39 protein-coding genes, 1 tRNA gene, 1 CRISPR repeat array and 1 riboswitch (1 of these 42 only partly in view) are annotated in these 57,671 nt (G+C 44.9%); of the genes, 27 read left to right on the top strand and 13 right to left on the bottom strand.

Annotation, left to right across the window (positions count from 1 at the left end):
- From QUB52_RS03670 to QUB52_RS03605, 14 genes are all read left to right on the top strand, one after another.
- A tRNA-Ala gene (locus tag QUB52_RS03670) sits at positions 1–15 on the top strand (it extends 58 nt beyond the left edge of the window).
- A gap of 258 nt (positions 16–273) precedes the next feature.
- On the top strand, positions 274–1,425 hold the full coding sequence (gene gcvT, locus QUB52_RS03665) for a glycine cleavage system aminomethyltransferase GcvT (protein WP_332973772.1): 1,152 nt from the start codon (positions 274–276) through the stop codon (positions 1,423–1,425).
- Between the two features lie 654 nt (positions 1,426–2,079).
- On the top strand, positions 2,080–4,821 hold the full coding sequence (locus QUB52_RS03660; protein WP_332973771.1) for a DEAD/DEAH box helicase: 2,742 nt from the start codon (positions 2,080–2,082) through the stop codon (positions 4,819–4,821).
- Between the two features lie 431 nt (positions 4,822–5,252).
- A complete protein-coding gene (locus tag QUB52_RS03655) occupies positions 5,253–7,985 on the top strand; it encodes a family 10 glycosylhydrolase (RefSeq protein ID WP_442923195.1) in 2,733 nt (910 codons plus the stop codon).
- A gap of 348 nt (positions 7,986–8,333) precedes the next feature.
- Positions 8,334–12,278, top strand: coding sequence for a PAS domain S-box protein (locus tag QUB52_RS03650; RefSeq protein WP_332973766.1), 3,945 nt, complete (start codon positions 8,334–8,336; stop codon positions 12,276–12,278).
- Between the two features lie 7 nt (positions 12,279–12,285).
- A complete protein-coding gene (locus tag QUB52_RS03645) occupies positions 12,286–13,710 on the top strand; it encodes a hybrid sensor histidine kinase/response regulator (protein ID WP_332973765.1) in 1,425 nt (474 codons plus the stop codon).
- A gap of 210 nt (positions 13,711–13,920) precedes the next feature.
- Entirely contained in the window at positions 13,921–14,316 is a 396-nt protein-coding gene (locus QUB52_RS03640; protein ID WP_265236218.1) for a response regulator, read from the top strand.
- Positions 14,313–16,886, top strand: a complete 2,574-nt coding sequence (locus QUB52_RS03635; RefSeq protein WP_332973764.1) for a response regulator — start codon at positions 14,313–14,315, stop codon at positions 16,884–16,886. Before QUB52_RS03640 ends, QUB52_RS03635 begins: the two co-directional genes overlap by 4 nt.
- The gene (locus tag QUB52_RS03630; protein WP_332973763.1) at positions 16,861–18,525 is read left to right on the top strand and encodes an adenylate/guanylate cyclase domain-containing protein; all 1,665 of its coding nucleotides are present in this window, start codon (positions 16,861–16,863) and stop codon (positions 18,523–18,525) included. Before QUB52_RS03635 ends, QUB52_RS03630 begins: the two co-directional genes overlap by 26 nt.
- A 298-nt stretch (positions 18,526–18,823) precedes the next feature.
- On the top strand, positions 18,824–19,207 hold the full coding sequence (locus QUB52_RS03625) for a DUF1499 domain-containing protein (protein WP_332973762.1): 384 nt from the start codon (positions 18,824–18,826) through the stop codon (positions 19,205–19,207).
- Positions 19,208–19,531: 324 nt separating this feature from the next.
- Positions 19,532–20,386 (top strand): DUF2382 domain-containing protein, encoded by an 855-nt coding sequence (locus QUB52_RS03620; protein ID WP_265236225.1) that lies wholly within the window; start codon positions 19,532–19,534, stop codon positions 20,384–20,386.
- A 314-nt stretch (positions 20,387–20,700) separates the two neighbouring features.
- Entirely contained in the window at positions 20,701–21,600 is a 900-nt protein-coding gene (locus QUB52_RS03615) for a YsnF/AvaK domain-containing protein (RefSeq protein WP_332973761.1), read from the top strand.
- Positions 21,601–21,734: 134 nt separating this feature from the next.
- Entirely contained in the window at positions 21,735–22,220 is a 486-nt protein-coding gene (locus tag QUB52_RS03610) for a glutathione peroxidase (RefSeq protein WP_332973760.1), read from the top strand.
- Positions 22,221–22,731: 511 nt separating this feature from the next.
- The gene (locus tag QUB52_RS03605) at positions 22,732–23,193 is read left to right on the top strand and encodes a VOC family protein (protein WP_265236230.1); all 462 of its coding nucleotides are present in this window, start codon (positions 22,732–22,734) and stop codon (positions 23,191–23,193) included.
- A 115-nt stretch (positions 23,194–23,308) separates the two neighbouring features.
- On the opposite strand, the gene QUB52_RS03600 is transcribed toward QUB52_RS03605, so the two are convergent.
- From QUB52_RS03600 to QUB52_RS03580, 5 genes are all read right to left on the bottom strand, one after another.
- Positions 23,309–25,885 carry a PAS domain S-box protein gene (locus tag QUB52_RS03600; protein ID WP_332973758.1) on the bottom strand — a complete coding sequence of 859 codons (2,577 nt, stop codon included), beginning with the start codon at positions 25,883–25,885 and terminating at the stop codon, positions 23,309–23,311.
- A 129-nt stretch (positions 25,886–26,014) separates the two neighbouring features.
- Complete coding sequence (locus QUB52_RS03595; protein WP_265236234.1) at positions 26,015–26,338, bottom strand: hypothetical protein; 324 nt, start codon at positions 26,336–26,338, stop codon at positions 26,015–26,017.
- 498 nt (positions 26,339–26,836) lie between these two features.
- Positions 26,837–28,978, bottom strand: coding sequence for a PAS domain-containing sensor histidine kinase (locus QUB52_RS03590; RefSeq protein ID WP_332973757.1), 2,142 nt, complete (start codon positions 28,976–28,978; stop codon positions 26,837–26,839).
- A gap of 147 nt (positions 28,979–29,125) precedes the next feature.
- A complete protein-coding gene (locus QUB52_RS03585; protein ID WP_332973755.1) occupies positions 29,126–29,470 on the bottom strand; it encodes a slr1659 superfamily regulator in 345 nt (114 codons plus the stop codon).
- A 73-nt stretch (positions 29,471–29,543) separates the two neighbouring features.
- On the bottom strand, positions 29,544–30,734 hold the full coding sequence (locus QUB52_RS03580) for an RNA-guided endonuclease InsQ/TnpB family protein (protein WP_332966888.1): 1,191 nt from the start codon (positions 30,732–30,734) through the stop codon (positions 29,544–29,546).
- Between the two features lie 566 nt (positions 30,735–31,300).
- Here QUB52_RS03580 and cynS point away from each other — a divergent pair.
- The 3 genes from cynS to QUB52_RS03565 all read left to right on the top strand — a co-directional run bounded on the left by cynS (position 31,301) and on the right by QUB52_RS03565 (position 34,142).
- Positions 31,301–31,744, top strand: coding sequence for a cyanase (cynS, locus tag QUB52_RS03575; RefSeq protein WP_332973754.1), 444 nt, complete (start codon positions 31,301–31,303; stop codon positions 31,742–31,744).
- A 358-nt stretch (positions 31,745–32,102) separates the two neighbouring features.
- A complete protein-coding gene (gene clpX / locus QUB52_RS03570) occupies positions 32,103–33,488 on the top strand; it encodes an ATP-dependent protease ATP-binding subunit ClpX (protein WP_332973753.1) in 1,386 nt (461 codons plus the stop codon).
- Between the two features lie 66 nt (positions 33,489–33,554).
- Entirely contained in the window at positions 33,555–34,142 is a 588-nt protein-coding gene (locus QUB52_RS03565) for a type IV pilin-like G/H family protein (RefSeq protein WP_332973752.1), read from the top strand.
- On the opposite strand, the gene QUB52_RS03560 is transcribed toward QUB52_RS03565, so the two are convergent.
- Together QUB52_RS03560 and QUB52_RS03555 are read right to left on the bottom strand one after the other, a co-directional pair.
- Positions 34,134–35,408 carry a serine/threonine protein kinase gene (locus QUB52_RS03560; protein ID WP_332973751.1) on the bottom strand — a complete coding sequence of 425 codons (1,275 nt, stop codon included), beginning with the start codon at positions 35,406–35,408 and terminating at the stop codon, positions 34,134–34,136. The genes QUB52_RS03565 and QUB52_RS03560 overlap by 9 nt on opposite strands.
- An 87-nt stretch (positions 35,409–35,495) precedes the next feature.
- Positions 35,496–37,502 carry a serine/threonine protein kinase gene (locus tag QUB52_RS03555; protein WP_332973750.1) on the bottom strand — a complete coding sequence of 669 codons (2,007 nt, stop codon included), beginning with the start codon at positions 37,500–37,502 and terminating at the stop codon, positions 35,496–35,498.
- 142 nt (positions 37,503–37,644) lie between these two features.
- Positions 37,645–37,791, top strand: a riboswitch (cobalamin riboswitch).
- A 22-nt stretch (positions 37,792–37,813) separates the two neighbouring features.
- Here QUB52_RS03555 and QUB52_RS03550 point away from each other — a divergent pair.
- Positions 37,814–38,224 (top strand): DUF1636 domain-containing protein, encoded by a 411-nt coding sequence (locus tag QUB52_RS03550; protein ID WP_321161615.1) that lies wholly within the window; start codon positions 37,814–37,816, stop codon positions 38,222–38,224.
- A 158-nt stretch (positions 38,225–38,382) separates the two neighbouring features.
- On the opposite strand, the gene QUB52_RS03545 is transcribed toward QUB52_RS03550, so the two are convergent.
- The 3 genes from QUB52_RS03545 to QUB52_RS03535 form a co-directional block, all read right to left on the bottom strand.
- Positions 38,383–38,943: a Uma2 family endonuclease gene (locus tag QUB52_RS03545; RefSeq protein WP_332973749.1), complete on the bottom strand. Its 561-nt coding sequence runs from the start codon at positions 38,941–38,943 to the stop codon at positions 38,383–38,385.
- Positions 38,944–39,021: 78 nt separating this feature from the next.
- Complete coding sequence (locus QUB52_RS03540) at positions 39,022–39,573, bottom strand: hypothetical protein (protein WP_332973748.1); 552 nt, start codon at positions 39,571–39,573, stop codon at positions 39,022–39,024.
- 75 nt (positions 39,574–39,648) lie between these two features.
- A complete protein-coding gene (locus QUB52_RS03535) occupies positions 39,649–40,002 on the bottom strand; it encodes a hypothetical protein (RefSeq protein WP_332973746.1) in 354 nt (117 codons plus the stop codon).
- A 63-nt stretch (positions 40,003–40,065) separates the two neighbouring features.
- On the opposite strand from QUB52_RS03535, the gene QUB52_RS03530 reads away from it, so the two are divergent.
- Complete coding sequence (locus QUB52_RS03530) at positions 40,066–41,280, top strand: CapA family protein (protein ID WP_332973745.1); 1,215 nt, start codon at positions 40,066–40,068, stop codon at positions 41,278–41,280.
- 435 nt (positions 41,281–41,715) lie between these two features.
- Here QUB52_RS03530 and QUB52_RS03525 read toward each other — a convergent pair whose 3' ends face one another.
- A complete protein-coding gene (locus tag QUB52_RS03525; protein ID WP_332973744.1) occupies positions 41,716–43,251 on the bottom strand; it encodes a flavin-containing monooxygenase in 1,536 nt (511 codons plus the stop codon).
- A 285-nt stretch (positions 43,252–43,536) separates the two neighbouring features.
- Complete coding sequence (locus tag QUB52_RS03520; protein WP_265236259.1) at positions 43,537–44,283, bottom strand: cobalt-precorrin-6A reductase; 747 nt, start codon at positions 44,281–44,283, stop codon at positions 43,537–43,539.
- An 82-nt stretch (positions 44,284–44,365) separates the two neighbouring features.
- Here QUB52_RS03520 and QUB52_RS03515 point away from each other — a divergent pair, with 82 nt between their 5' ends.
- On the top strand, positions 44,366–45,184 hold the full coding sequence (locus QUB52_RS03515) for a tetratricopeptide repeat protein (protein WP_265236261.1): 819 nt from the start codon (positions 44,366–44,368) through the stop codon (positions 45,182–45,184).
- A gap of 263 nt (positions 45,185–45,447) precedes the next feature.
- On the opposite strand, the gene QUB52_RS03510 is transcribed toward QUB52_RS03515, so the two are convergent.
- Entirely contained in the window at positions 45,448–46,236 is a 789-nt protein-coding gene (locus QUB52_RS03510) for a TIGR01548 family HAD-type hydrolase (RefSeq protein WP_265236263.1), read from the bottom strand.
- A 167-nt stretch (positions 46,237–46,403) separates the two neighbouring features.
- Between QUB52_RS03510 and QUB52_RS03505 the strand changes: the two genes are divergently transcribed.
- From QUB52_RS03505 to QUB52_RS03475, 7 genes are all read left to right on the top strand, one after another.
- Positions 46,404–46,724 carry a 30S ribosomal protein PSRP-3 gene (locus QUB52_RS03505; RefSeq protein WP_265236287.1) on the top strand — a complete coding sequence of 107 codons (321 nt, stop codon included), beginning with the start codon at positions 46,404–46,406 and terminating at the stop codon, positions 46,722–46,724.
- Between the two features lie 351 nt (positions 46,725–47,075).
- Entirely contained in the window at positions 47,076–48,149 is a 1,074-nt protein-coding gene (locus QUB52_RS03500) for a class I SAM-dependent methyltransferase (RefSeq protein WP_332966877.1), read from the top strand.
- A 594-nt stretch (positions 48,150–48,743) separates the two neighbouring features.
- On the top strand, positions 48,744–49,619 hold the full coding sequence (locus QUB52_RS03495; RefSeq protein ID WP_265236267.1) for a Mo-dependent nitrogenase C-terminal domain-containing protein: 876 nt from the start codon (positions 48,744–48,746) through the stop codon (positions 49,617–49,619).
- Between the two features lie 266 nt (positions 49,620–49,885).
- Positions 49,886–50,926, top strand: a complete 1,041-nt coding sequence (gene obgE / locus QUB52_RS03490) for a GTPase ObgE (protein ID WP_332973743.1) — start codon at positions 49,886–49,888, stop codon at positions 50,924–50,926.
- Positions 50,927–51,197: 271 nt separating this feature from the next.
- A CRISPR array of direct repeats spans positions 51,198–53,984; the repeat unit is 37 nt; unit sequence GCCGGAAAATACCTAAAACCCTATTAGGGATTGAAAC.
- 463 nt (positions 53,985–54,447) lie between these two features.
- Positions 54,448–55,353, top strand: coding sequence for a D-hexose-6-phosphate mutarotase (locus tag QUB52_RS03485; RefSeq protein ID WP_332973742.1), 906 nt, complete (start codon positions 54,448–54,450; stop codon positions 55,351–55,353).
- Positions 55,354–55,551: 198 nt separating this feature from the next.
- Entirely contained in the window at positions 55,552–55,788 is a 237-nt protein-coding gene (locus QUB52_RS03480; RefSeq protein ID WP_332973741.1) for a hypothetical protein, read from the top strand.
- Positions 55,789–55,996: 208 nt separating this feature from the next.
- Positions 55,997–57,523, top strand: coding sequence for a phosphomannomutase/phosphoglucomutase (locus QUB52_RS03475; RefSeq protein WP_332973740.1), 1,527 nt, complete (start codon positions 55,997–55,999; stop codon positions 57,521–57,523).
- Positions 57,524–57,671 lie beyond the last annotated feature (148 nt).

Below are 57,671 nucleotides of genomic sequence, written 5' to 3'. Positions count from 1 at the left end.
GCCCGCTATTCTCCATAAATCAAGATTAGATAAGACGTACGGTTGAAACCGCGTCTACAAAAACCAAGTCCGCCTCCGCGGTGTAAAGAGAATAACGCAATTTTCACCGCCCATTCTTCAACCCCTCTCAGCTCGGGTTTCGTTTGTATAGACGCGGTTTCAACCGCCCGGTCTTCTTTGGGCATTACCTGAAATTCGATCGCACACCACAAAAACCAATTTTCCCCTAAAATCAAAACAAGTCTACCCGCAAAAAAAAACAAAGCGCTACCTGTGGCAAAGTCAACTGAACCCAACAATCCAGAGAATCCGAGTCAGCTTGCGCGATCGCCTCTGTACGAACTATCATTAGAGCTCAAAGGTCGGATGGTGCCCTTTTCCGGGTGGGAGATGGCAGTACAGTACGCAGGCATCAGCAGCGAACACCAAGCAGTACGTCAGCAAGCAGGAATGTTCGATATTTCCCACATGGGAAAATTCTGCTTGAGAGGGAAACAACTAATCGAAAAATTTCAACCCTTAGTACCCTCAGACTTAAGCCGCTTGCAACCAGGACAAGCTCAATATACAGTCTTACTAAATGACAAAGGCTGCATCTTAGACGACATTATTTTCTACTGCCAAGAACCCGATGCCACCAGTGGTGAAGAACGTGCAGTAATCATTGTCAACGCCGCCACTCGCATTACAGACAAAGCCTGGATTCTCGCCCACTTAGACTTGAACGAACTTATTTTCACAGACATCTCCGAAGACCAAGTTTTGATCGCAATTCAAGGGCCAGAAGCTGTTAAATATCTCCAGCCTTTCGTGGAAGACAATCTCGCACCAATCAAAGCTTTCGGACACTTAGAAACCAAGCTATTGGGACAGCCGAGTTTTATCGCCAGAACAGGTTACACCGGCGAAGATGGATTTGAAATCATGGTGGATATTGAAACTGGGAAAAAAGTCTGGCAAAAATTGCTAGATGCTGGTGTTGTTCCCTGCGGTTTGGGTGCGAGAGATACCTTGCGTTTAGAAGCAGCAATGGCACTTTATGGTCAAGATATTGACGACAATACCACGCCTTTAGAGGCGGGATTGGGTTGGGTAGTTCACCTCGATAGCAAAGGTGACTTTATTGGGCGCGAGGTTTTGGAACAGCAGAAAGCTACGGGAGTATCAAAACGGTTGGTAGGGTTAGAAATGCAGGGGCGGCACATTGCGCGCCACGGCTATCCGGTAATCTTTGAATGCGAAATTGTAGGAGAAGTTACTAGCGGTACATTATCGCCTACTTTGAATCGGGCGGTAGGCCTCGCGGTTGTTCCGGCAAAATTAGCTAAAATCGGTCAGCAGTTAGAAGTCGAGATTCGCGGGAAAAGTTACCCGGCTACAGTGGTGAAAAAGCCATTTTATCGATCGCAAAATCGACCAAATTAAATCAGGTTCGAGCATTCGGAATTCAGTCCTTTTCCCGGATCTAAAGTTCTCACTACAAACTTCGGCGTTGCTGATTTACGGTATGAAAGGCTAAATATGCAATTCATAAAAACCAGCGTCTACAAAGTTTCTGGATTTTAAAAATCTTTATTTCATACCCTGATTAAGCAACGCCAATTGGTTTAAAGCCGGAACCCTTCTAGGGAGAAATTAAAATCAGACTATTCTTTACTCCAATCCTCTTCCTTCCAGGTAGAGGTCGCTATCAACTGTCAACTGTCAACTGTCAACTGTCAACTGAATGAAATAGCATTTCAAAAAATTAGAATTTTTGCGATAAGATAGCAGATTCCAGGTCGATCGACTACACGGCAGAAGCCGGGAATCAGGGCGGGCAGAGGACACGCCCTTACAGCAACCGGGTTTTCGCGTAGCTAGATACCTGAAAAGTGCTGTAAGTTTGTAGTCAGAACTTGACCGCTGAAAGCTGAGGTAAGGAACGATTGAAGCCAAAAGAAAAATTCTCCCATTCCTCGTCTCTTCTTCCTGCGAGTGCCGATCGGCTAACAAAGGTCTAAAATCAGTACAGTCCTCTGCTGCCTTGCTTTCGGCAAGATTTAAGCATACTTACCCTGAAACCTCATAATAACCCTTGTGCCAGAATTTGCCCAGAACCGCCCAGCGCTGGATCTGAAGACTATATTTCCATTCGAGCTAGATAACTTTCAGAGAGAGGCGATCGCCGCCCTCGATGCAGGTAAATCCGTTGTGGTGTGTGCTCCCACAGGCTCCGGGAAAACTTTGATCGGCGAATACGCCATCCATCAAGCACTATCCAGGGGGCGGCGCGTCTTCTACACCACTCCCCTGAAAGCCCTCTCTAACCAAAAGCTGCGCGACTTCCGCCATCAATTTGGAGACGAGATGGTAGGTTTGCTGACGGGTGACATCTCCTTCAATCGAGATGCGCCGATTTTGGTGATGACTACCGAAATATTTCGGAATATGCTCTACGGTACACCGATCGGCGCTGTTGGTGCTTCGCTCACCGGAGTCGAAACCGTGGTGCTCGATGAGTGTCACTACATGAACGATCGCCAGCGTGGTACCGTCTGGGAAGAATCGATCATCTACTGTTCCAGCGAAATTCAACTGCTCGCCCTCTCAGCAACCGTTGCCAATAGCGGCCAACTCACAGACTGGATTAACAAAGTTCACGGGCCCACAGAGCTTGTCTACTCAGACTTTCGGCCAGTACCGCTGCAATTCCACTTCGCCAATCAAAAAGGCATATTCCCGCTGCTAGACGAAACCGGCAAAAGAGCTAATCCGCGGTTAGTCCCCAAAAAGAAGCAGCAAAAAGCAGAAAGAGGTAGCATTCCTACTCCCAGTTTGACCGATGTTTTGTCCCGGTTGGACGATCGAGATATGCTACCAGCAATCTACTTCATCTTCAGCCGTCGCGGATGCGACCAAGCAGTAGCAGAAGTAGGCAATTTCTCCCTGGTTAACGAAGCCGAAACAGCCGAACTCAAACGGATCATTGACGATTTTTTACAGCGAAACCCAGAAGCAGAACGCTTCGGTCAAAAAGAAGCACTTTTAAAAGGCATCGCAGCCCACCACGCAGGCATTTTACCCGCTTGGAAAGGTTTAGTAGAAGAACTCTTTGGCAGAGGTTTGATTAAGGTTGTATTTGCCACCGAAACCCTCGCAGCCGGGATCAATATGCCCGCCCGCACCACAGTCATTTCCACCCTGTCCAAGCGCACCGACAAGGGACACCGACTGCTAAACGCTTCAGAATTCCTGCAAATGGCCGGTCGGGCTGGTCGGCGGGGCATGGACGAGCTGGGACACGTGGTCGCAGTTCAGACACGCTTTGAAGGCGCAAAAGAAGCCTCCTATTTGGCAACAGCCAAAGCCGACCCCCTCGCCAGTCAGTTTACGCCCAGCTACGGCATGGTGCTGAATTTGCTGCAAACTCACACTATTGATGAAGCTCAAGAGTTGGTAGAACGGAGTTTTGGTCAATATCTGTCTACCTTGTATTTGCAGCCACAGCAATCGGAATTAGACCGGGTACAAGCTGAATTGGCTGTGCTGGAAGAGTCTCTGGCGGCCGGAGGTAATGTCTCCACCCTGGAAAAACAACTCGCCCATTACGAAAAATTGCAGGGAAGGCTCAAAGAAGACAAACGTTTGCTGAAAACTTTATTGCACCAAGCAGAAGAAGCTCGAATTAAGGAGATGTCCGTAGCTGTGGCTTTTGCAGTGCTAGGAACGGTTCTGAGTCTCAAAGGTAAGCACGTTCCCACAGCTAAACGATCGCACACAACTCCCGTGCCCGCCGTACTGGTTGCCAAAATCGCAGGTTCTGGGCAAGCACCAAACTTGGTATGCTTGGGCAAAGATAACCGCTGGTATATCGTCGCCATTAGCGATGTCGCCACCCTCCACGCCGAATTACCCCGTTTGAGCGTTGCAGATACCTTGATCCCGCCGCCGGAATTGACCCTGAGACTCGGCCAGTGCCGCTTGGGAAATGAAGACACTATCTCCATTGCTCAATCTATCCCAGAATTGCCGATACCGGAACCGAGCCCAGAGGCGATCGAGCAACAGCATAAAATCGCCGCCGTAGAAGATCAACTAGAAATTCACCCAGTTCTAGAATGGGGCAATCCCGGTACTTTGCTCAAGCGCCAGCGCCGCCGCGAAGAATTGAAAAAAGAAATCCGCAAAGCCGAACAAGACTTAGAAAAACAGCGAGCTCGCTACTGGGAGCAATTTCTCAATTTAATTGACATCTTGCTGAATTTCGGCTGCTTGGAAAGAGTAGTTTCGGCAAATGTCAACCGAGATGATGCCTCCGAGAGGTTGGTGCCCACAATCTTGGGCCAAGCCTGCGCTGCCATTCGCGGTGATAATGAACTGTGGCTGGGTTTGTCCCTAATGTCTGCCGAGTTTGACGAACTCGACCCCCACCACCTCGCTGCTGCTTGCGCGGCCTTAGTTACAGAAGTTTCTCGGCCTGACAGTTGGACTCATTACTCGCTGTCTGCGGAAGTTTTGGCACCTTTGGACAATCTGCAAAAAGGCCTGCGCCGCCGATTGTTTCAAGTACAGTACCGCCACGAAGCTGCAATCCCGATTTGGCTGGAACGGGATATAGTAACTTTGGTGGAACAGTGGGCTCTGGGCGTTGAATGGCTGGAACTGATTAGTCATACAAGTTTGGATGAAGGGGATGTGGTGCGGATTTTGCGCCGGACTTTGGATTTCTTGTCTCAGATTCCTCATGTTCCTCACGTCTCTGATTCTTTGCGGAGGAATGCTTGTCGGGCGATGCAGTTGATCGATCGATTCCCAGTGAATGAAGCTGCTACTCAATAACTTTTGAGTTGTGAGTTGGGGATGGGATTTGCAATCGTCGAACATATTGTATGCACAATGCGCACCAATTCAATTTGTAGGGTGCGCAATGTGCGCCGGTTGACTAAGTTATTGTAGGGTGCGTCGCCTGGGATAAATCCCTAACTAAAATCGACAATCTAACAGCGACGCACCTCTGCTTACAAAGCCAGTGTAAACAAACAAAACACTTCTTTTGTAGCAAAATTTTGTAAAAATGATATTAGTAAAAAAAATTACCAACTGAATCAACCGATGCGGTGTGCATCGCCCTACAATAACTATTCATTGCTTCAATCCTCGGACTTCCAGGTAGAGGCAAGCTGTCAACTGTCAACTGTCAACTGTCAACTGAATAAGCGGTGTGGTGGGTAATTGTCGTGTCAATGCAACAAATCAAAGAGCATGGTCAAATGCCTGAAGCCTGCTCTCAGTCTCAAAAAAATCGCTTTTTCACCTTCTGCAAAAGAGTCTTAATTGGAACTCTAGCGAGTACATTACTCAATCTCTCCATCCTATTTCCCTCTCCCAGTTTCGCGGAAGTAGTTCTCGGCGTTGTTCGCAGTTCCGAGAATTCCCCCGATTGGGTAAAGATTACCACGCGCCTCTGGGAAAGCGGCATTGCTTACAAACCAATCAATCTCGAAGACATCAAAAATTTGGCAGATTTAGCAGGCTTTAACGTGCTGTTTTTGGCCAATATTGAAACTTTGACTCCAGCGCAAATAAAAGTTTTAGAAGCTTGGACAAAACAGGGCGGCCGCTTGATTGCTTCGGGGCCAGTCGGCCGCAGTTCCCCGGCTTTGGTGCGTCAATCTTTACGATCGCTCCTTGGGGCCTATTGGGCTTTTCCCTTGACTCAGCGGGGGGCGGTGCAACCCCGCACCCGCTGTCGCGATCTGGCTTGCACCGCTTCTAGCAATTGGGTGCCACCGGAACAACAAAATGCCTCAGTCCAAGGCGGTGTCTTGATTCCTGCCGACGCGAACAGTCAAACTGTCGCTACTTGGAAAGATAGTTCCGGTTCCTCCGCTGCGATCGCCACCGATCGCGCTACCTATCTCGGCTGGCGCTGGGGTAGCGACGGTTCCCCAAATATAGACTCGGCTTGGCTGCGGGCCTCGATCGCCCGCTGGGGCGGAACTGTCGGCTCCCCTGCTGCGCCTATAGCAGCCACACCCCCGCTACCAAATCCCCCCGACCGACTTACGAGAAATACGCCTAGTTCGCCACGAAATACCCCGCTGAGCCGACTTTCTCCTTCTCCCCCCCTTCCCGATCCAGTACCTGCAACTTTTACAGACCCTTCGGATCAGTCGGCGCCGGCGGGTTTGGATGTGCAGGCAAATTCCAATCAGCCGATCGTCAGCATTGAAGCGTACTTGATGCGCCAAGAACTCACCAACCTCCTCGGCCGGTTTGAAAGCGCCCTGACAGCAGCTAATTCAGCCAATACCCCCATCAATCTCAATGCTGCTACCCCCCCTCAACTGGTGGCGTCAACCAACAGTGTAGGGCCGTCTGCGAGTCGCCCGCTGCCTTTGCAAGGCACAAGGACGCGGGCGATCGCCCAAGCCCGGCAGGTTTTGCAAAATTTTGACCAACTCCTGCAAGAGCAAAAATACGCTGAGGCTAGGCAGCAGTGGGTGCAAGCGCGCCAGTTGCTGTGGCAAAATTATCCCCAGGAAGGGCAGCGCCTTGGGGCGGAAATTCGCGCGGTTTGGCTCGATCGCGGTACGATCGTCGCAGCGCGATCGGAACAGGGTTTGGCCGCTGTGTTCGATCGGCTTGCCGCCGCCGGGATCAATACCGTTTTCTTTGAAACTTTAAATGCCGGATATCCGATTTATCCCAGTCAAGTTGCACCCCAACAAAACCCCCTGACAGTTGGCTGGGATCCGCTGGAATCTGCGGTTAAATTAGCCCATGAGCGAGGCATAGAATTGCACGCTTGGGTGTGGATTTTTGCCACCGGAAATAAGCGCCACAATGCTTTAATTGGTCAACCTAATTCTTATCCTGGGCCAGTGCTTTCCGCTCATCCAACTTGGGCAAATATTGACAATAAAGGACGCATCCAAAATCCTAATGACGGTAAATTTTATATCGATCCGGCAAACCCGGAAGCGCGCAGTTATTTACTCCAAATTATCAGCGAAATTTCTACCCGCTACAAAGTAGATGGAGTCCAATTAGACTATATTCGCTATCCTTTTCAAAATGACAATGCGGGTTTTACCTACGGTTACGGTGTTGCCGCGAGACAGCAATTTAAGCAGTTGACTGGTGTAGATCCGGTGAATATTTCTCCCAAAGACGGCAGTTTGTGGCGGCAGTGGGTTGAATTTAAAACTAATCAAATTAATACTTTTGTCGCTGAAGTTTATCGGCTTTTGGGGTCGAATTCTCCCCGCACAATTCTGTCGGTGGCGGTGTTTCCGCACCCAGAAAGTCAGCGGATTTACAAAATTCAACAAAATTGGGAAGTTTGGGCCCGTCAAGGCATTGTAGACTTGATTGTGCCGATGACTTATGCTTTGGATACGAACCGACTTCAGCGCATAACTGAACCGCTAGCAAAGGAACAAATGCTCGGTTCGGCTTTGATTTCTCCGTCGGTTAAGTTGTTGACACTCCCGGAAGTTGTGGCGATCGACCAAATTCAAGCTTTGCGCGATTTGCCGACTGGGGGCTATGCTATTTTTGCGGTGGAAAGTATCAACAGCGGGATGCAGGGCTTTTTTAACCGCACTCAAGGGCGCCCCGTGCGTTCCGCTTCTGCTTCCGAACCAATTCCTTACCGCCAGCCCTTTGCAGCAGCGGCTTCGCGGTATACTACTCTCAAGCAGGAATGGAGTTTTTTGTTGGCTAACAATCAGTTGCGGGTGTCGGAATCTGAACTGAAAGTGCTCAAAAGTCGATCGGACGAATTGGCGCAAGCTTTCAGCAAATTGGCAGCCAATCCTTCTACCGAAAGTTTAGCAACTGCTAAAAGATTGTTGGCGAGTTTTCAATCTCAATTTCAATCTTCCATGCGCTTGCATTCTGCCGACAATAGCTATCAGGTGCAAACTTGGCAAAATCGTTTGGAGAGTTTGGATATGCTATTGCGTTACGGCGAAAGGGTGGAGTTAAATCGCAGGTAAAATCAGCTTTTTGTGCGATCGGGCGGTTCCTTCTAGTCTTTCAACAAACACGTGCTACACATACATGGTTGGCAGCGCTGCTGCCAACCCTAGGCGCTGCGCCAAAAACCAAACAGCAAAAGAGAAAACAGCATCGCGCAGCAGTGACCAACAGATCGATCGCATCAATTATCTGTATTAATAGTTACGGAAAAACTGTCAGCAGAAATACGTTATAGTTATTTAAATCCATACCTTCTACTATTACCATATATTCACGGTGCGAAAATCACGGATACACCGATAACTATTTTTTATTTCTCTTCAGCAATTACTAATTACCAATTACCAATTACTCTTAGGATGAATATGTTTCCTAAACCGCTCAATCGCTTTGCTACCAAAATTATCGGCAAAGCTCCATTACAAACTGTGCTCGTGCTTCCTTTTTTAGTGCAAATTGTCGGCACCGTAGGAATTGTAGGTTGGCTGTCGTTCCAAAACGGTCAGCGCGCGGTCAACGATGTTGCCGCTCAGTTGCGGGGAGAAATTAGCGATCGCATCAAAGACCGCATGGAAAACTATATGTCAATTCCCCACATTGTCAATCACCTCAACGTTCAAGGCGTAAAATTGGGGCAATTAAACCTAGAAGATAAACAAAGATTAGAACTTCATTTTCTCGAACAAATTCAATATTTTGATACAATCAGCATCATTTACATAGCCCAAGAAAATGGAGACCACTCTGGAGCAATCCGCACTAAAGATCAGATTATGATATCTGCGGCTGACAAATCGACTGGCAACAAATTAGCTCGATATACTGGTGACTCTCAGGGAAACCGCGTTCAATTAATGGAAACTTCGCCCAACATTTACGACCCGCGAATTCGCCCTTGGTACATAGCAGCAGCCGCCGCCAAAAAACCTGTTTGGACTCCAATTTATACAGATTTTTTGACTAGGGAACTGGCAATTACTGCTGCTATGCCTATCTACAACGACGCTGGCAAGCTGTTAGGAGTAGCTGGCAGCGATTTGCTGTTTTCCAAAATCAAAGAGTTTCTCGTCAGCCTCAAAATTGGTAAATCTGGGCAAACTTTTGTGATGGAGCGATCGGGAATGTTAATTGCCACTTCAACAGCGGGCCAAGAATTCGCAGTGGAAGGTAAAGAAGCAAAACGCATCAAAGCTTCAGCAAGCGAGAATCCCGTAATTCGCCAAACCGCACAGCATTTAGAAAAAACCTACCAAAGCTTAGCTAAAATCAAAAATTCTCAACAGCTTCCTTTTGATATTGACGGGGAGCGCAATTTTATGGAGGTAACTCCTTTTCAAGACGATCGGGGGTTGGATTGGCTGATTGTCGTAGTTGTACCAGAGTCCGACTTTATGGAGCAAATTAACGCCAATACCCGCACGACTTTTTTGCTGTCGGTTGCAGCTTTGATTGTGGCGACAATTCTGGGAATTCTTACTGCTAAATGGGTGGTGCGGCCGATTTTAAGATTGAATGCAGCGGCCAAAGCTTTGGCAAAGAATGAATGGGATACAAACCTCACTCTGAATCGCGAAGATGAACTCGGAGAACTTGCCACTGCTTTTAACAGCATGGCAGAGCAATTGCAGCATTCATTTACTTCGATATCGGAAAGCGAAAACCGAGTCAAACAATTTCTCAATGCAGTACCGCTAGGCATTTTTATTACCGAGCCAAACGGTCAACCTCACTACATTAATCCTACAGGAGAGCAACTTTTAGGTAAAGGAATTATAGCAGCAGATGCCGAAAATTTGCGCCAAGCTTACAAAGTTTATTTAGCTGGAACTCAAGAAATTTACCCGGCGGAGCGCGACCCAATTTTAAATGCTTTGCAGGGCAAAAGTGTAACTGTTGATGACATTGAAATCTCCTTGACTGACAAAACTGTTCCCCTGCAAATTTGGGGCACTCCTATTTACGACGATCGAGGCAACATTGTCTACGGGATGTGCGCTTTTCAAGATATTACTGAACGCAAACAGGCGCATAAACTGTTAACTGAATACAACCAAAATTTAGCAGTGCAAGTTGCAGAACGCACGGGCGATCTTGCTAAGGCAAAAGAAAAGTTTTCTAAAGCTTTTCGTTCCAGTCCCAATGCAATTACAATCACGAGAATCAGTGACGGCAGCCACCTTGAAGTTAATGACAGCTTTTGCCGAATGATGGGCTACAGTCACGAAGAAATTATTGGAAAAACAGCGGTAGATCTGAATTTTTGGGCGACTTTAGCAGAGCGCGATCGCATGATTCAAATGTTGAAAAACAAGACGGCAATTCACAATTACGAGCTGAGGTTTCGCAATAAAAGTGGTGCAGAAAGAACGGCGCTGCTGTCGATTGAAACCATTGATATTGACGGAGAAGCTTGTTTTCTGTCGATTTCTAGCGATATTACCGATCGCCAAAAAGCAGAAGCAGCCCTCCGCGAAGCAGAAGAAAAGTACCGCAACATCTATGAAAATGCTTTAAACGGCATTTTTCAAACTGCTGCTGACGGGAAATACATCAGCGCTAACCCCGCTTTAGCTGAACTCTACGGTTATGAATCGCCCGCAGAATTGATCGCAGCGCAGCCGAATTTCAATAACCAGCTTTACGTAAATCCCAACCGCCGCTGCGAATTTACAGTGCTGATCGACGAGTACGGGATATTGTCAAACTTTGAAGCGGAAATCTACCGCAAAGATGGCAGCATCATCTGGATTTCGGAAAATTGTCGCGCTGTCTGCGATGCCGCAGAAAATTTACTTTACTACGAAGGTTTTATTAAAGACATTACTGATAGCAAACAAGCGGAAATGAAAATGCAGCAGGCGAAAGAAGCTGCCGAAGCAGCCAACAAAGCTAAAAGTACCTTTCTCGCCAATATGAGTCACGAATTGCGATCGCCCCTGAACGCAGTCATCGGCTTTGCTCAAGTCATGATCCGCAGTAAAAATCTGTCTCCTGAAAATCAAGAAGATGTCGGGATTATCCTGCGGAGTGGCGAACATTTGCTGGCTTTAATCAACCAAGTTTTAGACTTGTCCAAAATCGAAGCGGGACGCACTACTATTAATGAAAAAAGCTTCGATTTTTACCGATTATTCGACGATTTAGAAGATATGTTTGCTCTCAAAGCTGAGGAAAAAAACTTACAATTAATCTTCGATCGGGACGCGGAAGTTCCCCATTACATTTGCACCGATGAAGTGAAATTACGTCAAGTATTAATTAATTTGCTCAACAATGCAATTAAGTTTACTTCAGAAGGGGGAGTTTCGGTGCAAGTTAAAGGAAGAAAGCGGAATTTGCACAAAAACAGCCCTGATGAATTGCCCGGCCGCTACTCGCTCCATTTTGAAGTTCAAGATACTGGTGCAGGCATTGCTGCTGAGGAAATTCATCAGTTATTTGAAGCATTTGTACAGACAAAAACAGGTAAAGATTCTCAGGAAGGGACAGGTTTAGGTTTAGCGATCAGCAGACAGTTCGTGCAATTGATGGGAGGTGAAATTACGGTTAGCAGCGAGGTTGGCAAGGGTGCACTATTTCAGTTTGACATCCAAGTTCACCTGGTTGAAGCTGCTGATATTGAAATCAAAAAAGCTCTACGTCGAGTTATTGCCCTCGAACCGAATCAGCCGAGTTACCGCTTGCTAATTGTGGACGACAAACCCCTGAACCGCCAACTGTTGGTCAAACTTCTCAGTCCGCTGGGATTTGAGTTGAAAGAAGCGAATAACGGTCAAGAAGCGGTGGATATTTTTATGGATTGGGAACCGCATCTGATTTGGATGGACATGAGAATGCCTGTGATGGACGGGTACGAGGCAACGAAACAGATTAAAACTACAACTGGCGGGCAAGCAACGGCGATTGTAGCCCTGACTGCTAGTGTTTTGGAGGAAGAACGGGCAGTGATTCTTTCGACTGGTTGCGATGATTTTATGCGGAAACCGTTCCGAGAGGAGGATATTTTTGCGGCAATGGGCAAACATTTGGGAGTACGTTATATTTATGAAGATCCAACAGCAGTCAGTGTGGCGGGTGTAGGGGAGTCAAGTCAGGATGTGCTGACACCGGAGGCGATCGCCTCTCTTTCTCCAGACTGGATGGTTGAATTCAAGCAAAATATTTTGAGTGTGGACATGGAGGCGATCGCCAGTTCGATCGCACAAATCGGCACTGTCAACCCCTCTCTGGCTGACACCCTTCAAGATTGCATTAATAATTTTGAATATGACAGAATCCTTACCATAATTGATCGCAGCGAAAACCAGTAAATAACCGATGAATTCAAGTTCCTCCAACACCAATCGAGCTAATATTTTAGTAGTAGACGACACACCACAAAACCTGCGGCTGCTGGCAGGAATTTTGAGCGAAAAAGGCTATCAAGTTCGCCCAGTTCCTAACGGTAAGCTAGCACTGTCTGCCGCTCAAAAAATGCCCCCGGATCTAGTGCTGCTGGATATTATGATGCCGGAGATGGATGGCTATGAAGTTTGTCAGCGGCTCAAAGATTCTGAAGTAACCAAAGACATTCCGGTGATTTTCATCAGTGCGATTAACGACGTGATGGATAAAGTTAAAGCTTTTGGAGTTGGGGGAGTGGACTTTATTACCAAACCGTTTCAGGTTGAAGAAGTTTTAGCCCGGATCGAAACTCATTTAAAAATTTGTTCACTGCAACAAAATTTGCAAGAAAAAAATCAAGATTTAGCAACTGCCATCTACCAACTGCAAGCCACCCAAGAGCATTTGATTCAATCGGAAAAAATGGCGGCACTGGGACAACTGATTGCCGGCATTGCCCACGAAATAAATACCCCCCTGGGCATTATCGGCTCCTCTATTGATAATATAGCTACTTTCTGGGACGATAATTTAGGAAAAATGCCTCATTTTTTTCAACAACTTTCCGAAGAAAGTCAAGCTCACTTTTTAGCGGTACTTTACAGATCTACCAATCAAAAAATTTTATTTACTAGCAGAGAGAAGCGAAAATTTAAGCAGCAGTTGACTGGGGATTTGAGGGCAGCATCTGTTAAAAATGCTGAAGAAATTGCGGATACTTTAGTTGACATGGAAATCTACGATAACATAGAACAGTTGTTGCCACTTTTTAAATTGCCGGATTGGGAAGTAGTTTTCAATACAGCTTACCAGTTTGTGAGCTTTAAGAAAAGTATTAGCCTAATCCAAAGAGCGACAGCTAAGTCGGGAAAAGTAGTATTTGCCTTAAAAAGCTACGCTCATTTCGATAGCAAGCAAGAAAAAGTCCAGGCGAACTTGCACGATGGCATTGAAATGGTGTTAACCCTTTATCAAAATCAACTGAAACACGGTATAGAAGTCGTTAAAAATTATGGAAATTTACCGAAAATTATGTGCTATCCCGATGACTTAAATCAAGTTTGGACGAATCTTGTTCACAATGCCCTGCAAGCAATGGATTATAAAGGTATTTTGACGATTGAAACTCTGCTGCAAGAGGCAAATATTTTGCTCAAATTTACTGATAACGGCAAAGGTATTCCCCCAGAAATTATTCCTAAGATTTTTCAGCCATTTTTTACGACTAAATCTGCGGGCGAAGGTAGCGGTTTGGGATTGGATATTGTGAGAAAAATTGTTGACAAACATGAAGGTACAATTGCTGTAGAATCGGTACCGGGGCAGACAACTTTTACCGTCTCGCTGCCAATCTATTAAACAAAACTTACCCGCAGGGGGCTGATTCCCGGTAGCGCCAGGGGCTGTCTCGCTGACAAAGACAAGATTTATTGCGATAAACCGGGTTTCTTTTCGGAAGTCCTCTTAAAATAAGATACGGGGCAGATATCGTGCATCCTCGCCCGAAATCAATCACAGAGGAGCAAGTCATGTCGGTAAACCCACTAAAATTCAAGCAGAGAGGAAAAGATGAATAAGCCTGTAATTCTTTGCGTTGACGATGAACCCGATATCTTGAAGACTCTCAAGATGCAGCTCAAAAATGAATTTAAAGATGATTACTTTTATGAATTAGCTGAAAGTGGTGATGAAGCTTTAGATTTGCTTGAGGATTTTGAAGAAGAAGCTGAGGTGATTGTGATTGTTTCTGATTGGCTGATGCCGGGAATTAAAGGTGATGAACTTTTAATTAGAGTTCACCAAAAATATCCTAAAATTATTAAGGTGATGTTGACCGGACAAGCGGATGCAGCGGCAGTCGAGCGGGCAGTACAAGAAGCTGATTTATATTGCTGTTTGTACAAACCGTGGAATAGCAAACAGTTAATAGAGACGATCAAATCTGGGCTGGCAAAGTTATTATGAAAAAACCTGTGATTGTGTGTATTGATGACGAACCTGATGTTTTGAACAGTTTAAAGATTGAACTGAAAAAGGCGATCGGCGATCAGTGTATTATTGAAACGGCTGAAGGAGGGGAAGATGCTTTAGAGTTGCTGGCAGATTTGCAGGCAGATGAATACGAGATTGCTTTGGTGCTTTCCGATTATATCATGCCGGATATTAAAGGGGATGAACTGCTCAGAAGAATTCACGAAAGCTCGCCGGATACGCTGACGATTATGCTGACGGGGCAAGCAGATTTGGAAGCTCTGAGCAATGCTATCAAGTATGCTAAATTGTACCGTTATATCCCTAAACCTTGGCAAAATGAAGACTTAAAATTAACGGTGGTAGAAGCAATTCACAGTTACTTGCAAGACCAAAAGTTAACAGATGAAATCCTGAAGAGGCAAGAGGTAAACGAGGAGTTGAAGCTAGCAAATGTGGCTCTGTCGGCGAGTGAAAGCCGCCTGAAGCAATTTTTAGCAGCTTTGCCAGTGGGGGTATCTGTTTACAATCCCGACGGCTCGATCGCCTATTTCAACCAGACAGCGCGCGATTTGCTGGGTGCAGACACGATCCCGGAAAGCACAGCGGAACAATTAGCTGCAACTTATCAACTGTATGTTGCCAATACTGATCAGCTTTACCCGCCGGATAATCTGCCAATTTTGCGCGCACTCAAAGGAGATTTTGTCAAGGTTGACGATGTAGAAATCCGTCAAGATGACAAAATAATTGCGATCGAGATCAATACTACGCCGATTTTTGACGAGAGCGGAAATATTGTTTATGCGATCGCAGCTTTTCAAGATATTAGCGATCGCAAACAAGCCGAAAAAATACTAGCAGATTACCAGCACACCTTAGAAACCCAAATTGACGAACGTACAGAACAACTGCAACAATCCGCCTTAGCTGCTGAATCTGCAAACAAAGCTAAAAGCACGTTTCTGGCAAATATGAGCCACGAGTTGCGGACTCCTCTCAATTCCATACTGGGGTTTGCACAAATCATGGAAGGCAGCCCCAATCTTACTGTCGAAAACAGAGAAAATCTGAGAATAATTCGCCGCAGTGGCGAACACTTGCTCACCCTGATCAATGAAGTCTTAGACTTGTCAAAAATCGAAGCTGGGCGGATGATTGTCGATCCGAAAAACTTCGATCTCTACCATTTGCTGGACGACTTGCAAGATATGTTTTTATTGCGGGCAAAAAATCAAGAATTGCAGTTGCTTTTCCAGCGTGAGGATGACGTTCCCCAGTACGTGCGAACCGATGATGTTAAACTGCGGCAAGTGCTGATCAATCTCCTCAGTAATGCGATTAAATTTACGCAGACAGGCACGATTATATTAAGAGTTGTAAAATTAAAGAGTTCGGAAATTGTTGATTTACTGGCGAATCCAACAGTGTGTTTTGATACCACAAAAAGTATTAGGGACTTTGCGATCGATAGAAGTGATTCTGCAACTATTGAATTGAGAGAAAATGTTGATAATTCTGATCGGGATCTGATTGTTTTCCTTCGGATTGAAATAGAAGATACAGGAGTTGGCATTGCTCCTGAAGAATTGGGCAATGTTTTTCAGGCATTTGTGCAAACAGCTTCTGGTCAAAAAACTCAGAAAGGCACGGGTTTAGGATTGACGATCAGCCGTCAATTTGTCCGCCTGATGGGAGGAGAAATTGTGGTAGAAAGTCAACTGGAACTAGGCACTACTTTTAAAATTGAAATCCCAGTCTGTGCGGTTGGTACTGCTGATATTCCAGCCCCGGAAATTAACCGCGAAGTTGCTGGGTTGGAACCAAATCAACCGTGCTACCGGATTTTAATTGTGGACGATCGCGAAGACAACCGCGAACTTTTAGTCAAAATGCTTTCTCCTTTGGGTTTCAAGCTGCAACAAGCTGCCAACGGCCGCGAAGCAGTAGAAATGTGGGAAAATTGGCACCCGCACTTAATTTTGATGGATGTGCGAATGCCAGTGATGGACGGCTACGAAGCTACTAAAGAAATTAAGGCCAGAATACAGCAGAGAGAGCAAGAGCAGCAAGGAAACTGGGAAATGAGTATTTCCCATCAAGAATCCCCGATTCCGAAGATTGTTGCTTTGACAGCTAGTACAATTGAAGGCAGGCGATCGTTTGCTTTATTGGTCGGCTGCGACGATTTTGTTAGCAAACCTTTCCGCAAAAATGATATATTTGATACCCTTAACAAACATTTGGGGGTGAAGTATCTCTACTCTGACTCAACTGATTTTATCCCAACGGGCGATCGGCATCATCTATCTGATTCCACATCTAATGCTGCGCTTGCTTATTTACCCACACTGCCCGCAGAATGGATAGATAATATTAGGCAGGTAATCCGCAGTGCTGATTTTGACTTAATTGCCAGGACAATCGAAGAACTAAGGGATGCTCATCCTGAATTTGTCGAAATCCTCCAGGGTCATCTCGATAATTTTGATTACCAGAAAATTCTCAATTTAATTGCCGAGGCGGAGGAATCAGATCGTGGAGATGAAGGCGGAACAAACTGAAAACTATCAAGCAGATATTTTAGTAGTTGACGACACGCCAGATAATCTGCGTTTGTTGATTAAAATATTGCAGAACAATGGCTATAAAGTTCGACCTGTTACTAATGGTTTTTCTGCCCTAGATGCGATTCAATCGAGCGCGCCAGATTTGATTTTGCTCGATATTATGATGCCGGATTTTAACGGTTACGAACTCTGTAAACAATTGAAATCACAACCGCAATTTAGGGGAATTCCCATCATTTTTCTGAGCGCGCTAGAAGAAGGAATAAATAAGGCACAAGCTTTTGAAGTGGGCGGAGCAGATTATATCACAAAACCTTTTCAGGTGAAAGAAGTATTGGCGCGAGTGAGCAATCAACTTACTGTGCGTTCCTTGCAAATGCAATTGCAACAAAAAAATCAAAAGTTGACAGATCAAAATGTTCAGTTGCACCAGGAAATTGCCGAACGCCGTCAGGTTGAAATGGAAACAAGATTGCTCCTACAGGCCACTCAAGCTATTAGCAAATCTGAGGATTTTGAGTCGGCTATAGATGTGATTTTAGGTTTAATTTGCCAAACTATTGAATGGAATCTGGGCGAAGCTTGGATTCCTTGCAGTGACGGCGTTTTAAGATGCGCTAAAGGCAGGTATGTCAGCGACTCGATTTTTGCCCAATTCCGAGAGACAAGTTGGCAGTTAACTTTTCCTGCTGGTGTGGGACTGCCGGGGAGGATTTGGCAGTCGCATCAGTCTGAATGGATTGAGGATATTTCTATTGCACCATATCAGGTTTTTTTGCGATCGGAAATTGCGGTGAATGTGGGATTGAAAGCAGCTTTTGGTTTGCCAATTTTGGCGGACAACCAAGTGTTAGCTATTTTGATTTTTTATCGCGAGAAAGTTCTGAAAAGCCAGCCGCGCTTGTTGGAATTGGTGAGTGCGGTTGCTACGCAGCTCGGTTCGATGATTCAGCGGAAACAAGCTGAGGCGGCGCTGAAGTTGCAGCAAGAGCAAACAGAGAAATTGCTGCTGAATATTTTACCGAAACCTATTGCTGAGCGCTTGCAAAAAGAGCAAAAGTTGATCGCGGATCATTTTGATGAGGTGACGGTATTGTTTGCTGATTTGGTGGGTTTTACAGAGTTTTCTGCTCACAAAAGTCCGACGCAGTTGGTAGAAATTTTGAATGGGATTTTCTCGGAGTTCGATATGTTGTCTGAGTTGCACGGGTTGGAAAAAATTAAGACGATTGGGGATGCTTATATGGTGGTTGGGGGTTTGCCGACGGCGCGGGAGGATCACTCTGAGGCGATCGCACTTTTGGCTTTGGAGATGCAGGTAGCTTTGAGAAAGTTTAATCTCAAAATTGGAGAAAGTTTTCAATTGCGGATCGGAATTCACAGCGGTTCGGTGGTGGCGGGAATTATTGGAATTAGCAAATTTAGTTATGATTTGTGGGGGGATACTGTGAATGTTGCTTCGCGGATGGAGTCGAACGGATTGCCGGGTAAAATTCAAGTGACTGCACAGACTTACGAGCGTTTGAAAGAGCAGTTTGTTTTTGAAGATCGTGGTCAAATTGCGGTTAAAGGTAAAGGAACAATGCTGACTTACTGGTTGATTGAAGAACAAATTCATTCAGTTGACAGTTGACAGTTGATAAAAGAAGTCCTAGGATTGCAGTAATGAATAGTCTGATTTCAATTGATCCCGATCAGGGTTCCGGCTTTAAACCAATTCTTTATGATAAATGTTTTTAATTTTTTGATGTCAATTTCAATTAATATTAAAATTAGATCCAATTTGCACTTTTAGGAGGGCTAATCCTTTGCAGACAGTTGAAACAAAATCGCCGACAGCATTGAAAAGAGTCCTTGTTATTTTAATATCACTGATAGCGGTAGCGGTACTGTCGATCGCTATTTTTATCGCACTTCCCGGAGAAAAAACCATGTTTGCTGGAAAAAGACCTGCCAATATCGGCATTGTGTCAGGAAAACTCGCCGCGTGCCCTGCTTCCCCCAACTGCGTCAGCAGCTTCAGTCAAGATGCCGAACACCAAATCGAGCCTTTGGCATACACTTCGTCGCCTGCTGAGGCAATGGCTAAGCTCAAAGGGGTGATCGAGTCCTCTGCAAAAACTAAGATTATCACCGCAACTGATAATTACCTCTATGCGGAGTTCACGAGTGGTTTGATGGGGTTTGTTGATGACGTAGAATTTTTGGTAGATGATGGGGCAAAGGTGATTCATGTGCGATCGGCTTCGCGTCTGGGAGAGTCAGATTTAGGAGTCAACCGCAAAAGGATAGAGACTCTCAGAACTCAACTTTAAGATAGGAGGTACGGTTGAAACCGCCTCTAAACAAACGTGTTAGCCTTCTTGAACGGTAGTCCACCTCCGTGGACTAAAGAAAATAACGTAATTTAAACCGCCCAGTCTTTAACCCGCTTGGAGTGGGTTTTGTTTGTCCAGAAGCGGTTTCAACCGCCCGGTCTTCTCGATCGGGTTCTGAATTGCTGAGTGCGTCAACACCGACACCGCGCTGTATTCCTATAGTATTAAACACCCTAAATTAAACACTTCAGACTTTAGGGAGAGGGAAGTTAAGCCATTAATTTCTACTATTAATTTAAGTAGAGCAACGAGGATAAAAACATGGCACTTCAAAGAATTGCAGATTTTGAACCCAATTATAAGGATGAAATTTTTGCTGGAGACGACATCAAGGGATTTGATGTTTATGCCGGCGAATCTGACGAAAAAGTAGGTACTGTTTATGACGCTTTGGTTGATGAAACGGGTCGTTTCCGCTATCTGGTAGTTGATACCGGTATTTGGATTTTTGGTAAAAAAGTGTTGCTGCCGATCGGCTCGGCCCGCTTCGACTACGCAGCCAATCGCGTCCACGCCACAGGCCTTCGCAGCAAAGAGCAAGCAGAACTATTGCCGGCTTACAATGAATTAGAACCCGTAGATTACGATCGCGAAGAAGAAGTAAGAAGCGTTTACCGCAATCAAGGCACATCAGCAGCAATCACAGCAGCTCCTGCTAGCTACGATCGCAGCAGCTACAGCTACGATATCGATCGCCCCCTCTACGAAACCAACGAACAGAACCACCAAAATTTCAAGCTTTATGAAGAACGCTTGATTGCCAACAAAAACCGCGCCAAAACCGGCTCCGTAGCAGTTGGTAAGCGCGTGGAAACAGAAACAGCACGAGCTTCAGTACCCATTGAAAAAGAACGAGTCGTAATCGAGCGAGTAACGCCCGTAGAAGCGGGTCGAGTAGTTTCAGTCGGTGAAGCTGATTTCCAATCAGGGGAAGTTGCACGCATGGAAGTCTACGAAGAAACGGCCGACATTCACAAAGAAGCCTTCGTGCGCGAAGAAGTCAACATCAGAAAAGAAGTTGTCCGCAGCACGGTTGAGGGCGAAGAAACCTTGCGCCGTGAAGAATTAGACATTAACACCGATGGCACTCCGGTTGTAGATAATAAAACTATCTAAACCAACCGCAGCAAGTCTTGAATAGGAATTGCGCATTCATCACACAATTCTGTCACCGCAGAGGTTTGAGTTGTGCGATCGCGCAATTCCTAGATAGGACGTACCGTTGAAACTGCGTCTACAAAAACGAAGTCTGGATGGTGCGCGGACTGAAGAAGATTAAGTAATTTTCACCGCCCGTTCTTCAACCCGCGCACCATCCGGGTGAGTGTTTGTATAGACGCGGTTTCAACCGCCCGGTCTTATTTCCCCGCTTTTACCAATTCGCCATTACCAATTCATAATAAAAATCCATTAGCAGGAAAGTTTAAAAAATGAACGGTCAAGCATCAGCCGAAAAAATAGCAATGGCAAAATCAATTACCCATCTCAACCGAGTGCCGGAAAAAGTCAGAACTAAGCTAAAAAGTTTTACAGTCAAAGACAGCCAAGGTCACTTGGTAGGCAAAATAAAAGATGTCTATTTTGATGCTAATGGTCAGCTAAATTTTGTGGTATCAGGGCTAGGTACAGAAAATACCCGCATTTTTTTACTAAGTATTAAGCTGCTCAAAAAAGTGGATTATCACCAAAAAGCTCTGTTTGTAAGTATTAATTCGGCTCAAGTCGATATGCTGCCAGTAATATCGGGAAATGACGGGCTTCAGTCTTTAGAAAATCCCTCAGAACGGCATAGTGAAGTGAGCAACAGCGAGTCAACTAATCCCTCAATAGTTATGTCAAATCTAACAGATACCGATCGCCCAAATGAACATTTAGAGACAGATGAGCGCGAGGGAGACTTGGATATTGTCGATCAAGATGTAATTCGCCTGCTAGAAGAACGATTGGTGATCAATCGCAGCAAGCGCAAAGTCGGCGAAGTCATTGTGCGTAAAGAAATTGAAACTCGGATGGTACAAGTGCCTATCCAGTGGGAAAAGCTGATTGTCGAACAAGTAGGCGACGATCCGAAGGTGTTGGCAGAAATAGATTTGGGCGAGGGACACATCACCGGTATAGACTTGACGGAGACTAAGAGCGATCGCCACGAACCGACAGTTAAGGCTGAATTCACCTCTGTGCAGAAAGCTAGCAAAATCTTAAATGCGATCGCCTCTCAACCCCGCCACGGTTGCGTCAAAGTCCGCATAGAACTCGTTCTAGAGAACAAGCAACTGGAAGAAACTTACCAAAAATGGATGACGGAAAGCCACTCAGATGACCAAAGTTAACAATACTCCTCATAAATATCTCAGGATTTTAGTCCTCACTATAAACATCTTGAAATTTTGAGCGATCGACACATCGACAAATATGTACCAAATTGCAGTAAAATTGTGGTGGTCAAATTTAGAAGTATTTGAAAATGCCCAGCACCATCTCCGACATTAAAGTAAAAACGATCGCAGGCGCAGACAAGCAGCTAGGAGAGTACGCTGGCAAGGTACTCTTGATAGTTAACGTAGCTTCCAAATGCGGCTATACACCTCAATACAAAGGACTCGAAGAATTGAGCCAGAAGTACAGTGCTGCTGGACTCAGCGTTTTAGGATTTCCCTGCAACGACTTCGGAGGTCAAGAACCAGGAAGTAACGCAGAAATCGTCAATTTCTGTACTACAAAATACGGTGTCAGCTTTGAATTATTTGACAAAGTACACGCTAAAGGCAGTCAGCAGCACCCGCTGTACGCTAAGCTGACGAGTGCAGTCGATCCCAAGGGTGAGGTTTCCTGGAATTTTGAAAAATTCTTAGTTAGCAAACAGGGTGAAGTAGTTGCCAGATTCGGCAGCAGCGTGGGCCCAGATTCGCCAGAATTGATCGCTGCGATTGACAAAGAATTGGCAAAATAAGAAATAAGAAGGAAGAAGGAAGAAGGAAGAAGGAAGAAGGGTGTACACTACGCACCGATTGACTTTTACCCCCATCGCTTCGGCATCGGTTGACTTTTTCGGTGCGAAATTCGCACTCTACAAGATTAGCCGATGCTATAAGATGGCACCTACTTCTCTTCACCATTGTTGACAAGCAATCAGCAATTAACAAATACCGATGATTAGATTTAATTGGAGAATGGTTTAATTTAATGGAAAATACATCGGGATTAGATTTAGCTGTGGGTTTATTGGCGATCGCGATTCTGGGAGGCGGGCTAGCAATGCTATTTGTAGGTATGGCATCGTTCCCTAATGACAAATAATCATAATTTAGCTAATGTCCTCACTAAGCTGTTGCACATTTAAATTATATATTCGGGGCGATGCTCAGAGCCACGTACCACAAGAGTTTGATTGTTTTTTGACATATAATTTAAATGCAGAATAGCTTAACAGCATTCAATTTTAACACTTGCAATTGACAATCATGCAAACTACCGAAAGCACCGTCAAAATTGTCCTCGCGCCGGGGAACTTGCGCCGCGTTCACCATATCGCTTTAAACGTGCGCGATATGAATGCTTCCCGCCACTTCTACGGTACAATTCTCGGCTTGCAGGAACTCACAGGTGCGGAAATTCCCGCAAGTTTAACAGAAATGGTCGCCGCTGGTAAAGTCGCTAATTTCATCACTCCAGACGGGACTGTGATTGACCTATTTTGGCAGCCAGATTTGGAACCGCCAAACCCAGATCCCCAGAAGGCTTTTACTCGCGCTAACCACTTGGCTTTTGATATCGATCGCGATTTGTTCGATCGCGCTCTGGAAGTGCTAAAGTCTAATCAAATTGCGATCGACAGTGGCCCCGTCACGCGCGCTACAGGACGCGGCATTTACTTTTACGATCCTGATGGATTTATCATCGAAATCCGCTGCGATGCCGTTTAAACAGGCGCTATCGGACTTTCGGTGCGCACGGATCACCACACATTTACGATCGGCTTCGCGGTGCGCTATGCCCTATGTTGGAAGCGTACCTGATCTTTCTGAGAAAGGCTATATCTTATTTGCTAACAGATTGCTTTGGCCAAGTAAACCGAAAAGTTGCTCCCTCACCTTCGGCTGATTCTATGGAAATACTGCCTCCTTGACCTTCAACAATCTTCTTCACCAGCGACAAACCAATGCCAGTATTTTCAACTTTATCACGAGCTTCCAAAGTCTGAAAAATCACAAAAACTTTATCATGATATTGAGCAGCAATCCCCTGCCCGTCATCCGCCACAGCAAACTCGTAAAAATCGTCAAAGTCTTTAACCGATATGTTTACGTAACCGGATTCACTTCTATTGTGCTTGATAGCGTTGCTAATTAAATTAGCAAAAACCTGCTGCAACGGCAATCTTTCAGTCACAAAAGTTGGCATTCCCGGTTCAATTTTTACCTCAAATCCCGACGGCGGCGCCAACGAATCAATAACTTCTGCTAATAACTTCTCAACTTTTACCATTTCTGAAGGCACTTGAATGCGTCCGACGCGGGAATATTGCAGCAGTCCCTCAATCAAAGCTTCCATCCTGTGAACTCTGCCGCGCAGCAGGTTCATTTGGTGCAGAGTATCCTCTGTCATCGACTCGCTGAGGTCTTCTTCTATCCAACTGCTGAGATTTGCGATCGCCCTGAGTGGCGCTTTCAAATCGTGAGAAACTACATAAGCAAACTGGTCTAATTCTTGATTCCGCTTTCTCAAAACACTCGTCGTCTTAGCCAGCGACTGCGCCATCCAATTCAATTCTTCAGCGCGCAACTTGAGCGCTTCTTCAGCTTGTTTGCGTTCCCTAATATCTTCTACCACACTCATCAGAAATTGACTGCCATTTTGTTCTCGCAGCAGCGAAACCGTCAAGTTTGCCCAAACCAACTCTCCGTCGTTGCGGATGTAGCGCTTTTCCAGAGAGAAATTTTCAATTTCTCCTGCTAACAATTGGCGCAAAAGTTCCTGTTCGCTTGCTAAATCTCCGGGCCAAGTAATCTGCTGAAATCTTTTCTCAACCAATTCTGGGCGACTGTAGCCCAAAATTTCGCAAAGTTTTTGATTGACTAACAGCAACTTGCCATCCACACTCGCTTGAGCCATGCCGACTGCGGCTTGTTCAAAGGTATCTCGAAACCGCTGTGCGCTTTCGGCTAAAGCAATTTCTGAGCGTTTGCGATCGCTAATATCGTTGCTAATTTCCAAAATAGCCACGGGTTGATCTTGATCGTCGTACTGCAAAGTCCACCGGCTTGCCACCATTATTTTTGTGCCGTCTTTCTTGGTACGCACCAGTTCCCCTTGCCAAGAACCCCGCTCGAAAAATACTTTTTGAATTTCCTCCAAAGGCTGCTTCCATTCTGTTTGCAAAAGCTCGTGAATATTTTTTCCGATTGCTTGCGACTTCCGCCATCCGTAGAGCCACTTCGCGCCCAAATTCCAATAAGAAATCGTCCCGTTCAAGTCGAGTACCGCGATCGTATCGTTCGCCAAATCCAGCATTTGCGCTTGCTTGCGCAGAGTTTCCTCAGCTTGTTTTCGTCCTCTAGCATCGCGGCAAATCGCAATAAACAAGTGTTGATTTGCCAGACGCATCTCGCTGATGGCCAACTCCATCGGAAACTTGGTTCCGTCCCTGTGAAGTCCAACTGTTTCTTGCTGGTAAGTCTTCAGCTTAGCATCGGGATTTAACATAAAATATTCGATCGAGTAATCCCCCGCGGTGTTGTACGGCTGTGGTTTAGCTATCAGCCTGCGTAGGTTCGAGCCAATTGTGCGATCGGCTTGAGCGCCAAAAATCCGTTCTGCGGCCGCATTAAAAGACTCAATATTTCCCCCTTCGTCCAAAGTAATAATCCCGTCAGCCGCATTATCTACCACAGCTTGAATCCGAGTTTTACTTTCCTCCAAGCCTGCTTGCCGCTTCCTCAATTCCTGCTCTAAACTATCAAATAAATACCAGGAAGCCCCTGCACCTAAACAGCCGAAAACCAAACCAGCAACTTGTACGAAATTAGTTAAATCTATCAACTCTCGTCTTTGCCGATCTAAAGCTTTCTGCTGGGCTTCGCCGACATCAAGAAACGCATTAATTTGTGCGCGCAGCTTATCCATCTTCAATTTGCCTTGAGCAAACACCTGAATTATTTCCGGTGACTGTACTTTTATGGCAGAACTGTCGAGCTTATTCAAAGTATTTTGCAAGAAAGTTATTTGCTGTTCGCTACTTTTTTTGATTTCTTCAAATGGCTGAGCTTGCAGTTTATTTTCTCGAACCATAACTTTGATTTTAGCCAGCAGCGGAGGCAAACTTTTCTTTGCTTTTAAGTAGGGTTCTAGAAAATCGCGGCGATTCGTCAACCCGTAACCTCGAATGCCCGTTTCCGCATCCACCGCCAGTGTTAACGAGCGGTTAGTTTCCTGAAGTATTTCCCTATTAGTATCTGCTCGCTGTCTGATTTTTAGGGTAATATCGCGGATACCTACAATTGCTATAAGTGAAGCAAACAGACAAATCACGGGGATAGCAACGATGACTGTTCCCCGCTGGCGAATCGGTCGGTCTGTCCATGTAAGTTCGATGAAGCGATCGAGCAAATACTTCACGGATATTGAAGGATAAAGTTTGTTGGCAGTATATCGCTTTTTGGCAATTTAGGCTAGGGATAAGTTCATTTTTTTGTTTGGCAATAACTGGGGACTAACCGTGGAAACTAGATTAGACCCCTGCAATAGCTACCTGCTGAAAGTTACAACAGATTTTTTACCAAGCTTTTTAAACGGAAGTAAGGAGAAGGAAAGGGTTTTTTTCGGCAGCGAAATCGTAGGCGAAGCAGAAAGAATCGTTTCTACTTTACCCTCGTTTTCGCCTTCGGCTTTTGCTTTAAAAGTAGAGTCTGTTTCGCAAGCATTCTGAACTGTTGGAACTACAATCCACCTGCCTGTAGCGGGATCGCGATGACAAGTGAAAGGATTTATTTTTAGCGGTTGACTGCAAGGTTTAATCATGTAGATGCACTCCTTTGATTCTGAGAACTTGCGCGCTGATGAAGGCGGCATTGCTATCTCGCCAGTAGAGGCAGCAGTTTGAAGGTAAAAAGCAGAATTGTGTTTCTGCGTCCAGAGACCTTTGATAATTCCTGATTTCCTGTTAACTTTTGCCTTCTACTGGTTCCCGACCATAGCATTACTTTTACCCAATTGCCTTTCTGCAAGCAACCCCCCACCCCCTTAATCAGGTTGAGGTGCGACTTGTGAATGCAGCGAGGCGCCTGATCCCGCCTGCGACACAATTTTGGGATAATACAGGTATTCTAGGCTGGGAAAAAATGCTACTGTGTGATCGGCAACAGAGGTCGATCGCGATCGGTGTCACAATTAAAACAGGAATAGGTCATTGGTCATTGGTCATTGGTGATTGGTCATTGGTCATGGCGAATTATTGCATCTTTCACCCATCCGTTAAATCTGTTAAATCCATCGCGTACTCCTTGCCTTCTTCCTAATGACCAATGACTACTGACTACTGACTACTGACTACTGACTACTGACTACTGACTACTGACTAATATCAACTTTTGCTTTTAATTGAACTGTAAAAGTAGAGCCAATATCTAATTGACTCTCAAGAGTAATATCGCCGCCCATCATCTGACAAAACAAGCGGCTAATCGCCAATCCTAAACCGGTGCCACCGTACTTGCGAGTAGTCGAAGCATCTCCTTGCATAAAAGGTTGAAACAAACCATGCTGCTGTTCTGGCGACATTCCAATCCCCGTATCAGATACCTGCAAATAAACCCAATCGCTGTCGCCTGCTGGTTCGCGAGTCGCGCTCAACAGCACCGTTCCACCTTCGGTAAACTTCAGGGCATTCGAGAGCAAATTGAACAGAATTTGCCGGACTTTAGTCAAATCTGCATACATCACTCCCAAATTTTCAGAGCAAGAAACTTGCAATTGATTTTGATTTTTTTCGACCAAAGGGTGCAAAGTTGCAACGACTTCTTCTATTAAATTACTGAGGTCAAATTTTTCTAAATAAAGCTCCATCCGACCAGCTTCTATCTTAGAAAGGTCTAGAATATCGTTAATTAAAGTCAGCAAGTGTTTGCCGGCGTTATAAATTTTTTGGGTATCGGGAATGATGTCTTCGAGTCCCGATTCGCGTGCTTCTTCTTGTAGCATTTCGCTGTAACCGATAATCGCGTTGAGCGGTGTCCGCAGCTCGTGGCTCATATTGGCTAAAAAAGTGCTTTTAGCTCTCGAAGCTGCTTCAGCTTTGTGTAAGGCTTCTTGCAAGGCTATTTCGGCTCTTTTGCGCTCGGCAATTTCGATGCGGAGCAGTTTATTGGCGGCGGTGAGTTGAGCGGTGCGCTGATCGACGGTCATTTCTAGCTGCGCTTTGGCTTTGGAGAGTGCTTCCTGAGCCCGCTGGCGCTCAAATCCTTCGATCGCCAACGCTACCAAATTTGCCAAAGAATCAGCGAAGGTGCGCTCCTCCAAAGCCCACTGGCGGGGCGCGCCGATATGTTCGAGAGAGAGGATGCCCACGATCTGGCCGCCGAGCCTAATTGCTACATTTAATATGGATGAATTGGGCTTGCTGGCATTTGGCCGCACAGTGGAATGTTCGGCTAGCGAAGATGAGTGGGAAAAATTTGTTTGTAGAGATTTTTGAGTTTTTGTCGTAGGTTCTAAAGCATTGTCCGATCGCAAATTTTCGCCCGGTGTGTCGCCTTCAACCTCTAAAATTGATAAATTTAAATCGCTTGCCGATGTGGACTCCCGGCTCAAATGATTCTCCTGGGTGCGATCGTACAAGTCGAGACAAACTAATTTGAGGTTGGGGATTTTAAACTTAGAATGATTCACCCCCTCGTGTTGCTCTGGGGCAGTGGCCTCTGTATCGAGTGCCTCTGTTTGGTTCTGGGCGAGCACTCTCTCGGTAAAATTTAGCTGAGACGGATTGGGGTAACGAGTTCCAAATCTCAAGTGGTTGTAAAGCCAGACGCTGACTTTTTCCACTTCCAAAGTGCGGGAAGCAGCCTCGGTAATTTCGCGAATTCCCACATTCAGCGCGCCGTTGTTGAGAGTCCTCTGCCTACCTAGCTGCAACAAAGCCAAACTCTGGCGGCGGAGACGCTTTTCGCTCTCTTGGAGAGTTTGTTCTGCTTCCTTGCGTTGGGTGAGGTCGTACAAGGCGCACAATGCCGTCTGCTGCCCGTTAAACACCAGCGACTGAACCGAGATCATCGCCCAGAAAGCGGTGCCGTCTGATTTTTTGCAGTGGAGTTCGTAGTTTTGCAGGTATCCCTCTTTAGCAAGTGCCTCAAGTACCTTTGGGCGATCGGCGGGGTTCAAGTAAAAGTCTGGAGTGGTGCAGCCGATCAATTTTTCTAGGGGTATGTTCAGGAGAGAAGCCAATTGAGCGTTCGCATACAAAATTAAGCCGTCACAGAGGCGAGAAACTAATACGGGCACGGGAGTTGCTGAGGCGATCGCCCGAAACTGCTCTTCGCTTGAACGCAGCGCCAACTGAGCTTTGCTCAGCAAGTGAGCTTCCATCGTATCTGAATGTTCGGTGGTAGTCTCCAGCAAAATTTCTAGGTCAACCTTTTCGCGCTTCAAGTTTTCAAGTTCCGCACTCAGCCGCTGAACGTCCAAAAGTAGCTGTTCTCTCGATGGTTCTTCCTGCATAGCAATTGAAAATTGGTAATTTTTAGTCTGTGCTGAAGTTTTTTACGGTTTAGTGCTAAATTAACTATGACTTATTCCGATTAACTTCAGCCACCCTCATCCTGGTTCCCGGACTTAGCCGGGGATTCATCTTTACCTTTGGCGCTACTATTCCAATTCTAAGTGCAAGGAAGGCATCAGCCGCTGCAAGTTCTTCAGAGATTTTATCTGCCAGGGGATCTGTTTAGAACCTTTGATGGCGATTTGAATATTTTTTTGCTGGCGCACTTTGATCACAAATTTTGAGAAAATATTAATTCCAGAACTATTTAAAAATTCTAGCTTTCGCAAGTCTAGAGTAACGGTGTTTGGGCAGGAGTCAGCCACTTCGTTGAGCAGATCGACGATCGGCGCGTATTCTTCCGCCTGGCTGAGCCGGAACGAGCCGCAGCAGGTGACTGTTTGTGTAGGGCGATCGTAATGGATGTTGTAATCTTTGGTCTGAATCTCCATACTTTTGTCAGTTGCCGGTTTTGAGTGTTGACATACTCCCCATGCCTAAAGGCGAGGGGATTCTAAACCCGGACTAAAATAAATAGTCTCCGAAGTTTAGGCGCTTCACTTCATTGTCCGATACTACCGAAGTAGTTTTACTCAAACTCTGTGCTCGTTTAGAGTCGTGGCGATGCCCCATCCCGACTTTTTCTATATTTTTAGCGGCGTTCAAATCTCGATCGTGTTTAGCTCCGCAGTTTAAGCACTGGACCCGGCGCACACAGAGGTCTATTTTTCCCCATCTAAACCCGCACTCTGAGCAAATTTGAGAGGTCGGCTCCCAGCGAGAAATTACCTTAAATTCTCTGCCGTATTTCTCCGACTTGCCCTCACAAAGCGTCCTAAATTCTCCCCATCCTTGCTGACTTATTGCCCTTGACAATCTCCGATTTTTAACCAGACCTGCTACGTTCAAATCTTCTAAGATAATGGTTTGGTTTTCACTCACCAACTTAGTAGATAGTTTGTGCAGAAAATCCTTTCGAGTATCAGCAATCTGGTTGTGTAGCTTGGCAATTTTAAGCCTAGTTTTATCCCGACGTTTTGAGGTCTGGACTTGACGGGATAGCTGGCGCTGTAGTCTGCGAATTTTACGATCTAGCACTTTGTAGCTTGGACTTTGTGCGGTTGTACCATCACTCATTGCAGCGAAGGTTTTAATGCCCAAGTCTACACCGATGCTTTGGTCTTTAGCCTCGCTCTGGATGGGGGAAACTTCTACAACAAAGCTTAGCAAATATCGGTTTGCACAGTCCTTGATTATCGTAACAGAGCTAGGATTGGATGGTAATTTTCTAGACCAAACGGGAAATACGTCCCCTATTTTGGCCAGATAAACCTCATTACCTCTCAATACAAAACCGTTGCGCGTTAACCTTGCCGATTGGCTGTTTGTCTTTTTCTTGAACTTAGGATAGCCGACTTTTTTTCCTTTTCTTTTTCCTGTGCAGGACTTGAAAAAATTGCTAAACGCAGTCTCTAAATCTGAGACAGATTGTTGTAGAGGAATAGCTGAAACTTCTCCCAACCATTCTCTTTCTGGTGTCTTTTTAGCTAAAGTTAAAACTAATTTTTGCAATTCGGCAGAACTAGGTTTTCTGTCTGACTGTTTGCAAAGTCTTAGAGCATCATTCCAGACTACCCGCACACAGCCAAACAATTTAGATAATCTAATTTTTTGTTCAATTGTCGGATAGAATCTGTATTGATACCGCCCTTTCATTTCCCCTCCTTTGTGTTCTTAATTTACTATACCATAGTATACTAAGCAATAAGCAATCAGGAAGATTGGGAAATTAATTTCAAGGCGGTTGAAACCGCGCCCGACTTCATCCCCATATCTAAAGCTAGGGGCTTTCGTCTCGTTCTTCCGGTAAAGGGGCTTTGGCTACGTGAGCGAGGATTGAGCTTCAGGCTAGCACGATCAAAATTCAGCCGTTTGCCGAATGCCGAAGGCCTTTGCGTGTGTAACTTTTATTACATATACTGCCAACTGTACCATTGCCACAGGCAGTTATGAGTTCTTTTAAAATTTACCAGTTGTGATACCTGTTGGAAAAAAGAATGCAACTGTTGGCTAGCTCCAAACCCTGATAGTCATCAGTCATTGCCAATCTAACATCTCAAATCTCAAATCTCAAATTGTATGAGTTGTGGGGTTGACGAGACCAGCTTTTGCTGAAGTTCCGAGCTATCAATTCGATTTTTTTTCTCAAGTTAGTATTGACAAAATCACCAAAATGTGAGAGATATTGCACATCTGAGACTGAAGTGAAGGGAGAATATTTAATGGCAATTTCAGGAATTACAGAAAAGCTTTTGGCGGCTAAAAAAGCTCAGGGAATTAGTTTTGCAGATTTGGAAAAAGTTTTGAGGCGCGACGAAGTTTGGATTGCTGCGGTTATTTACCGTCAAGCTACCGCATCGGTCGATGAAGCCGAGAAAATTGTCTCGGCTTTGGGACTGTCGGGCGAGACGGCTGCGATTCTCTGTGAACCTCCGTTAAAAGGTTCTTTGGATGCTGCTGTTCCGGTTGACCCGCTGATTTATCGCTTCTATGAAATCATGCAGGTGTACGGAATGCCACTCAAAGCAGTAATCCACGAAAAATTTGGTGACGGGATTATGAGCGCGATCGACTTTACTTTGGATGTCGAGAAAGAAGCAGACTCAAAAGGGGATCGAGTGAAAATAATTATGTCGGGAAAATTTTTGGAATACAAAAAATGGTAAGCCCGTGCCGCTTTGCTCGAAAGTGAAAATTAAAAATTAAAAATTGGGTCGGAGGGCTGACGACTAATGACCGTGCCTCAAAAGTGTTAACTTAGAAATAGAGACCGCGAAGCTTGACCAAGCAAAAAATTGAGACAAGCCCCTGACTTAATTTGTGTATATCCCCAAGTTTTAGACGAAGGTTCAACCTCCAAAATTTATTTGTGGAGTAAATCTAAAATCTAAAATTCTTCAATCTAAAATCGACAGACTGGCGTGGGTGTCCGATCGGGAAACCTTTCTAGGGCAAAGAATTCGATCGCGCCGCAACTTCTCCAGTCAAAACAAGCAACCGTAACCGTAAAGTAAGAGGCTAAATATGTCAAAATATGACTCCCATCTCAGATGCTCCTTTTGCGGTAAGTCCCAGGAGTACGTCCGCAAGTTAATAGCTGGGCCCGGCGTCTACATTTGCGATGAATGCGTGGAACTGTGCAATGAAATTTTAGAAGAAGAGTTCTTTGATTCCAGCAAAACACAAGTTGGTCAACAGATTCCCCAATCAGAGGTGCGAGAGTCTCAGGGACAAGGAACACGACGCCAGAGTCGATCGAGCAAATCGAAAATTGTTTTAGCTAAAATCCCCAAACCCACAGAAATTAAACAGCATTTAGACAACCACGTCATCGGCCAGAACTCAGCCAAAAAAGTCCTTTCTGTAGCAGTTTACAACCATTACAAACGCTTAAGCGTAGACCAAGCCAAAGACAGCGGCAAATCTTCCCCCGACAGCGATGTCGAACTGCAAAAATCCAACATCATGCTAGTCGGGCCGACTGGTTGCGGCAAAACCTTGTTAGCGCAAAGTTTGGCGCAAATGCTGGAAGTGCCGTTTGCGGTAGCCGATGCGACGACGCTGACAGAAGCTGGATATGTGGGCGACGATGTAGAAAATATCTTGCTGCGGCTGTTGCAAATGTCGGATTTTGATGTGGAATCGGCACAGCGCGGGATTATTTATATTGATGAAATTGACAAGATTGCTCGCAAAAGTGAAAACACTTCGATCACCAGAGATGTATCGGGAGAAGGAGTGCAACAAGCGCTGCTAAAAATGTTGGAAGGAACGGTGGTTAATGTGCCTCCGCAAGGTGGCCGCAAACATCCTTACCAAGATTTTATTCAAGTTGACACTAGCAAGATTTTATTTATTTGTGGCGGTGCTTTTGTCGGTTTGGAAAAAATAGTTGAACAGCGTTTGGGTAAAAAATCCTTGGGCTTTATTCAGCCAACAGAAAGCGACAGCAATTCGACATTGGCTGCGAAGGATAAGCGGGTTGTTGATATTTTGCAACAGGTACAGCCGGACGATTTAGTTAAGTTTGGTTTGATTCCTGAGTTTGTCGGGCGGATTCCGGTGGTGACGGTGATTTCGCCGCTGGATGAGGCGGCTTTGATGCAGATTTTGACTGAGCCCCGAAATGCGCTGGTGAAGCAGTATCAGAAGCTGTTGAAGATGGATAGTGTGGAGTTGGAATTTGAGCCGGATGCGCTACGGGCGATCGCCCAGGAGGCCTATCGGCGCAAAACCGGCGCGAGAGCTCTCCGCAGCATTTTGGAGGAGTTAATGCTTGATGTGATGTACGAGTTGCCTTCTCGCAAGGATGTTGCTGACTGTATGATTACCAAGGAAATGGTCGAGAAGCGATCGACTGCTGAATTGCTGTGGCATCCCGCATGGCACAAACAGCACGAAACAGCTTAATTTGTAGTATGTAGGGTGTGCGGCGCGCACCCTGCAAACTTAGCAAGATTTTAGGGCACTAAAAAAATGTCAGCAGATATAGATAAAAAAAGTAAAACATACAGCCTTTCACTATCCAGTTTGCTGGTACGGACTGTAATTTACAGCGGTTTTATGGCTGGTATACTAGCATCTTTTTACAATTTCAAACTCAACACTATTTTCGTCTCAAGCAGTCCGAAATCTCCGGCACTACAAGCAGATCTGGCTTCGATCAATAAAGCGCAGGAAGATTACTATGCAAAAAATAACAAATTTAGTGATTCCCTGGAAGGGTTGGCTATACAAGGTCTCAGCAAAGCTCAATATTATTACCACATTGACTCATTATTAATAAACCCAGTTCAAACGTTGGAGAATAAGCGCGAACCAGCACAATTTGAAAGCGCGATCGCATTTTCTCAAAAGCTGGATTCCGTTAGCCAAAAAGACTACAGTCCAGTATATATAGGAGCAGTATTTGCTTTCAAAAAAGATGTTAGCAATCAACTAATAACTATTTCGGCAATCTGCGAAAGCGAGCCGGAAAAGGAGGTGGATCAATTCAATCTGATACAGCCAACTTTTGACGGCACAGAAATTCACTGCCCGCCCGGTACAAATATTTTAAGGTAATACCTTTAAACTATTTTGTGTCATTCTTTGATTGTCTAAATAAAATTCAAACTTCCAATTCCCAGGCTTGTCATCCTTTGTAAAATTGTACCCGCACCAAGTATTTAGTCTATCTGCCGTTGTTCTTAAATGAGATCGACCGTCGGCTGCCAATTTTCCTTGAGAGTCAAATACGCGACAAGTACCGTAATATTCTCCCGGTGAAAAGTTAGTAACACTGACAGCAAAATAGACTTTATGTGGTTTTTTTAAAGACACAAAATCTATAATTTGTTCCGATTTTAGTTCGCTAGTTAACATCACTTGAGTCACAGGTTTTAACTTCGGTTTGCTGGTTTTTGGTTGGGATTTAACTACTTGTTGAGGTTCCTGAGATTTCCAAATAAATGGGAGTAAAATAGCAGCACTTGCTGTCAACAATCCGACTGATATCAGTGCAAGTTTGGATTTTTTAGGCTGGCGAAGTATTTTGAGAGGAATCAAAGCATTGAGGGCTGCATCTGCGGAAGGATAGCGGTGTTTAAAATTTGGTTCCACCATTTTTTGCAGCCAGTCAAGAAATTCTGGAGTTAGCTGCGGCAAGCGATGTTTAAAATTAATCCGCCCTGTCTCGTCCATCAAGCTGCCAACTTCGGTAGAATTGATGCCGATTAGCAAACAAATTAGCGTCGCGCCGAGACTGTATAAATCCGATGCGACGGTTAGCTGGCGGTTGAACATTTGTTCGGGTGGCATAAAGCCCAAAGTGCCTTTGACAACGCTGCTGGCGGCGACTTCTCCCCCGCCGATTCTAGCAAATCCGAAATCGACAAGGCTGACATTTAGCCGATCGTCCACCAAGATATTTTCCGGCTTTAAATCTCGGTGGATAACGGGCGGCACCCCATTTTGCAAGTATTTGAGTATTTCTAACACAGAAATAGCAATTTGCTTGGTTTGTTGCGGTGTTTGCTGGCGCGAAGTTGCGAGGGAATTAGCATTTTTGTATTCCTGTACCATGCAGAAACCCGATGCAGTTTGGAAAGAATCTAAATAGCGGGGAATGTTGGGGTTATCGAGTGCTCGCAAAATCTGAATTTCTTTTTCGTAAGCTTGATATTCCGCCCAATTAGCGCCAGTCTGGGCAAATTGAAATTGTTTGACAACGACGGAACGTTTGGTATTAATTTCGGTAGCGAGATAGGTAACTCTACCGCCCGCGCGGTTGTGTCCGAGTTCGCGAGTTACTTGATAGCCGTAGTTGGAAAAGTCAGGAAAAGCGTTCATAGGTTCGCAATAATAAATTCAGTTCCAACAAGGTTTGTAGTAAGGACTTCAGTCCTCAATAACTCAGTAAAACAAGCGAGCAATTGTTTAAGGTTTAATTAAACTTGCTTGTAATTTGCGATACTTAGCAAGGATTCTATTTGGCTTAAAAACACTCATCTCAAGTAATGGAATAGCAGTGACAGCTAAAGAGGCGATTATAGCTCCTCCTACAGCTATTATTTCCATTGGTTCAACCCATTCTCGTTGAGCGACAACGTTTGAAAACAGTCGAAATACTACTACCAAGCTAGTACAAAATCCGGTCGTAAGAAAAGCTATTTTGTCATTATAAATGTTAATTATTCTTCTGAGGGTAGTCTGCTCGTCAATCCGATTATGAAAAATCCTATAAACTATCATGCAACACAAATAAACTATCATGCAACATAAATTGCTTAGGAAAATAAAAAATGCTGCATTGAAAGCCTCATCGAATATCATTGCCACGAAAGAAAACAATGCAAACAATGCAAATAATAAAAATTGCCCGATAATAGCAATAATCATAGCCAAATTCCTATTCATCATACTTCCAAGTGCAGCTCCACATAAACTAAAGAATATCAGCGCAATTACCATCCCTATCGAGGCAGCAATTGATAGAATTGTATTGTTCGATAGGGGTAAATTACGAATAACTTCAGTAACAACAGACAAAACGAAAAAATATAAAATTAATCCTATTAGCGATCCTAATACTCCTCCTACCCAAGTTTTTTTATTTCCATGTGATTCTGCTAAGAGTGTGATTTCAGCAACTGCAAATCCATAGACTAAGCTCATAATAATACCCAAAGCAATCTCATAGTTGCTGCCCATACTAAATAGAAAGCCGAATAACACCAACCAGCAGATCAAAATCAGGTTGCCCTTAGACAATAAAGTAGTTAGTTTTGGTATAGGAAGGAGAGCTGTTGTGACTTTAATTTTGAGTTGATAAGTGTCGGGTTCGGAATTTGTATGGAAGATTATATAGCGCTCATAAGCTTGACTTGCCAACAATTGTTTGGTATCAACTAGGATTTTGACATCAAAATTATTGCTCTCAAATTTCTGCGGCTCAAACGAGATCCAAGGGTGATCGTAAGGTGTATGCGGCGGATCATTCGGATGCGGCGCGACTTCCCATCTGCCACAAAGCATTGTATCGGGAATTGGGTTGCTAATTGCGATGGTTTGTGTTATTGTTTCTCCATATTCTGTAGCGGCAAATTCCAGCGTATCGCGCTCAAGCCTCACTTTCGGCAAGCTACTAACATCCAGAGATTTCAGAACGGCTAAAGCCTCAGTCGCTGACTGATGTCGATCCTGCAATCTCGGTGCTACCATCCTGTCCAGCCAGTTCATCCAACCCTGCTGCAATGGCGGTACTAAATGCCGGAAATGAATGCTATAATTATCATCAATTAAGTTACCGACATCCACGGATTTTGTACCTGTTAATAGGCAAATCAGCGTCGCCCCCAAGCCGTAAAGGTCGGATGCTTGTGTTAATTGTCGGTTAAACATTTGCTCTGGTGGCATGAATCCCATTGTGCCTTTGACAACGCTGCTGGCGGCGATGTTTCCACCTCCTAAGCGGGCAAAACCGAAGTCTACTAAGTAAACATTTAACTCGTCATCGATTAATAAGTTCTCTGGTTTGATGTCGCGGTGGATTACGGACGGTTTTTGGGATTGCAGGTAAGCTAGAATTTCTAAAGTGGCGATCGCAATTTGTTTAATATCCGGCGGCGAGAAAGTCCGGGCGATCGCACATTCGGCATTTTTGTATTCCTGCACCATGCAAAATCCGCTGTCAGTCCCGAAAGCATCGAGATAGCGGGGAATTCCCGGGTGTGCGAGCTTTTTGAGCACTTTGATTTCTTGTTCGTAAGCATCGTATTCCGCCCAGCTAGCACCTAATTGGGCGAATTGAAATTGCTTAATAACAACGGGCTTATTTGTGTTAATTTTTGTAGCGAGATAGGTGACGCGCCCGCCCAGACTGTTGTATCCGAGTTCGCTGGTTAGTTGATAGCCGTGGGTGGAAAAGTCGGGGAAGGTGTTCATAAGGTTTGTAGTGAGGACTTCAGTCCGCAGAAATATCAGAGGACTAAAGTCCTTACTACGAACGGGGTTAATTTATGTGGGTAGATATTAAAAATCGCTGTTACCAACATAACTTTTTTGGGAAAGGGCGGCAAGTGTGGTAAGATTTGAATTTGCGATCGGTTCTAGCGGGGAGCAGCCGCCAGAGGAAACGGGGAAAGTTCGGTGCAAGTCCGGCGCTGTCCCGCAACTGTAATGAAATCCTTGTGGTTTCTCAAGTCAGAATGCCCGCCGATATCTAACTCACTTTTACACGCATCTACGAGGTATGGATGATGAATGGAACTAACACGGCTGTACGCACAAAACACTGTCTTTTAGTTTGTACTGCTTGCGCTAGTGTTTGGAAAGATGGCAAGCGCGAAGGTAAAAGTGGCGGCCAACAATTCATGGAAGATTTATCGAAACTCGCTAAAGATTGGAAGTTTTCAGATGAATTTGATATTCGGGAAGTTGAGTGTATGAGTGCTTGCAGTCATGCTTGTGCCGTGTCTTTTGCTGCTGCTGGAAAGTATACTTATTTGTTTGGTGATTTGCCTGCCAATGAGCCGGAAAGCGTCGAGGCTGTGCTTGAATGTGCGAGTCAATATTATGCTAAGCCGGATGGTTTGTTGCCTTGGTCTGAGCGTCCTCAAGCTTTGAAAAAAGGTGTTTTGGCGAAGATTCCACCGCTGGGAAATTAGAGATAAGGAACGAAAATTTGGCGTTGCTGAACTTGAGTATGAATTGACTTTTTTTACCATTGAGTAAAACATAGACTTTTTGGGTCGTTGAGGTTTTGGGTAGAACTTAATTCATACCGTCAATCAGCAACGCCAAGTCCTCACTAAGAACCTGCTGTTTATGCTTGCATTCTCAGCCAGCTAAACACTTGTTCGGCAGTGATACTCATGGGAATCATTTCGGGCACGGGAACGACATCGCTACCTTCGCAGAATTGCGGTTGTTGATTGGGTAAAAATACTAAAATTGATCGATCGCCTGGATCGACTAGCCATCCCAACTGACAATTATGTTGCAGACAGTGAATATTTTTTTTAGTTACGCGATTTGAGCTTTGTTGTGGCGACAGGATTTCGATCGCCCAATAGGGTGCAATTAGCACATCATCCAACGGTTCGCCGTTCTCATCAAATTGAATCTGTTCCCACAATAGTACCGCAACATCGGGAACAATCGATCGCCCGCCAAACGTACACCGCAACTCAGGAAAAGCATAAGCTATCTTGGGAGTTTCAGTCACACAATTAATTTCGTTGCAGCTTCTTAATTGCAATAGGCTGTGCTTTGTTTTCGGCATAGGTTTTTGGACGATCTCGCCTTCAATGTATTCGCTGGCTGGTTTCGTTTCTGGCCGTTTCAGAAATTCTTCAAGGGTAATGCGCTCAATTGCGATCGTCATAAATAAATTCCTCAATGCTACCGATCTTCATTGTAAGACAAAAAATATTTATCTTGTATAAAAGTGCTGTTGAATCGCCTAATTTTGCAGAACAATCTGCTGTTTAAATTCAAATAAATTAGGACTTTTAGGATCGTAAGTAGCGCGCAACCAATGCACGTTGGGAGAACCAAAAGTTTCAACTCTAGTAAAGTTTTTCAGTCTCGGAAGTTGAGTTTCATCGGTAAAACGGGGTAAAGGTTTATCGATGCGGAAGTAGTGAGTATCGCCGTGCACGAATACGACTTGTCCCGGAAAACTGCGGGTTTCTGTTTCCAGAGTTGTGATAAAATCGTTGTAGCCAGTTATTCTTTTGTCGGTTCGATCGAGTTCAAAGCCCGGATTTGCCTGAGCAACTAACATAATTCCTTTGCTGTTGCTGCGTTTGGCTAAGGTAAAACATTCTTTGATCCAGGCTAAATTAGCTGAATTGCGATCGGCATATTCTTGATCTTGTTCAGGTGTGCGACCAAAATTGTTGTTACTTCCCGGCATATTTATCGCAAAAAATACCATCCCATTATAAGTCCAGCGGACATTTTCACGGTATTTAGCAAACTGTGGGTTTTCGCTTTGACGGGTGAGAGTCAAGGTGCGCTTTCCCAAACTTTGAGTACCTTTGTTGAAGATTTCCCGCAGTTTAGCGAGTCTTTCTATGGGATTATTTTAACTGCTGTTATTTGAACGGTGACAGTCAGTCCATTCGTTATCGCCATAGACGAGAATAAACGGCATTTCAAATTTGTTAAATAACTGCTGGCGACTGACAAAAGTTGCATCATCGCACACACTAGAAGCGTTTTTGATATCGCCGTCGTGGACGACAAATGCTGCGGGCGATCGATTGATTTCTGCAATCAAATTCGGAAATTTTGCTTCTTGTTCTGCACTGTAGGGCAAGTCGCCAATTAAGGCAAATTCAAAAGGTTTATCGCCAGAATTTTGAGCGTAAGTTAAAATACTAAAAGTGGTAATTGAGATAAAAATATAAAAGGCAATAATTAGATATTTTTTAGTCATTTATTTCGCGAAAACTAATTTAGTTATGATACCATAGATGCCGATAAATCACTATTAAAAGTTATGGATTTTCGTCGGTTGCTTTCGGTAATTGCTGTGCTTTCGATCGCAAGCTGCGACATCCAAACGCCAAAACCCAATATACAGCGCGAAAGTCGTAGCTTGCGGGGCGGGATGCCATCGCCCATTGCAGCCACTATACGCGCAAAACCCAAGTCTGAAATCAAAGAAGCACAACTGATTGCTGTGGGCGATATCATGATGCACAGTACGCAAACGCGATCGGGCTACGACGCAAAAAAGCAAACATACAATTTTGACAGTTTCTTCGCACCAGTTAAAAGTATCCTGTCAAAAGGCGATTGGGTAACGGGAAATCTCGAAACACCCTTAGCGGGCAAAGATGCGGGCGGATATACGGGATATCCGCTATTTAACGCACCGGCTCAATTACTGGATGCGGCTAAAAAAGCTGGATTTAATATCTTGACAACTGCCAACAATCATGCTTTGGATCGGGGAGAAACAGGAGTAATTAAGACGATCGCGAATTTGGGCGATCGCAAAATAGCGTCCACAGGGACAGCCAAATCGAAAGCAGCGGGCGATACGACTTTAATCATCACCAAAAACAAGATTTCACTTGCGATGTTAGCCTACAGCTACGGCACTAACGGCATCCCGATACCCAAAGGCAAAGATTACCTGGTTTCGCTAATTGACGAAAAACAGATAGTCAAAGACATCGCCAAAGCCAGAAAAAAAGGAGCAGATATAATTGCAATTTCCCTACATTTTGGCGACGAATATCAGCGACAGCCAAACCCCCAACAAAAACAATTAGTTGAAAATTTATTAAAAGCCGGTGCAGACATCATTCTCGGCAGTCATCCCCACGTCGTGCAGCCTTACAAAATCTTTAAATTCCCCGGAAAAAACGGGAAAACAAGAAAAGCCGTAGCAATTTATTCAATGGGAAACTTCATCTCCGGTCAGACTCAAGATCATACAGACTTAGGCGTAATTTTGCAAATCAATATTCGCAAGAAATTTCCCGAAAAAACTACAGAAATTACTAGCATCAAAGCAATTCCAACTTGGGTACACCGCTATACTCTGAACAATAAATCTAACTATCGCATTCTGCCATTAGAAACAACTGTCACCCAGAAAAAAGATGCGCTGCTAGCAACTTCGCAGTATCCAGTTTTAAAAGCATATTTACAAGAGATGAAAAATCATCTTAATTCTTTGAATAGTCAGAAAACATCAAAGTAATTTGGCATTTAGAATTGGTGATTGGAATTGAAGGCATAGCCGAGAGATTTATATTCCCAGGCAGTACCCATTGGTAAGGTAATAACTTCAGCTAGGGAAGCATTTGTCAATCAGGAATTATGCTCAGAATTTACTCAAATTTTGGGTAGAAAACTTAGATTTTGGCGATCGAACAATCATGCCGAATTGTCAGCAAATAAATTTACCCAAACTTGGATATCCTTTCCAATAAGTGCGAAATGGACAGCAGAATAGCGCGTCATATCAACTCCGCTAGCATCGGAATTGTACAATCGAACCAACAGTCAATACTCAACTATCATTCAGTTTGTTGACTGACAGTTAACAGTCAACAGTCAACAGTCAACAGTCAACAATAATTCTGGTGCAACCGGAATTTATATCAATTGACCCCCTGGTAAGCTTTGGAAGCAATCATGTATCCAACGGAAGAGGGTGTAGTGGAGTAGAGCGACTTTTCTTTTTGTGATTATATTCTTCCGATACGCCAAGATAATCGGATGATTGATATCTGCCGAATATCTCAGCGAAAACGTTAGGCAATTTTCGGTAAGGAGAAACACCCATATCTTTAAGCATGATGTCAATATATTGTTGAAAGCGAGTGTTAATCGCACAGGATCGCGAAGGTTCAAATTGAATATTTGCGCGTTTCCACTGGCGGATATATTCAATACTTTTTTCCATATTTTCGCTGGAAGGTAACTCAAGTTCACCACGCAAGTAAGCACACAGCCATTGTGTGGCAATTTCGACTGCTGGTACGTGCATATATCCATGATTGAACCCGGCAAAGGCAATGCCAGGAATGCGAGGATGAAGCAAGTGGCGATATAACTGCACGCCATCGGGTTCGATTTCCAACATTTTTCGATATTGATCAGGCAAAAATGGAAAAATCGGCGTTTGTGAACCCAAAGATAGAATGACTAAATCGCATGGAATCTCGCAACCATTTTTCAACTTTACTGATTCTCGCGAAAAACCAGATAATTCTGCACGGTGGGGCGAGATTTTTCCTTCTGCAATAAACGGATAGTAATTTTCAGGCGCAACCGCTGTGGCTGAACGTAAATCAGGCAATAGTTTGTGATCTGGTTGTACAGCTTGGATGCGGCGCTGGGCCTCTTGACCTTTTCCAGAAACATTTCGCTGAACTTGAAAGCGGAAGATGGATGCAATCAAATCCCAAAAACCTGAAACAATGAAACCAAGGCGATTGTGCAGGAAACGTTCAATGGCGGTTGGATGTGCCCAACTTGTCATCATCACTGTTCCAAAACGGCTGAATAATGCGTGGGTAAAATGTACGCCCAAAATCCATTCTGGCACAAGCCAGCGCGGTGTACGAAATACATGATTTACTTGTGCGCCTTGTTTGGCTGCGAAAGTCGCCATGTCCAAAGCACTTTTTCCGAAGCCAAGGATTACAACTCGTTGATTGTCGAATATATCAAGGGTGTGGACATCCCGTTCAGTGATGATTTTGCCGCCGAAATTTTCTATACCTGGAAATTCAGGTTGATACTTTCCTTCTGTATATTGCCCAACTGAGATAACGACGTATCCAAATAATTCTTCGTGAACGCCATCCTGGTTTTTATATTTTAATAGCCAACCATCTTCTGTTTCTTTTAGTTCGATAACTTCGTGATTTAACCGCACATCAAGATTTAAATGGTTGACCGCTTGCTCCAAATAATTCAGGATTTGTTCTCCGGTGGGATGTAAATCAGGGGTGAATGGCCAGGGAAAATCAGATAAATGATACTGTTCCTTGATATTTTGCAGGTGTACGTTTGGGTATGCAAGTGCCCATACTCCGCCAACCTGTTGGGATTTCTCGAAAACAACTGCTTGGAAACCATTTTTCTTGAGAATATGGGCTGTCGTAATGCCTGATATTCCCGCGCCAATAATGGCAATTGGCATACCGTTTTTGTATTGCATATATTTGAGTCTCCTTATTTGGTATGGGTATTAGAATAATTTTACTGAGGCAGTGACCAGCAACCGGAAAGCCTTGCACTTATAAGAGTTTAAATCGATCGCTCTTAAAAAGACAGAAGCGTTGTCACCCCGTCAGATCTGCGACCTTAACACCAACTGCTGATAGTAGCCTAGTTGATTAGACACTAAGGGGGAGAGCAATTTTTGCAGTCTGGCTGCTACAACCTCAGTTTCTGGATCGGGTACATTCCGATCGCCAAAAGGATGTAATTAATAACTAATAACTCATAACTGCTCAACTAACCAAGAAATTGCCCCTTCAACATCAGCAACCTGCTCAACATCGGGAATCGGCGGCCGCTGCACCATCACAACCGGAATACCCAGTTCCCTAGCAGCCACAATTTTCGCATAGGTAGCAGCGCCGCCGCTGTTTTTGCTGACAATTGTATCGATGCGATATTCTAACAGCAATTGCCGCTCATCTGCCAAAGAAAAAGGCCCCCTTGCTAATAACAATTTACCGTTAGGAACAGGAGTATTGGGTGCAGGAGGATCGATCGCCCGCATCAAAAACCAAATAGCATCCAAACCCGCAAAGGCAGCCAATTCCTGCCTACCAATCGTCAAAAACACCCGCTGAGACTGCCCTGATAAAGCCGTTGCAGCCTCCGAGTGGTTGGCAACTTCAATCCAGCGATCGCCCTCCACCATCTCCCAACCAGGGCGCACCATCATCAAATGAGGGACATTACACTCAACCGCAGCGATCGCAGCATTGGCAGAAATCTGCGCCGCAAACGGATGAGTCGCATCGATTAATAAGTCGATCGGGCTACAACGCAAAAACTCAGCCAGCCCAGTCGCCCCACCAAACCCCCCAATTCGCACCGTACCCGTTTTTGGGGTCAAAGGCTGTTTAGTGCGTCCTGCTAACGAAGATATCACCTCGATATCAGCGATTTGAGACGCTTTGGCAGCTAGTTCAACAGCATCACCCGTTCCGCCCAAAATTAATAAGCGTTTTTTCATAAAATTACTCCTAAAATATCGAACCAATACCCGGAATTTCGGTTAATAATGTCTTTAAGTAAAGTTTCAACTGCCACCAAAGATGATTCGCTCACTTTTCACATTTTTTACAGTATTAATTGTAACTGGGTTAGTTTGGTTGGGGAATATCGCGCCCGCTACCGCACAAGTACAACCAACAGATCTCGCCGATCCCCAGCAGGAATTAGGAGAACTTGTTCAGAAAGCTTTTGAAGCTACAAATGAAGGCAAATTTCCCGCAGCCGAAACTTTGTGGACTCAAATCGTTGACAAATTTCCCTCACAAGCCGCAGCTTGGAGTAACCGAGGTAATTCTAGAGTTAGCCAAAATAAACTAGAACTAGCAATTGCTGACTACGAAAAGGCGATCGAACTAGCTCCCAATGCCCCCGATCCCTACCTAAATCGCGGCACAGCCTTAGAAGGTTTAGGACGCTGGGAAGAAGCAATCGCCGACTACAATCATGTACTAGAATTAGACCCCAAAGATCCAGCAGCCTACAACAACCGAGGTAACGCCGAAGCAGGTTTAGGTAAATGGGAAATAGCAATTGCCGACTACGGAAAAGCCTTTGAATTAGCTCCAGAATACGCCTTTGCCCGCGCCAACCACGCCCTCGCACTTTATCAAAACGGGCAAACCAAAGAAGCAATTCGCAACATGAAAAATATTGTCCGCAGATATCCCCAATTTGCTGACATGAGAGCAGCCCTCAGTGCCTGTCTTTGGGAGGCAGGACAGCCCGGTGAAGCTGAGAGCAATTGGGTAGCCGCAGTCGGTCTCGATTCCCGCTACAAACACCTCGATTGGGTGGCAAAAACCCGTCGCTGGCCGCCAGTTGTAGTTAGCGCCTTAGACGATTTTTTGAATTTGAAATAATTTCAAAGTGTTAATGGTAAAGTTCGAGAATCCCGATGATTGTACGGCATTTTGCAATCAGGAATTCTCCCCAAAAATGCCAATATTATCCGAAGAAGACGGCGGTTGAAACCGCGTCTACACAAACAAAACCCGCCTGCGCGGGTTGAAGATCGGACGGTTTAAATTATGTTATTTTCTTGAGTCCCTCTGAGCTCGGACATCGTTTGTGTAGACGCGGTTTCAACCGCCGTCTGATCTTCTGATCTTCCGTAGACGCGGTTTCAACCGCCGTCTAATTCTCCAATTCGTGCAGCAGTCAACTCTTCGACATTCCTAAAAACTGCTGCTGCACCAGCATTTTTCAGCGCCGCAGCATAGGCCTCGCAGCGCACAGCATCATCCAAAACGTGAGGTGGCAAAATTCCTATCCCCAGCCAAACCCGATTTGGTTGTACTTCCCGCGCTTTCACAATAGTGTAAATATCGGCAACTGTATCTCCGGCGTAAATCACGGGCAAATTTTTGTCTAAATCGTGCAGGTTTTCCAACTGTTCAATTGCGGCGAAAAGTCCAGTCGGATCTGGTTTTCCCGGTGCATCTTCCATCGCGACTAACACGGGAGAATTTAAGCCGAGTTTCCCTTTCAAAACATAAGCTGCTTCATCTCGCATCGCCCCGCTGAAAAAGCCCCAAATAATCCCTCCAACTGTTAAATTTTCCAGGTAAGCTGGACTTAATAGTAGCGGTTCGTCACAAATGTAACCAGTCCAATTTTGATCGTCATCTCCGCGATACCGACTTTGGAAAAAAGCGACTAATTCGTCATAGTTGAAAGCAAGTTGATTTCGCGATCGCCCAATCCGCTCAAAATAACGGCAAACTAACTCGAAAGACGCTTGCCAGTCATTATTCCACACTCCCTCCGACTTCAGAGAGTCGATATCCAGAGAATTCGGGCGAAAAGCACCCGCCGTGAAATGTTCTACCGCATCGGCGATCGCCCGCCGATAGGAACCGGACACATCCCGCACCACACCGTCAATGTCAAAAACTAAAATAACTCTGTTCACAACTTAATTATCCCTGTAGCTGGGGCGGGTTTTGCACAAATTTTATCGGTTTCCAGCCCATAAGCAGCGGGAAACCCAGCCGCGCGACAAAACTTTTAATCGTCGATGACTCATTATTGAACAGAATGTGCTACACTTAGCGATTGTAGAAATTTTTAATAAGTTCGATCGGAACCCCGGAGGTTTGCTTGTCCAAGTTCATCTTAAAAGTTCTCTGGCTAGAAGAGAATGTTGCCCTCGCCGTTGACCAAGTGGTCGGTAAAGGAACTAGCCCGCTGACTGCTTACTTTTTCTGGCCCCGCAAGGATGCGTGGGAAGAACTCAAAAACGAACTCGAAGCCAAACACTGGATTGCTGACAACGATCGCGTCGAAGTCCTTAACCAAGCCACAGAAGTGATCAACTACTGGCAAGAGGAAGGCAGACGGCGCCCGATGACTGAGGCTCAGTCAAAGTTCCCCGAAGTGACTTTTACCGGCAGCAACTAAGCCCTGCTTTAAGTTGCTACCCAGATAAATTGCCTGTGATGGCTGACGGGGGGAGAAGGCGGGAAGATTTGACGCTTTTTCCACCTCGCCGTAAAAGATCCAATTTAAATGCGCTACAGTCGATCGAGATATTAACTCGAATTTTCAGACTTAATCGGATTTTGGGCTTGGTAGATTTGAGATTATAAATTTAAGATTTATCCAAAACAAAGCTCTAAGTAGATCAGGGCAAAAACATCGTATCTACAAGATACTATTTTTTTTAACTAACAACTGACAACTAACAACTGACAACTGTCAACCGTCAACCGTCAACTGTCAACTGTCAACTGTCAACTGTCAACTGAACTTATGGGCGCCGAAAGCACGATCGACCAAACCGAACAGCTACCGCTGGTAGTAAATCCCGACATTCTCCAGCAAGCCATCCTCTACAAAATCAATACTCGTGTCACCGCACGCGGAGAATTAGCTTTCCCCTGCGTACCGGGAATGGTAAACCACTATCTCAAGTCAATCGAAAAGCTATTTAGCACCCTTGACAGACCCCTCCCAGAAGACCGTAAAGAGGAACTCAGAAAGCTTTTAGTTACTAAGTTAGAACAGGGCTATCGCACCTCAACAGCATCAATGATGATCCTGCAATACGAATCTGTAGAGCCGCCACAAACCGGTTTAGCTTGCAAAGTAATTGTCACTACTTCAACAGTTGGAGAACAATATAAAAGCTGGGTTGACACTAGAGAACCGCCTCTATTTGGCTCCCATCCCGATGCAAAATTGATGGCAACGGCTGCTAAATTGGGAAATCCCGATCGCATCCGCATCTTAGACGTGGGTGCTGGTACTGGCCGCAATACCTTGCCGCTGGCGAGATTAGGCTATTCTGTAGATGCGATCGAGCTCACCCCAGCTTTTGCCGAACAATTGCAAACAGCCGCAACCGCCGAAAACCTTCCCGTCACAGTAACAGAAGGCGATGTACTCGACCCGTTAATGCGGATGAAACCAGCCCGCTACCAGTTGGCAGTTGCCGCCGAAGTCATCTCACATTTTCGAGACATCGATCAAGTACGGCTTTTCCTCGCTAAAATGTGCGATTTCCTCTGTCCCGGAGGCGTGTTGTTGTTCAGCACATTCTTAACTGTCGGCGACTACCAGCCTGATCCCCTCGTGCGACAAGTTGCCCAACTCTCCTGGTCTACTTTATTTACGCCCCAAGAGCTCGCCACCGCAATGGAAGGCTTACCCTTAGTCCAAATCTCCGACGAATTGGTGTGGGAGTACGAACGCCACCACCTGCCAAAAGAAGCCTGGCCTCCGACGCCCTGGTTTCCCAGTTGGGCCACGGGTAGAGATGTTTTTCCGATGGCAAATGGACGCCCGCCGATGGAATTGCGTTGGATTTTGTGTCGCCGCAGTTAAGTAACAGTTGACAGTCGACAGTTGACAGTTGACAGTTGATAGTTGATAGTTGGCTGTTGACAGAAGGAAGAAGGGAATAGTATACATAAAGCCGTGGGTGGGTCCCTGTCGAGAAGCTCTCAATTCGATAGAGAGTTTCACAGCGACGCACCCGACAAACAGATTCAGCAAACAAACCCAACACTTCTTTTGCAGTAATTTTTTTTGATAAATGGTATTATTTCTAGACGAACACAGCAATCATAACCCTTGATAGACGGTAATAGTTGCATCAGCTTTTGTTCTTTCCAAAGCATTAAGCCGGCTCGCTGTCAAATATTGCGCTCCGATACACAAAAATTTACAAAAATATATATTAAGATATAAACATAGCGAAGTTCGATCGCCCCGTCCGCGAGAAACTGGGTTCCCTAGCAGATCCTATATTAGCCAATCTGTTATTTCTTGCCAAAAATTCGATCGCCATCTCGAATCGGTGCAACTATAGTTAAGATGAATCAGACAAACCTATTCCTCCAGATAGATGACACTTTAGGGGAATAGAATTATCCAATAGATTAGCTCGCTAGACAGCGACACTCCTGAGACACAAATATGCTTTTAACACGTCCACTACAAGCGTTTGGAGCAATCTTCGGGCACAAACCTTCAACAAAAAGATCGATCGAGCAAAAAAGCAGTAAAAATTATTTAGGGTGGAATATTGATCCCGCTCCAAACCAACAAATCGACTGGTATATCGAACTGGAAATGCTGATGAGTAACGCGAAATGCAACTGCACGGATCAAGAGATTGCCGCTTGGCTGCGGGGATTGCTGACAATTGCTTGGGCTGACGGCAACTTTGACGAAAACGAGCAAAAAATGATTGCGAATCTAACTCAGGATCAATTACATCCAGTATCTTTCGATGCCGGTTTTGAACCGATTGCCCCAGAGGAACTAGCTGCTGTGTTAGGGAAAGGAACCGCCAACGGCGAGAATTTTTTGAGAACAGCAGTCATGGTAGCCTTAGCAGACGGTACGTACTCGCTCAGCGAAGACGAGGTACTTTACAATTTTTGCATAGCTTTGGGTCATAACGTCGAGGCGATCGAATCTCTGCGACACACCATCGAAGACAGCAACTGTCAGCCGCAGGGCCCAAGCAGCCAAGCAGTCGTTGATTATGCAGCAACACCGCTTTCGGCGCGGCCACCTCAACCTCACCACAAAAATGTCCTGCAACCTGTCAAAGACTGGCTTGACGCCTGGGAAGTTCACGATCCCAGAGTGGCACATTTCGTCTGCAAAATGATTCCGTCTCAGTGTCCGTTTGAGCGAGATGTCGTACTATTTGGTCGCAAAATCGTCCACATTCCGGCGATGTGCCAGATTAACCCACTTTACGAACAGTTGGTGGGGATGCGCTTTCGAGCTCTCTGCTATTTGGCAGATGATTGTAAGGAAGATGTATCGACATATTGTTAGTAGTCAGTTGTCAGTTGTCATTGGTCAGTTGTTAGTTGCTAGTTGTCAGTTGTCAGGTTGTCAGTTGCTAGTTGTTAGTTGTCATTCTTTTGAAATGTTCGATTAATGAGTGTCAGCTATTAACCAATGACTACTAATTAGTTGATTAGGATGGTACACAGCGCACCAAAAGATAAACATTGTACTTGGATCTGGTATCATAACTAATGACAACTGACAACTGACAACTGACAACTGACAACTGACAACTGACAACTGACTAAATTATGCAATTTATCGATCGAGCGGATGTTCAAGTCGCAGCCGGCAAAGGCGGCGACGGTATGGTAGCTTTTCGCAGAGAAAAGTATATACCGGCGGGCGGGCCAAGCGGTGGCACCGGCGGGCGGGGCGGTTCTGTGTTTATGGTGGCGGTGGAAAGCCTGCAAACGCTGCTAGATTTCCAGTACAACCGGATTTTTAAGGGCGAAAACGGGAAGAAGGGCGCGCCGAAGAATATGACTGGGGCTTCTGGGGACGATCGCACGATCGAAGTTCCCTGCGGTACAGTAGTTTACGATGCGGAAACTCAGGCGATTTTAGCGGATTTGGTGACGCCCGGACAGACTTTTTGTGTTGCTAAAGGTGGCAAAGGCGGTTTAGGAAATAAGTGTTTTCTGACCAATTCTAACCGGGCTCCAGATTATGCGATGCCGGGAAAAGAAGGGGAACATAAGTTTTTGCGTTTGGAATTGAAGCTATTAGCTGAAGTGGGAATTATTGGTTTGCCGAATGCGGGCAAATCGACGCTAATTTCTGCTTTGTCGGCGGCGCGTCCGAAGATTGCAGATTATCCGTTTACAACTTTAATTCCGAATTTGGGCGTAGTCAGGAAACCGAGCGGCGACGGTACTGTTTTTGCTGATATTCCTGGATTAATTGCTGGGGCTCACGAGGGCGCGGGCTTGGGTTATGAGTTTTTGCGGCATATTGAACGGACTCGGTTGTTGCTGCATTTGGTGGATATTACTGATGAAGATCCGATCGCAGATTACATCACAATTCAAGAAGAATTGAAGGCTTACGGGCGGGGTTTGGGCGATCGGCCGCAGATTTTGGCTTTTAATAAGGTAGATGCGATCGATCTTGAGGATGAGGAAATCGGAAATGCGATCGCGCGATTGAAGGAAATCAGCGGTGCTCCGGTGTTGATGATTTCGGCGGTGAGTCGAGTTGGGTTGGATGAGTTGATGCACCAAGTTTGGCTGAAACTCGATGAGATGAATGAGGTTGAAGCGGAGGCGCTGTCAGCAGTCGGAGTCTTGTAGCCCGGTTCTGATTTATGAGATTTTGCGGGAACCGGTAGGTGTTTTTTTTGAGGGGTCAAGTTTTTCGGCTGTATTGCTTGCACAGCATGGGTTTGAGGTACTTAGCCGAAAAAAACGATTCCCGCAAACCCTGTAATGGTTGCTGTGAGTGGTTTTGAGGGCTGTTGAAAATTTTGCCTCTTGACAAGCCGGTGGCTGAAATGGTATTTTTGCTAATACAGACGCAAATGAACGTTGAAAACCAAATACAGCAAGCCTTCTGGAACGGGCGGCCGGAAAATACCTAAAACCCTATTAGGGATTGAAACCAAGACTGAGCAGACGGAGCATATAAACCCATTTCATGCCGGAAAATACCTAAAACCCTATTAGGGATTGAAACTAGGTCGTGGAGGCCGGTGAGGTATCCGTTTCCGAGCCGGAAAATACCTAAAACCCTATTAGGGATTGAAACTACAAAATGAGCCACGCTTCAGGCATTCCTCTTTGCCGGAAAATACCTAAAACCCTATTAGGGATTGAAACACCCTTTCATTGTAACAAATAAATACAATTCAAGGCCGGAAAATACCTAAAACCCTATTAGGGATTGAAACTCGTGACCAAGATTCCGAAATTTGCAAATAGGAAAGCCGGAAAATACCTAAAACCCTATTAGGGATTGAAACAATGGCTAGCTTACTTGGGGAGACTAGCCAGACTCAGCCGGAAAATACCTAAAACCCTATTAGGGATTGAAACGACGTAGTATTTTAGCAGACTTCCATCATCTTTCCTGCCGGAAAATACCTAAAACCCTATTAGGGATTGAAACTACTGCCCCGCCATGCGTCGTGCGCCCACAGTCGATACGCCGGAAAATACCTAAAACCCTATTAGGGATTGAAACTTTGTTGCTGGAAAACATAAGCGCTTGTGCCAAGCCGGAAAATACCTAAAACCCTATTAGGGATTGAAACCGTAATATTAATCTTGGTAATTCGGATGCCATCTTGCCGGAAAATACCTAAAACCCTATTAGGGATTGAAACCTAAATAAGATGATGTGGTGTTCAGAAAGCGACACAAGCCGGAAAATACCTAAAACCCTATTAGGGATTGAAACCGCAGAAATTCAGGATGGCTGTAGAGAAAGCTAAGGCCGGAAAATACCTAAAACCCTATTAGGGATTGAAACCCGATGCTAATATTTCAACAGTTTCAGTTTCGGTTAGCGCCGGAAAATACCTAAAACCCTATTAGGGATTGAAACGCCGCTAGAGCTGGAGTAGGAAAAACTTTATTTGCGCCGGAAAATACCTAAAACCCTATTAGGGATTGAAACCGGATACCGCCTATTACTCCCAGTGTTCGCTCTGGCCGGAAAATACCTAAAACCCTATTAGGGATTGAAACATATATTTGAAGAATAGATGAGAGAGTCTGTAACGCCGGAAAATACCTAAAACCCTATTAGGGATTGAAACTGTGCCAAGTTTTCGAGAGTTAAAGCACCAATTAGCCGGAAAATACCTAAAACCCTATTAGGGATTGAAACTCTTTGACAACTTGGAAATTGACATTGCTTTGGCGCCGGAAAATACCTAAAACCCTATTAGGGATTGAAACGTCAACAATTAGAGTTCAGTGACGTACAGAAAGAAGAAGCCGGAAAATACCTAAAACCCTATTAGGGATTGAAACAAGCTACACCGGATAATATTGGGCTCAGTAGTTGGCTACGCCGGAAAATACCTAAAACCCTATTAGGGATTGAAACATTGTGCATTTGCTGCCGTAGTCTGTGTCGCCGATCGTGCCGGAAAATACCTAAAACCCTATTAGGGATTGAAACCGATCGCAGTTTTCTCGCTAGATTTTACTGCATTGCCGGAAAATACCTAAAACCCTATTAGGGATTGAAACTCATTGATTTTGCTGTACCCCCTTACTGAGCAAATGCCGGAAAATACCTAAAACCCTATTAGGGATTGAAACGACCCAGGAACATTGGCGTCAAAGTGAATACCGAACGCCGGAAAATACCTAAAACCCTATTAGGGATTGAAACTGGAGTCAATTAACGGCTTATTTGTGAGAGGTAAGCGCCGGAAAATACCTAAAACCCTATTAGGGATTGAAACTGGATTAAACTGCCAAGATACAATTGGTATTTTACGCCGGAAAATACCTAAAACCCTATTAGGGATTGAAACTTTTCCTAACCAAATTTTATAGATTTTTTTTATGCCGGAAAATACCTAAAACCCTATTAGGGATTGAAACATTTGCTTCCCTCCAAACAACAACGATATTTGAAAGGCCGGAAAATACCTAAAACCCTATTAGGGATTGAAACGATTTTTAGAATGGCAATAATTGCATCGTCTAAAGCCGGAAAATACCTAAAACCCTATTAGGGATTGAAACGCGACAATTAACACTTTAATTGGAGAGATTCGGATGCCGGAAAATACCTAAAACCCTATTAGGGATTGAAACGAGAATTATCGAACTTTAAGCAACCACAAATATACAACGCCGGAAAATACCTAAAACCCTATTAGGGATTGAAACTAAGGCTCAGGCAGAAGCAAATCTTGAAATCGATGCCGGAAAATACCTAAAACCCTATTAGGGATTGAAACCTTGCTAGATAGGGTCTGCTGGTTACAAGCTTTAGCCGGAAAATACCTAAAACCCTATTAGGGATTGAAACTCGTAAGTAGTGAGACAATAAGCAGGCTTGTAATGCCGGAAAATACCTAAAACCCTATTAGGGATTGAAACCCTTAGAAAAAGCCATCATTGTACTTCTACTCGCGCAGCCGGAAAATACCTAAAACCCTATTAGGGATTGAAACCCTCGGATGCACACGGACAGCCTCTGGATTGACGCCGGAAAATACCTAAAACCCTATTAGGGATTGAAACAGATTAGCCTCAAATACCAGCCAAATTTCGATCGGCCGGAAAATACCTAAAACCCTATTAGGGATTGAAACATTATTAATTAATAGGAGAACGCAATCTATTGGAGGCGCCGGAAAATACCTAAAACCCTATTAGGGATTGAAACGATGGCTGAGGCTTTCGGCATTGAGGAACGTATGCCGGAAAATACCTATTTTCCGGTCTAGGGCTTGAAACCGTTATACCTGTGCAGATTGGCACAATCAAAAACAGCAAGAAAAACCCTAAATTCGTATCGGGGATTTAGCATTATTTTTGGCAATTGATATCAAAAACCAGTTGTATTAATCTTTGCGTAATTCCCAGAAACCGGGTTTCTTCCCAGATACTCTCGCCACCAACCTAGATTTTCTGAGAAACCCGGTTTCTTAATCTTTGCGTAATTCCCAGAAACCGGGTTTCTTCCCAGATACTCTCGCCAGCAAACCTAAATTTTCTCAGAACACATCAATATTATCCACATTACAACTGTATTAACCGATCGCACATCCCACTCAAACTCAACAATACAAACAACCGTAGCCACCATAATATCGGATAATTGGGAAGCAATTAACCAGGCCACCAGCATGAGTATTGACCAACTAAACACAGACTACAGCATCGCCGGCCACCTCACCTTCGCCACCGGAAACGGCGGTTTCCCGATGATTCACATCGACAACGGCCAAGCCAAAGCCTTAATTTCTGTGTATTCCGGCCAAGTGCTCTCCTTCCAACCAGCCACCGAAACCGCAGATTTGATGTTCCTCAGCGACAAAGCCTACTTCGCCGAAGGAAAAGCCATCAAAGGCGGTATACCCATCTGTTGGCCCTGGTTTGGCCCAGATCCCGAAGGTTTGGGCCGCCCAGCCCACGGTTTTGTCCGCAATCGCCTCTGGAATGTCGTCAACACCTCCACCACACCAGACGGCGCAACCCAAGTCACTTTAGGCCTCAAGGATACCGAGGAAACTAGAGCAATTTGGCCCCAAGCCTTTGAACTGGCGATCGTAATTACCGTCGGCACCACTCTCACAGTAGAATTAATCACCCGCAATCTCGGCGACAAAGCATTTCCCCTCACCCAAGCCTTCCACACCTACTTCCTAGTCGGAGACATCAACCGCGTGCAGGTGTTGGGTTTGGAAAATAGCCAGTATCTTGATAAAGCCGATGGTGGTGTCGAAAAAACTCAAGTAGGTGCAGTCGTAGCTGTCGGTGAGGTCGATCGAATTTATCTCGATGTCACCAACGAATTCGTCATAGACGATAGCGCCCTCAATCGTCGGATTCGGATTAAATCATCTGGCAGTAAATCCGCCGTTGTGTGGAATCCCTGGGTGACAATCTCTAAAAACATGGCCGACCTCGATGATGCAGATTATCAGCGCTTAATCTGCGTAGAAACAACCAATGCGGCTACAGATACTGTCGAAGTTCCCGCGCATGGTGAGTTCAGTTTGCAGGCAATTTATAGCGTTGAACACGACTAAGGAATGAGAGCTTAATCTCAGCGGTGATGGGGCTAAAATTCCCTGAATTGGATTGAAAAACTCTGTCACCGTAACGCCGAAGAATGTCTTACCTTCAGATATATTGCTATAATGATATCTCAAGAAAAGTTATAGGTAAATCAACAGCGAACATCCGGTATTGTGACCATAAACAAATTTGACGAGGAAATTTTCTTTATGTCTTCCACTACTCGCGAACAACTACATCAACAGATTGATAGCTTACCAGATCATATTGTTGAACAAATTGCCAGCTTAATCCTATCTATAACCACCCAACAGAAAATACCAGCATCAGAATACACGGAATGGCAAAGTACCCAGTGGCAAGATTTTGCATTAACGCAACTTTTCGGCGAAAATGATGAGATTGAATATTCTTTAGAAGATGCTCAAGAAATCTATCAACAATGAAATCAGGTGATATTGTAGATGCGCGCCGAGCCCAGAAACCGGGTTTCTTCCTAGATATTTAGTTGAGAATCTTAGATTTTTCACAGAAACCCGGTTTCTTTGGTACTTATGTGTAAGTCCTAATACTCTCAAATGCAATAAATGTAACAATTTTAGATAAAAATTTGCTGTAAAATAAGGTGTTTCCAAAATATTACCATCAATGATTATGCAAAATTATAACTGGACAAAACTGCAAAACGGCTCAGATATTCGTGGTATCGCCCTCGAAGGCGTTCCCGGTGAACAAGTCAACCTCACCCCCGAAATTGCCACAATCCTAGGTAAATCCTTTGTCAGTTGGTTGGTGCAAAAAGTCCACAAACCTGTGGAAAAGTTAATAATTGCGATCGGGCGTGATAGCCGCCTCTCCGGGCCAACTTTAATGCAAGCAGTCATGGATGGTATTGCTTCAGTTGGTTCTACAGTCTACGACTTTGAAATGGCCTCAACTCCCGCCATGTTTATGAGTACAATCACCCCCGATTTTCTGTGCGACGGCGCAATTATGCTGACTGCTAGCCATTTACCTTTTAATCGCAATGGCTTAAAGTTTTTCACCGCCAATGGTGGATTACAAAAAAAAGATATTACCGATATCTTAACACTAGCTGCCAGCAATGAATTTCAGTCAGCCGCAGCGCCCGGTAAGATTACCAAGCATGATTTTATCTCAGTTTATGGCAACCAATTTGTAGAGAAAATTAGGGAATCAGTCAATCATCCAGATAACTTTGAGCAGCCACTAACTGGATTGAAAATTGTTGTGGATGCGGGGAATGGTGCGGGCGGATTTTATGTTGATAAAGTCTTAAAACCTTTGGGTGCAGACACCACCGGCAGTCAATTTTTAGAACCAGATGGTACTTTCCCAAATCATGTGCCAAATCCCGAAGATAAACAGGCAATGCAGTCAATTTGTCAAGCGGTTATTGCCAATAAAGCTGATTTTGGGATTATTTTTGATACGGATGTCGATCGCAGTGCGGCTGTGGATCAATTTGGTAAGGAACTGAATCGCAATCGGTTAATCGCGTTGATTTCTGCGATCGTCCTACAAGAACATCCAGCATCAACCATCGTCACCGATTCTATCACATCCGATGGTTTAACGCAATTCATCGAACAGGATTTGCAAGGAATTCACCATCGGTTTAAACGCGGCTATAAAAATGTGATTGACGAGTCGATTCGCCTCAATCAAGCCGGACAGGAATCATGGTTAGCCATTGAAACTTCTGGACATGGCGCTTTGAAGGAAAATTACTTTCTGGATGATGGCGCTTATTTGGTCAGCAAATTGTTGATTGAATTGGCTAAATCCAAGCTGGAAAATAAATCTTTGCCCGATTTGATTGCAAATTTACAAGAACCTGAAGAAAGTGCAGAGTTTCGGATTAAAATTGGTGTGGATGATTTCAAATCCCACGGAAATCAGGTAATTGAGCAACTGCAAAAATTTGTCTCAACCCAAGCCGACTGGGAAATTGTGCCCAATAACTACGAAGGTTTGCGAGTTTCCTGCACATCAGCTAGCGAATCGGGCTGGTTTCTGCTACGCTTGTCACTGCACGATCCGGTGATGCCTTTGAATGTTGAGTCTAATGTTAAGGGTGGTGTTGCTCAAATAGTCGATCGGCTTTTAGCTTTTTTCCACACAACAGAATCCCTTGATTTGTCGGCACTATCGAGATAAGACCCACCCCTAACCCCTCCCAGGAGGGGGACCGGATCTAGCTCCCCTCTAGAGAGGGGCTGGGGGTGTGTCCTCTAGAGAGGGGCTGGGGGTGTGTCCTCTAGAGAGGGGCTGGGGGTGTGTCCTCTAGAGAGGGGCTGGGGGTGTG

The sequence above is a fragment of the Microcoleus sp. A6-C6 genome (assembly GCF_036705955.1).
In the GTDB taxonomy this organism is placed as follows: domain Bacteria; phylum Cyanobacteriota; class Cyanobacteriia; order Cyanobacteriales; family Microcoleaceae; genus Microcoleus.
The sequence above is the reverse complement of the archived record's forward strand: the minus strand, read 5'-3'. Positions and strand labels throughout refer to the sequence as shown.

Coding starts and splice junctions, on each gene's coding strand:
- QUB52_RS03655 (WP_442923195.1), top strand. CDS start 5,253: ATGCCTGAAGCCTGCTCTCAGTCTCAAAAAAATCGCTTTTTCACCTTC.
- QUB52_RS03650 (WP_332973766.1), top strand. CDS start 8,334: ATGTTTCCTAAACCGCTCAATCGCTTTGCTACCAAAATTATCGGCAAA.
- QUB52_RS03645 (WP_332973765.1), top strand. CDS start 12,286: ATGAATTCAAGTTCCTCCAACACCAATCGAGCTAATATTTTAGTAGTA.
- QUB52_RS03640 (WP_265236218.1), top strand. CDS start 13,921: ATGAATAAGCCTGTAATTCTTTGCGTTGACGATGAACCCGATATCTTG.
- QUB52_RS03635 (WP_332973764.1), top strand. CDS start 14,313: ATGAAAAAACCTGTGATTGTGTGTATTGATGACGAACCTGATGTTTTG.
- QUB52_RS03625 (WP_332973762.1), top strand. CDS start 18,824: ATGTTTGCTGGAAAAAGACCTGCCAATATCGGCATTGTGTCAGGAAAA.
- QUB52_RS03620 (WP_265236225.1), top strand. CDS start 19,532: ATGGCACTTCAAAGAATTGCAGATTTTGAACCCAATTATAAGGATGAA.
- QUB52_RS03615 (WP_332973761.1), top strand. CDS start 20,701: ATGAACGGTCAAGCATCAGCCGAAAAAATAGCAATGGCAAAATCAATT.
- QUB52_RS03610 (WP_332973760.1), top strand. CDS start 21,735: ATGCCCAGCACCATCTCCGACATTAAAGTAAAAACGATCGCAGGCGCA.
- QUB52_RS03605 (WP_265236230.1), top strand. CDS start 22,732: ATGCAAACTACCGAAAGCACCGTCAAAATTGTCCTCGCGCCGGGGAAC.
- QUB52_RS03595 (WP_265236234.1), bottom strand. CDS start 26,338: ATGCCGCCTTCATCAGCGCGCAAGTTCTCAGAATCAAAGGAGTGCATC.
- QUB52_RS03590 (WP_332973757.1), bottom strand. CDS start 28,978: ATGCAGGAAGAACCATCGAGAGAACAGCTACTTTTGGACGTTCAGCGG.
- QUB52_RS03585 (WP_332973755.1), bottom strand. CDS start 29,470: ATGGAGATTCAGACCAAAGATTACAACATCCATTACGATCGCCCTACA.
- QUB52_RS03580 (WP_332966888.1), bottom strand. CDS start 30,734: ATGAAAGGGCGGTATCAATACAGATTCTATCCGACAATTGAACAAAAA.
- cynS (WP_332973754.1), top strand. CDS start 31,301: ATGGCAATTTCAGGAATTACAGAAAAGCTTTTGGCGGCTAAAAAAGCT.
- clpX (WP_332973753.1), top strand. CDS start 32,103: ATGTCAAAATATGACTCCCATCTCAGATGCTCCTTTTGCGGTAAGTCC.
- QUB52_RS03565 (WP_332973752.1), top strand. CDS start 33,555: ATGTCAGCAGATATAGATAAAAAAAGTAAAACATACAGCCTTTCACTA.
- QUB52_RS03560 (WP_332973751.1), bottom strand. CDS start 35,408: ATGAACGCTTTTCCTGACTTTTCCAACTACGGCTATCAAGTAACTCGC.
- QUB52_RS03555 (WP_332973750.1), bottom strand. CDS start 37,502: ATGAACACCTTCCCCGACTTTTCCACCCACGGCTATCAACTAACCAGC.
- QUB52_RS03550 (WP_321161615.1), top strand. CDS start 37,814: ATGATGAATGGAACTAACACGGCTGTACGCACAAAACACTGTCTTTTA.
- QUB52_RS03545 (WP_332973749.1), bottom strand. CDS start 38,943: ATGACGATCGCAATTGAGCGCATTACCCTTGAAGAATTTCTGAAACGG.
- QUB52_RS03535 (WP_332973746.1), bottom strand. CDS start 40,002: ATGACTAAAAAATATCTAATTATTGCCTTTTATATTTTTATCTCAATT.
- QUB52_RS03530 (WP_332973745.1), top strand. CDS start 40,066: ATGGATTTTCGTCGGTTGCTTTCGGTAATTGCTGTGCTTTCGATCGCA.
- QUB52_RS03525 (WP_332973744.1), bottom strand. CDS start 43,251: ATGCAATACAAAAACGGTATGCCAATTGCCATTATTGGCGCGGGAATA.
- QUB52_RS03520 (WP_265236259.1), bottom strand. CDS start 44,283: ATGAAAAAACGCTTATTAATTTTGGGCGGAACGGGTGATGCTGTTGAA.
- QUB52_RS03515 (WP_265236261.1), top strand. CDS start 44,366: ATGATTCGCTCACTTTTCACATTTTTTACAGTATTAATTGTAACTGGG.
- QUB52_RS03500 (WP_332966877.1), top strand. CDS start 47,076: ATGGGCGCCGAAAGCACGATCGACCAAACCGAACAGCTACCGCTGGTA.
- QUB52_RS03495 (WP_265236267.1), top strand. CDS start 48,744: ATGCTTTTAACACGTCCACTACAAGCGTTTGGAGCAATCTTCGGGCAC.
- obgE (WP_332973743.1), top strand. CDS start 49,886: ATGCAATTTATCGATCGAGCGGATGTTCAAGTCGCAGCCGGCAAAGGC.
- QUB52_RS03485 (WP_332973742.1), top strand. CDS start 54,448: ATGAGTATTGACCAACTAAACACAGACTACAGCATCGCCGGCCACCTC.
- QUB52_RS03480 (WP_332973741.1), top strand. CDS start 55,552: ATGTCTTCCACTACTCGCGAACAACTACATCAACAGATTGATAGCTTA.
- QUB52_RS03475 (WP_332973740.1), top strand. CDS start 55,997: ATGCAAAATTATAACTGGACAAAACTGCAAAACGGCTCAGATATTCGT.